Raw genomic sequence first — 57671 nt, 5'->3', positions numbered from 1 at the left:
CAACGCCGCCAACTGCATTCACTGCAAGACCTGCGACATCAAGGATCCCAGCCAGAACATCGTCTGGAACCCGCCCCAGGGCGGCTCGGGCCCCAACTACCCCAATATGTAAAAGCACTGGGCCGGCCTGAGGCAGCAGGGGGTCGGCCCTGTCAAGCATGCGCAGCCCCGGAACATCGTCTGGACCCCACCCCAGGGAGGCTCCGGCCCCAACTACCCCAATATGTAATGGTACGAATGCGGGCACGGAGACGTGCCCACCATATCGAGGAGGCATGGCACCGGGCTGGCGCCCGGCTCCGTCGCAGGGTTGGGACCCAACCACGCCGCAGGCTGATGGTGGCGGCCAGGGAAGTGGAGAAAAGCGAGGGAAAGATCCGCGCTTTCGGGGCCGGATCCGCTGCTCCGACCTCGCCGTTTTTTTGAGCAAACAGGCTGAACCCCCGATGAATAGGCCCTGACAAGCGAGGCCCGCCCCTGTATAGTTCGCCGCATTCAGGTTGTCCATCGGCCTCGTTATGCTATTTCATGGGATCGCTTTCCGTGCGATCTAAGGCCGCATGAACCTGTGCAACCATCCCTGATTACCCATGACTTCTTAAGGGGGGACAGATGATCACCGCCTACATTCTCAACAACAAGGTGCTGGACATAGTCACGCTCGGGCCGGACGACATCGTCCCCGACAACACCGTCTGGCTGGACGCCTACAAGCCGGATACAGCGGAGCGAGAATGGTTGACGGGCCTGTTCCTGGAAGAGGTCCCCGACAAGGAAGAGCTGGATGACATCGAGGCGTCCGCCCGTTTCTACTGGGACACCGACGGTCTGCACATTCACTCCCTGTTCCCCCAGCGCATCGGCCGCGACACCAAGGGTGTCCACGTCTCCTTTACCCTGCGCAACAACCTGCTGATCAGCATCCGCGAGGATGACATCGGTCTGGTGCGCCTGCTGCGCCACTACATGCGCCAGGACAGGCTGGAAGTCGAAGATGCCCTGGACATCCTGCTGGAGGTGCAGAATCTCAAGGTCGAATACCTCTCCGACCTTATCGAGGATGGGTACAAGACGCTGGAAAACACCGCCGATCAGATCTTCGAGCCGGACCAGATCAACCCCATGCTCAAGGAGTTGATGGCCCAGGAAGAGGCCAACGGCCAGATCCGCCTCTCCCTGCACGATACCCGCCGCGCCCTGCGTTTCCTCAAACGCAGCCTGCGCCAGCGCATGACGAGCGAGCAGAACAAGTGGATCGACGAGATGCTGCACGACGTGGAGTCCCTGCTGCCCCACACCCAGTTCCTGTTCGACAAGATCAACTTCCAGCTGGAGGCCTCCATGGGGGTAACCAACCTGGAGCAGAACAAGGTGATCAAGATCTTCTCGGTAGCCGCCGTCATCTTCCTGCCGCCGACCCTTATCGCCAGCATCTACGGCATGAACTTCGGCCGCATGCCGGAGCTCGCCTGGGAGTACGGCTACCCTCTCTCCCTGGTGCTGATGGTGATGTCCTCCCTCGGTACCGGCCTCTTCTTCAAGCGCAGGGGCTGGCTGTAACGACCGCAACAGATATCCGGATTGGGGGGCTAGGCCCCCCGATTAATTCCCCTCTCTCCCCACGCCTTGCAAAGGGCCCGCTCCCGCCCCATATCCTTCCCAACACTTGCACCACCCAGGCGAAGACCGGGCAATCATGACCCTCTATCCCGAACACCGCTACGACGATCACGGCCAGCTGCGCCCGCCGATCTGGTTCTGGCCCATCGCCCTGCTGCTGACCCGCTCGGTCTGGCTCTTCCTGATGGCCGGTGTCACTCGCGAGAGCGGCAGCGCCATCCTGACCCTCTTCTACCCGGACAGGATCACCCTCTACCTCAGCCTGCTGACCGACGTGCCCGCCATGCTGGCCCTGCTCGCCTGCGGTGGCACCTATCGCCAGACCCGAAGCCCGCGCGCCTGGCTCAGACGCCACAGCCGCGCCCTGCTGCTCTGCTCCACCGCGAGCGGCCTGGTGATGCAGCTGCACAGCCTCAACGTGCAGCAGTGGTCATTCAGCTGGCCCACCGCCCTGGTGCTCATCGCCAGCCTCTGGGCACTCTGGTACCTGCTAAGAAGCCGCCAGCTGCGTGACTACGCCGTGGACCAACCCCATTGAGGTTTACTGGCGCGTGACCCGGATCTGCAGGGTCTGGCGCTCGCTGTCACGGCTCACCCCGATGCCTGATGGATTGGAGAGCCCAGCTTCCTGACTTCCTCCGGTGGTGGAAAGCTCCCCCACCGTCAACCACTGGCCCGGCGCCCCGCTCACCTCGGTGGCGCTCTGGCCGGTGCGTATGTTGCCCCGCTCCAGCCTCGCCTGCTCGCTGCTGAGCGCCACCTGCACCCTGTCTCCTATCAGGGTGGCGGTGGCGTAGAGACCGCTCACCAGCGGCATCATGCCTACCACCCGCCCCCCCTGCCACTGGTAGAAGGTGACCGGCCGATAAGAGCCCATCTGCAACAGCACGGGCCGCCCCGAGAGACCGCGCACCCGCCAGTTGTCCTGCTGGGTGCGCTGGTAATCCCGGGCCCCTCCCTCTATCAGCCACTGACGTTTGCGATTGTCGTTGCCAATGCCTATCCCCGCCTGCCCGCTGCTGGAGGCACCGTCAACCCGCCATTCGATCAGCAGGCTCTGGGGGGGCTGGTTGAGCTGGTTCAGGATCGCTTCCGCCTCCTGCAACTGGGCCGCGCTGCCGCTCAGCACCAGCTGGTTGCCCATGGCGCTCACCCCCAGATCCGGATACAGCTCCTTCAGGGTCTGCACCATGGCCTCGGCCTCGAAGACAGGCACCACCTTCACCTCGGCCCGCAGGGGCAGTGCCCAGAGCCCGCAGCAGCACAGCACCCAGCACCCTCGCCAGACTCTCATCATCACCTCTCCCTCTTCGTCGTGATCGTTGCACCTTGCCATCATGGGCCATGACACCGCGAATGCAATGAGCGGTTCGAGTGCCCCCTTCTTTGGGCCCTGAAGCAGCCCCGTGCGAAAGACTCATTGAGGAACCACTCAATACAAATAAAAATGGTTATCATTTGTTGTCACATCAAAAACCCTCGGATACAATTCGGACTCATTTTTTCGAGTCAGCCTCTGATGAAGCCAGAATCCGTCGTCTCCACCCCTGCAGCCATCCATCTGGCGCTGCTGATCAACATGCTCTCCATGGGCAGCATGATGATGGTGATGCCCCTTGGGCCGGATCTGGTGACGAGCCTGGGGATGCTGCCGGAGCAGACCGGAGACTTCAGCGGCGGCGCCACCCTGGCCGCCGCCCTGATGGGGCTCATCGCCGCCCCCTGGCTCGATCGCGTCAATCGCAAACCCGCCCTGCTGGCGCTGCTCACCCTGCGCTTCGTGCTCTTGATGGCCTGCGCCTGGGCAGAGGAGAGCCAGACCCTGCTGGTGCTCTTCATCCTGTCAGGCTGCGTGGCCGGGCCGCTCTCCGCCATCCTGATGGCGGCGGTGCTGGATCTGGTGCCCCCAAGCGAGCGCGGACGCCGCCTCGCCTACGTGGGCATGGCGTTCTCCCTGGCCGCCATCCTGGTGGTGCCCGTCGCCCTGACCCTGGCCCAGTGGCTCGGCTGGCAGAGCCCCTTCCTGCTATTCGGTGCCTGCGGCCTGCTGCTGGCCCTGCTCTGCGCCATCTGGCTGCCGTCCCTGCCGGTCAACCGCGCCCCCCATGGCCAGGGGCTGCGCCAGCTGCTGGGTTCACCGCTCTGCCAGGGCGCCCTCGCAATCCTCTGCTTGCAGATGTTCGGCCACTTCCTGCTGATCCCGCATTTTGCGAACTATTTCCAGTTCAACCTCGCCTTCCCCCGCGAGCAGATCGCAGCCCTCTATCTGTGCGGCGGCCTCGCCAGCATGGGGACCATGCGCCTGTGCGGCGGCTGGATTGATAGCGGCCGGGCCCAGGGGGCCATCCTGATCACCAGCCTGCTGCTGGCCCTGGTCACCCTGCTTGGCTTCGCCCTGCCGGCGGGCCTGCCCGTCTACCTGCTGTTCACCCTTTTCATGGCGCTGAGCTCGGCCCGCGCCAGCACCACCCTCGCGATCACGGCGGCCATTCCGGCCCCCCACCAGCGCGCCGCCTTCATGTCCTTCCAGGGCACGGTCACCAATGTGGCTGCCGGGGTTGGCAGCCTGCTCTCCGCCCGATACCTGGTGTCGGACGAGCGCGGCGCCCTCCACGGCTTCGCCACCCTGGCCTGGATCAACATCGCCTGCGGCCTGCTGGCCTGCGCCGGTGTCTGGCTCCTCATCCGCGGCCTGAAGAGCACAAGAGATAACAACAATCCTGCCTCTGGCACTGCCAGACAAGGAAGTCAGTGAGCACCCGGGCCCACCTTGCCCAACCCCGTAACCTCGGTTTTATTCATGGAGTTTTGACAATGCAGTTGCAGCATGGCGTATTTCGCTTGAACCCGATCCTGCTCTCCCTCGGCCTGCTGGCCGTCCCGGGCCTGGCCCAGGCAGAATCGGTCAAGGCCAACGAGACCATGGTGGTCACCGCCACCCAGACCAAGCACACCGAGTTCTCCGCCCCGGCCAGCGTCTCCGTGGTGACCCGCGCCGATCTGGACAAGATGAACGTCAACAACATCGGCGATGCCCTCAAGCACGTGCCGGGCGTCAACATCATTGCCACCAACCCCACGGGTCGCAACGAGATCAAGATCCGTGGCATGGGGGGCGACTACACCCTGCTGCTGGTCAACGGCAAGCGGGTCAACGCCCGCGAGACCCTGGGCAGCTCCTTTGGCAACGACTTCGATCTCAGCTCCATCCCCATGGCTGCCATCGAGCGCATCGAGGTGATCCGCGGTCCCGTCTCCTCCCTGTACGGGGCCGATGCCCTGGGTGGCGTGGTCAACGTGATCCTGCGCCAGGCCAGGGAGAAGACCGAGGCGGCCGTCGGCTACACCCACACCATGCCCACCAAGGGGGATGGCGGTAACGCCAACCAGGGCAGCGCCTTCGTCTCCGGCGCCCTCATCGACAACAAGCTGCTGGGCAGCGTGGTGGTGGAAGGCTATCAACGCGACCGCTGGAAGAGCGAACAGTCCAACAACCCGGATGCCGACGCCCTGGAAAAACGGGAAGTGGTCAACGTGCTCTCCAGCCTGAAGTGGCTGGTGGCCGACAACCAGGACATCGATTTCGATCTGGGTTACAACCAGAACGACATGGACAGCTACTTCAACAACGTGCCCCGCGCCGCGACCGCACCGGCCACTCCCCACAACGTGCAGAAGCTGGATCGCCTGAGCCTGGGGGTCACCCACAACGGCCGCTGGGAGCACTTCGACAGCCGGGCCCGCTACTACTTCGAGCAGACCGACCTGATGGACGACTCCCAGCTCAACGGTGGCGCCGCCGACATCACCCAGACCAACCACACCGTGGATGGCCAGGTCAGCGGCTACCTCGGGGATCACCTGCTCACCTCAGGCGCAGAGCTGCGCAAGACCGAGCTGGAGCACAGCCGCAACATCACGAGCGGCAGCGTGGATGCGAGCCAGAGTGCCCTCTACCTGCAGGACGAGTTCGGCTTCGGCGATCTGGCCCTGACCCTCTCCGGTCGCCTCGACCACCACGAGACCTACGGCAACGAGTTCAGCCCGCGCGCCTATGCCCTCTACACCCTGACCGACGAGTGGGTGCTCAAGGGTGGCGTCGGCAAGGCGTTCAAGGCGCCGACCCTGGCCCAGTCCAGCGAAGGTTTCGCCACCACCGCCTGCCGCGGCGCCTGCAAGGTGATCGGCAACCCGGAGCTGAAGCCGGAAACCGCCGTCAGCTACGAGCTCGGCACCGCCTACGAGGCCGATCGCTTCGGGGCCGGGGTGACCGGCTTCCACAACGACATCGAGGATCTGATCCAGAGCGATCAGTGGGGCCCGGGCTACCGTCCGAGCGTGATGACCTACCTCAACGTCAAGAAGGCCCGTATCAAGGGGCTGGAGCTGACCGGCTGGGTCGACGTGCTGGACAACGTGCAGCTGACCGGCAACCTGACCCTGCTGGACTCCGAGGACAAGAGCACAGGCGACGATCTGGCCAAGACCCCGGATCACACCGGCAACATCGGCCTGGACTGGCAGGCGAGCGACCTGGTCAGCGCCAACCTGGCCTGGCAGTACGTGGGCAGCCAGGTGATCAAGGTGCCGGCCCGCAACGCCCAGGCGTTCACCTCCAAGCACTACCAGACCCTGGACGTGAACACCAAGTGGACCGTCACCCCGGCCCTGGACTTCAAGCTCGGCATCACCAACCTCACCAATACCCAGCGTGACGAGGTGGCCACCGACGCCGACTTCATCCTGGAAGGTCGTACCGTCTACGCCGGGGTCGATTACAAGCTGTAATCCCCCCGCTGCGGGAGCTCCGGCAACGGGGCTCCCTTTTTGCGTTTCTGCTTCCCCGAATTCAAGGAGTCATTGAGTGCTCGGATACCAAGCTCGGCTGTTCTGGCTCGGCATGCTGCTTCTCCTCCTGCTGATTTGTCTGTCACTGGCCACCGGGGCCGGTGTCTATGGTGGCCGCGAGGTCGCCGGTTTCCTGCTGGGCGACCCCGCCTTCGTGGCCGACGAGAAACTCGCCATGATAGTGCATACCCTGCGACTGCCGCGTACCCTGGCAGCCCTGGTGGTGGGGGTCTGCCTCGCGCTCGCCGCCTCCATGCTGCAGAGCGCCACCCGCAACCCCCTGGCCGAGCCCGGCCTGCTCGGGGTCAACGCCGGCGCCGTCTTCGCCCTGGTCATCGGCCTCACCTGGTTCGGGGTCGAGTCCGCCTATGGCTACCTGCTCTGGTCCGGCATGGGGGCCCTGCTCGGCAACCTCATCGTGCTCGGCCTCGGCCTCATGGTGGGGCGCTCCAACCCCCTCAAGCTCATCCTGGTGGGGGTCGCCCTCTCCGCCACCTTCGGCGGCCTCTCCAACTTCCTGCTGCTCTCGAACCGGGTGGTGCTGGAGCAGTTCCGCTTCTGGAACCTGGGGTCGCTGGCTGCCTCTAGCCTGGATTCGGTGCTGACCGTGGTGCCCTTCGCGCTGGCCGCCCTGCTGCTGACCCTGGCGCTGTGCCGTCAGCTCACCCTGATGCAAATGGGGGACAACCAGGCCCAGGCGCTCGGCATCCGGCCGACCCGGGTGCGCATCGGCGTGCTGCTGGCCGCCACCCTGTTCACCGCCTGCGCCATCGCCATCGCCGGCCCCATCGGCTTCGTCGGCTTCCTCGCCGCCTACTGCGCCCGCCTGGTGGAGCCGGTGCGCCTCGCCATCCAGGTGCGCTTCTCCGCCCTGTTCGGGGTGCTCTTCCTGCTCGGTGCCGACATCCTGGCCCGCTGGCTGATCCAGCCGTTCGAGCTGCCCAACGGCGTCATTCTGGCGCTCATCGGCGCCCCCGTGCTCATCCTGGTGGTGCGCAGCGGCGGCTTCCGCTCCCTGCTGGCCGTCAAATAAGGTGATCTCCCATGCATGACTCCCAGATCCGTGCCCCCCATCATGACGCCTCCCCCAGCGGCACCCTCTGCCTGCGCCTCGGTCGCCACAGCCTGCTGCTGGAGCGCCGCGCCTGGTGGCTCACACTCGGGCTCATGGTCGCCCTCACCCTGCTCTCCCTGCTGGCCCTCACCCTGGGCTCGGGCAAGCTCACCATGGCCGGGGTGATCCAGACCCTGCTCGGGGAGGGGAGCCGCCTCGACCAGGTGACCGTGTTCAAGATCCGCTTGCCGCGCATCGTCGCCGTGCTGGTGGCGGGGGCCGCCATGGGCCTCTCCGGCTGCCTGGTGCAGACCCTGGTGCGAAACCGCCTCGCCACCCCGGACATGATCGGGGTCAACGAGGGGGCATCCCTTGCCATCATCGTCTTCTCCCTCTACTTGACTCTGGGCACCTGGCCCTGGTGGGCCGCCCCCTTCGGCGCCCTGTTTGCCGCCGTCGTGCTCTACGCCCTGTGCAACAAGCCGGGGGAGCAGGGCTACCTGTTCGTGGTGATCGGCATCGGCGTCTCGGAGCTGATGAACGCCGTCGGCCAGTTCGTCATGTCCACCCAGTCCCTGGTGCACCTCACCAGCCTCTACCTGTGGAACATGGGCAACTTCGTCGGCCAGGGCTACAACACTGTGCTGCCGGTGGGGATCCTGATCCTGCTGGTCTGCCCCTGGATCCTCTCTCTCTCCCGCGCCCTCGGGGTGCTGCGCCTCGGCCCCGTCACCGCCAGGACCCTCGGGGTCAATGTGAACCGGGTACAGCTCGGGGTGCTGGCCCAGGCCATCGTCGTGGCGGCCCTCGGCACCGCCATCGGCGGCCCCGTGGTCTTCATCGCCATGGCCGCCCCCATCCTCGCCTCCTGGCTCAGCCGGGATCGCATCGTGCCGCTCTGGATTGCGGCCCTGTGCGGCGCCCTGATGCTGCTCGCCAGCGACACCCTGGTGCGGGTGCTGGCCAGCCCCCACGAGGTGGCCACCGGCATCATGACCCGCATTCTCGGTGGCCTGCTGCTGCTCTTCATCCTGGTCAAAGACCGCCAGAAGGCCGACTGACCATGCCATTTTTCCTTTTTCATCACAGACCGAGGGCCGCCTGATGACGCTCACCGTGAATCGCCTCCATTTCGGCTACCAGCACAAGACCATCTTCGAGGAGATCTCCTTCTCCCTCCCCCGGGGCAAGCTGGTGGGGATCGTCGGTCCCAACGGGGGCGGCAAGTCCACCCTGCTCAAACTGCTGGCGGGCCAGGAGCAGCCCCAGTCCGGGGAGATCCTGCTCAAGGGCAAGCCCCTGTCGAGCTACGGCATGAAGGCCCTGGCCCGGGAGCTCGCCTACCTGCCCCAGCGCCCCCTGGTCCCCCCCGGCATCCGGGTCGAGCAGCTGGTGCAGTACGGTCGCCACCCCCACCAGGGCTGGTTCAATCAGTGGAGCGACGAGGATGCCCACATGGTGCGCTGGGCCCGGGAGCGGATGCAGCTCGATGCCATCTGGCACCAGAGCGCCAGTTCGCTGTCCGGCGGCCAGGCCCAGCGGGTCTGGCTCGCCATGGTGCTGGCCCAGGACGCGGACATCATCTTGCTGGATGAACCCACCAGCGCGCTCGACATAGGCCACCAGACCGAGGTGATGGAGGCCATCCACCGGGTCGCCGCCGAAGGCAAGACGGTGCTCATCGTCATCCACGATCTCGCCACCGCCGCCCGCTACTGCGACGAGCTGATCGCGCTGGGAGATGGCGGCATCCAGGCCATGGGCCCGGCCCGGGAGGTGGTGACCAAGCCGTTGATTGATCGCCTCTACCAGACCGACGTGGACATACTGCACGCCCCCGGCGACGGGGCCCCGGTCATCGTGCCCCGCCGGCGCCATGGCCAAGAGGTGCACCTGGCGCACACCGGGGCGGACAGGCAACGGGCCTGAGACAGACAGTAAAAAACCGCCATCACGGCGGTTTTTTTTTGATGGCTCAAAGCGCCAGCAGACTGATCACGCCCCCCGGCAGGGCTTGCCAGTGCAGGGTGGCGCACCAACGGGCGGGCAGGGCCGGCGTCAGCGGGGTTTTTAGTTCCAGGGCGAGGGTCTGGGACGTCATGGCGAGCCAGCGGGCGTCGAGAAAGTCGAAGTAACGCCCCACCCTGGGATACAGCGCCTTGAAGAGGCTCTCCTTGGCGGAGAACACCAGGGTCAGCCCCTCTACCAGGGTCAGCCCGGCGGTAGCGGCCCCCGCGGCCAGCCGTCCCCACTCTTCCTCATCGACGATACCGGGCCAGAGCGTGCATGCCTGCGCATCCTCGAGCCAGGCTTCCAGATCCAGGCCCAGCCCGCCCTTGCCCGGGCGCACCGCACACAGGGCCACCCCCTCCCCCGAAAGCACGCTGTGGCTGATGCTGCCCTCCAGCCCCGCAGGCCAGAGTGACTCGCGGGCAGCCCCGATAGCCACAGGATGCTCCGCCAGATCAAAGGGGCGCAAGGCCTCCCGGGCCGCGAGGCGCCCCGCCAGAAACTCCCCGAGGCGCTTGGGGGCGGCGCCCTGCAATGACGGCGGTAGGGTGATGCCCTGTTCCCCAAAGCCGTCCGGCGAGAAGGCGGCGGGATCGAAGCAGATCCGGTAGAGGGGGATGTCAGCCCGTCCCGGCATGAAAAAGGCATCGGATTGACGGACAAAGGGCCCGTCGAGAGAGGGGGGAAGAGGCAACATCAAAGGCTCCTGGCATGGGCCTGCGATAGTACCAAAGCAAGCCGATGCCACGCCATAAATACAAATGACAACGTTTCTCACTTGCTTTGTGGTAGCATGTGCCAGCTCATTTGGAGCTTGGTCTGGCGGCCCCGGGCATTACCCACAAGCCCCCTGCGCCACCGATTTCACCCATAAGGATGTCACCATGAAGATCTTCTCCCCCCTGGCCGCCGCGCTCATGCTGACGAGCCTGATCGGCTTTGAGGCCCAGGCCGGCACTCGCCAGGTGCTCGATGCCAACGGCCAGTCCCAGACCGTCCCCGATGACCCCCAGCACGTCGTGGTGTTGAGCGAGCTCGATCTCGACAGCGCCCTGACCCTGGGGGTGCAACCGGTCGGCACCGTCAATGGTCGCGGCCAGTCCACCCTGCCCCGCTATCTGCTGGACATGGCGGGCAAGGAGATCGCCGTGGTCGGGGATCTGGACAACCCCAACCTGGAGAAACTCATCGATCTCGCGCCCGACCTCATCCTCACCGGCCAGACCAAGCCCGAGCTCCTGGCCCTGCTTCAGGAGATAGCCCCCACCGTCGTCACCGGCAACTGGGGCGAGCCCTGGAAAACCGTGTTTGGCCGCAGCGCCGACGCGATGAACCGCAGCGCCGAGGCCAAGGCCTTCCTCACCCGGTATGAGGCCCGCCTGGCGGAGGCCCGCAGCAAGCTCGCCCAGCATCAGGGGGAGCAGATGAGCATAGTGCGCTGGAACCCCAAGGGGCCGAGCTACATGCACGGCGGCACCTTCGCCAGCAGCGTGGTCACCGAGATGGGGCTCACCCGCCCTGCCCACCAGATAGGTGACAAGAGTCCCCACTCCCCGGCCCTCAGTCTCGAGTCCCTCAACCTGCTGGATGGCGACTGGCTCGTGATCGGCACCCTCAGCACCAGCGGCGATGCGGTGGATGCCATGACGCAGGCCGAGCAGACCCCGGCCTTCCAGCAGCTCGGCGCCATCAAGCACAAGCGCTTCGGCGCCGTGGACGGGTCCCTCTGGACCTCCACCGGCGGCCCCCAGGCGGCCCTCAAGGTGATCGACGACGTCGAACAGCTGCTGACCAAACCGGATGCGGCCCCCATCGCTCACTAAGCCCCCCGGTTGACGGCCAACAAGAAGCCCGCATTATGCGGGCTTCTTTTTTATCCATGGCTTTCAACGTCCACTCAGACAGCCATTTATTCCGGCAAGGGCAGCGCCTTTCTGTCCAGCTTGCCGCTGCCGGTCTTGGGCAGGGCATCCAGCAGAATGAGCCGCGCCGGCACCATGTAGTGCGGCAGCGTCGCCTGCAGCCCCTTGCGCAGGGCGAGGCGATTAAGGGTCACCCCGCTTTTCGCCTCCACATAGCCCACCAGCATGGCCTCGTCCCCCTCGCCCACCAGACGCACCGCGGCCTCCTGCACCCCGGCCTGGCGGCGCAGCCCCGCCTCCACCTCGCCGAGCTCGATGCGAAAGCCCCGCAGCTTGACCTGATCGTCGCGCCGTCCCAGATAGAGGAAGCGATCCGCCCCCAGCCGCCGCACCCGATCGCCGGTGCGATAGAGGCGATGGACATCGACCAGCAGGAAGGCCGCCGCCGTCAAGGCCGGCTTGCGCCAGTACCCCTCGCACAGGGCCGGGCTCTCGATACAGAGCTCGCCGCACTCCCCTTCTGCCACTGGCTGCCCCGCCTCGTCCAGCACCCAGTGCCGATAGCCGGGCAGGCTGTGACCTATGGTGATCTGGCCATCAGTCGGTGGCCAGCGCACCTCGCTCACCAGGGACCAGACGGTGGCCTCGGTCGGCCCATAGCAGTTCCACAGCCGCCGGGTGCGGGCACAGAGCTGCTCGGCCAGACCTGCGTCCAGCGCCTCGCCGCCGCACAGGGCGGTGAGGGTATCGCGCCCCTGCCAGCCCGCCTTGAGCAGCATGCGCCAGCAGGCCGGGGTGGCCTGCAGCCAGTTGATGGAGGGGTCGGCCTCGAGCAAGGCCTGCATCCCCAGCGGATCCTTGTTGTGCTGATTGCCTGCCACCGTCAACCGGCCACCCCCCCAGAGCGGCCCCAGCATCTCCAGCAGGGAGATGTCGAAGGCCGGGGTGGTGATAAAGAGCCAGTGGCAGCTCGGTGAGAGTCCGAGCCGCTCGCGGATCCCGTCGAGGAAGCAGAGCAGGGCCCGCCGGCTGATGACCACCCCCTTGGGCTCGCCGGTGGAGCCCGAGGTGAACATCATGTAGGCGGCCAGGGCGTCATCCACCTGGGGCCAGGAAACGGCCCCTGCCGCTGCCGGCCCATCGAGGGTGCGCAGCGGACAACCGAAGGCGGGAGCCGGCCTGTCGCCGTCGCAGATCACCGCCGACAGGCGCGCCTGGCGGGCGATCCCCTGCAGCCGCTCCACCGGAAAGTCCGGCTCAAGGGGCACGAAGGTGAGGCCGAGGCGCAGGCAGGCCAGCAGGCTGGCCACCAGATCGGGGCTGCGGGAGAGATAGAGGCCGACCCGCTCCCCCACCGCCAGCCCCTGCAGGCGAGCGGCAATCCGGGCCACCCGATCATTGAGCGCGCCGTAGCTGAGCCACTGCTCATCTGATCCGCCCTCACTGATGCCCTCCCCACCCATACGGATGGCGGGGGCCAGCGGGCTGGCGGCCAGACATGCCGCAAACCGCGCGCCCAGCTTGGCCGCCCCCTTGGGAGCGACTCTCAGGGGTGACACGGCCGGAGCCTTATGCTTGATGGTCACCGTCATAGCGCGGCCTCCGTTTGGCGCACCAGCCAGTGCAGATAGAGTCGGCTGGGGGATGGATGGGCCTTGAGGGTCTGCAGGGTGAGCGGCGCCCGCTCCTGGCCAAACGCCTCGTTGAGGGCCGCCAGCAGGGCGAGCTGCTGCACCGAATCTATCCCGAGCTCACACAAGGTCTGCTGCCAGATGCCGAGCACGCCGCACTGGCGCTCCCACAGGGCCACCAGCGCGCGGGCCTCGGTCGGCGGCTGAGCCAGGCCGGGGGCAGCCACTTGTGTGACAGTCGATGGTGTGGCGGCCACTTGCGCCCTCCCTGAGAACGGCGCGGCCGCCGCCACGCTGGCTGGCTGGCCCAGATCCGCCTGCGCCAGCCAGCCAAGCTCGGCCAGCCAGTCAGCCAGCACAGCCTCGGCCCGGGCCTCGGGGATCTGCTCGCCGTCGAATTCGAGGCGCAGCTGGAGCGTCTCACCCCGGCTGCTGACCACCAAGGAGAGCGGCAGCTCCACCTTCTCCACCACGGTGCCAAAGCGCGGCACCAGCTGGTGAGGTTCGGGGGCGACAGGGGCCGCCGGCATGGGGTAGTTCTCGAACACGAACAGGCTCTGGAACAGACGCGCCCGGCCTTTGGTCAGCGCCGCCAGCGACTGGGTGCCGTGCTCGTTGAGCGCCATCAGATCGGTCTGCAACCGGGCGATATGCTCGGCCAGGGTCAGCTCGGTGCGCCACGCCAGCGCCAGTGGCAGGCTGTTGATGTAGAGCCCGACGCTCGCGGTGATCCCATCGATGGGATAATCCCGCCCTGGGGTCACGTTGCCCACCAGGGTGACGGCATCGCCAGAGCGGCGTGCCAGCAGACGGTGCCAGGCATATTGGGCCAGCAGGCCAGCGGTCACCCCAAGGTCGCGGGCACGGCGTGCGAGCAGGGTCGCCACCTCGGCCGGCAGCACCGTGGCGCACACCGCCGGTCGCTGCTGGGTATGGCGCCCGCTTGAGCCTGCGTCCAGCGTCACCCCGAACAGGCAGGCGAGATCGTTGGGTTTGGCCAAGAACTCGCCCCGCCCCTGCCAGTAGGCGTCGGCGCTGCGGGCTTGGCTGGCGATATGGCGGCCAAATTCGAGCCAGGCGGTATCCGGCTCGCGCTGGGGCAGCAAACCGTTCATGAGAGACTGATAGTCGCGATGCAGGGAGCCCAGCAACACGGGGCCGCTCCAGCCATCCAGCACGCAGTGATGGGCGCTGAAGATCACCTTGTGGTGATCGGGGGCCAATTTGAAGCAGGCAAGGCGCAGCAGGGGCGCCTGCTCCAGCGGGATCGGGCGGGCCAAATCCTGCTGGCGGTAGGCCTGGACCCGGGCCTCTGCATTTTCCACTTCAGACAAGTCCTCATAGTGGAATGGCAGCTCGGCGCGTTTCATGATGCGCTGCAGCGCCACCCCGTCCGCCAGCACCAGTTCGCTGCGAAGGGCCGACCAGCGGGCGATCTGTCCCTGCCAGGCCTGACGGTAGATTGCCACGTCCAGCGGCTGGTGATAGTCAATCTCGGTCTGCAGGTGATAGGCGTGATCCCGGGGCAGCAGCGCCCTGTGATGGAACATGCTCTGCTGAAGCGAGGTCATGGGCAGCAATGTCTCCACCTCGCGCCCGCTCAGCACCCGATCGAGCGCAGCTTGCGAGAGAGCTATCCCCGGGAAGTCGCTCGGGGTGTGGCGTGGAGCCTTCAGGTTGCAGCAGTGCTCCACCAGCGCCGTCAGGTTGTCCGCCAGCCGCGCCATCAGGGCGTCGCTCGCCTGCTGGTTGAGGGCGCCGACCTGGCGCAGGGTGAGGCGGCCATCAAACACGCCCCCATGCAGACTGACCAGCTCCCGCGGCAGGTTGTCAGGGGAACTGGGTGCCCCCGGCGCCATCGGCAGGGGTTGCCAGGGCTGAACAGCATCGCCCTGATGGCTGACCCCCAGGTAGTTGAAGACCACCAGGGCTTCGGGCAGTGCCCAGCCACGGGGGTGGTGCAGCCGCAGGGCGTTGAAGCCCACCCCCTTGTCCGGTACGGCACGCAGCTGCTCCTTGGTGGCGCAGATCAGCGCATCCCACTCCTTGGCATCCGCCAGCGCCAGCGGATAGGTGCTGGTAAACCAGCCGAGGGTACGGCTCACGTCCAGTTCAGCATCGATGGCTTCACGGCCGTGCCCTTCCAGCATCACGCAGTGACGGCTGCCGTAGCCGAGCTCGCTCAGGGTACGGGTCAGCGCCGCCAGCAGCAGGTCGGGCACCCGGGTGAAGTAGGCCTGGTTGGCGGTGTCGATGAGACGAGCCGTGGTCTCCTGACTCAGTTGCAGCAGGCTGGCGGCGGCGCGGCCATCGGTGGCACGCGCCGCTTCCAGCAGGTGACCCTGGCTGCCTTCCCCCTGAGCCAGCCAGAAGCCAAGCTGATCCTCTTCCCGTTTGGCGTAGGCCGCGAGCCCCTCACCCCACTGGCGATAGCTGCTGCCCTTGGCGGGCAGCGGCTCGCCCCTGCTCACCCGGGCCAGATCCTCGGCCAGAATGCGCCAGGAGACCGCATCGATGACCAGGTGATGGAAGGCAAGGAAGAGTCCCTCCACCGTCTCGCACTCACCCTCCTGCTCGCCCTCCAGGGATAGATTGCGCAGGCGGGCCCAGGCCAGGGTGTGGCCGCTGGCAGGGTCGAGCTCTCCCTGCAGCTCGGTCAGGCGGGCCTGCAGTTCGGGCTCGTCGAGATTGGCGGCATCCAGGGTCGGCAGCGGCGGCAATAGCAGTTCGGCCAGGTAGCGCTGACCGGCCGGGGTCACCGCCAGGCGCAGGGCATCGTGGTGCTGGCGCAGGGCATTCAGCCAGCCGCGCAGGGCCTCATCGTCCACCCCGGCCGGCAGGCGCAGGATCCCCCCCTGGTTCCAGTGACCGGACTTGGCAAAGCCCTGCTCGAAGAACCAGTGCTGAATGGGGTGGAGCGGAAACTCGCCGGTCAGGCTGCCCTGCTCGCTCCTGTGGCTGACGGCTTGCTGCTGGCCGAGCTGGCGGCAGAGGCGGCGCACCGTCTTGGCTTCGAACACGTCCTTCACGCTGCAGTGCAGCCCCGCATCCCGCAACCGGGTGGTGAGCTGGATGCTGAGGATGGAGTCACCGCCCAAGCGGAAGAAGTCATCCTCCACCCCGAGCGGTTGCTTGAGCACCCCTTGCCAGATGGCAAGCACTGTCTGCTCCAGTTCGTTTTGCGGCTCGCCCTTGCTCTGCTGCCAGACGATGGCGGGCAAGCGGCGCAAGTCCAGCTTGCCGTTGGGGGTGAGCGGCATCTCGGGCAGCCAGCAGAGGCGTGCCGGCACCATGTATTCAGGCAGACACTCGCCGGCCCGCTGCAGCAGGGCATCGCCGTCGGGCTCCCTTGCCCCGGCCTGCAAACAGGCATACGCCAGCAGGCGCCCCTCCTGCACCACCACCTTGATCTGGCGCATCGCCGGGCACAATTCGGCAAGCCGGGTCTCTATCTCCCCCGGCTCGATACGATAGCCGCGCAGCTTGATCTGCTCGTCTATCCGGCCCAGATACTGGATGTTGCCATCGCGGCGCAGCAGGGCCCGATCGCCGGTGCGATAGAGGCGATGGGTACGATCCTCATTCGTTGCATCAAAGGCCAGCTCGATAAAGGCCTCCTGGGTGCGCTGTGGCAGATTGAGGTAGCCACGAGCCAGCCCCAGCCCCGCCAGGCAGAGCTCACCGGGGACCCCCACTGGGCAGAGGTTGCCCGCCTCGTCCAGGATCAGCGCCTTCAGGTTGTTGACCGGTCGACCAATGGTGATGGGCGCCCCCGGGGTGAGCCGCGCGCAGAGCGCGGTGACGGTGCATTCGGTCGGGCCGTACATGTTGAACAGCGCCACCCGCTCCCCCCAACGCTCCACCAGGCTGCTCGGGCACGCCTCGCCGCCAAAGCCGATGGCCTTTAGGGAACCGAGATCCGCCACTGGCAGCAGGTTCGCCAGCAAGGCGGTCGGCAAAATCATATGGCTGGCACCCCGAGCGATCGCGGCACTGATCACCCCCTCGCCCGGCTCGCCGAAGTGCAGGGCCGCGCCGCAGTAGAGCGGCAGCAAGCTGGTCATGTTACCGGCATCAAACGAGAGGGACATGCAGTTGAACATGACACCACCCTTCCCAAGGGCGATGCGCTCGCCGTGATCCGCCATCAGGTTGACCAGGCTGCCCTGCTCCACCATGACCCCCTTGGGCAGGCCGGTGCTGCCAGAGGTGTAGATGATCTGGGCCAGCATGGCAGCGTCCCGAGGCAGTGCGGGCGTGCTGGTTGGCATCTTGTCCAGCGTAAGCTGGTACAGATCGTGATATTCGGCAGTCGTGCCCTTGATAGCCTCGCCAAGCCGCGGGTCCGGCACGCCCCCCAACACCAGGCTGATGGAGGCATCGCCCAGGATATGGGCCAGCCGCTCGGCGGGATAGGCAGGATCCAGCGGCACATAGGCCGCCCCCGCCTTCCAGCAGGCGAGCAGGGCGATGACGAAGGCGACATCACGCCTGGCCTGGATGCCGATGGCGGCGCCCGGGGTAACGCCGCAGGATTGCAGCCAGTGGGCCAGCCGGTTGGCACGCACCTCCAGCTCGCCATAGGTCAACGATTGCGCACCGTCGCTGACCGCCAGCGCGTCCGGCAACTGCATGGCCCGCCGCTCGATATGACAGAGCAGGGTATCGCGGCTCGGGTAATCCCGCGGCAGGTCGGCAAGCTGTGCGGCCATCGCGGCCTGGTCGGTGCCCGCCTCCAGCGGCAGTTGCCAGATGTCGGTCTCGGGAGCCGCCACCACGACGCGCATCAGGTGCAGCAGGCGATCGGCAAGAGCCTGGATGGTCTCTCGCTCGAACAGGGCGGTGGCAAACAGCCAGTCCACCCTGACGGAGTCCATCAGCTCGGTCACCTTGACCGAGATGTCGGTCTTGGCCGGCAGCACAGGCGAAGTCTCCTCCACCAGCTGGCAACCGGGGATAAGATCGTTGAAGTCCACCTTGGCCTGATAGACCAGCATGATCTGGAAGATGGGGTTGATGGCAGTAGTGCGATCGGCGCCGATGGCCTCGGCCAGCGCCTCGAAACGGTAGAGCTGGTGATCGAAGGCCGCCAGATCCTCCTCCCGGCACTGCTGCAGATAATCGACAAAGCTGGGCTTGCCGCTGAGTTGAGTGCGCAGCACGAGCGTATTGACGAAAAAGCCCACCAGCGACTCGATCTCGTGGCGCTCGCGATAGGCGAGCGGGGTGCCGATCACCACCTCCTTCTCGCCGCTCTGGCGCACCATCAGCAGGGCAAACAGGGCGTGCAGACCGATGAAGTTGGAGGTGCTGTGGCGCTGACAGAGGCGCTTGAAGCTCTCCCACAGATCGTTGTCGATGGTGGAGAAGACCAGCTCGCCGCCGCTGTCCTGATGGGCCGGGCGCGGCTTGTCGAGCGGCAGGCCGTGCACCTCGGGGCTGCCGCCGAGCCGGTCGACCCAGAACGGCTTGAACTCGGCGTGATAATCGAGAAAACGCGGCGAGTTGAACCAGCGGGCATAGTCGATGTAGGTGAGCGGCAGCTCGCTCACCTGCAGGGGCTCGCGGTTCTGATGGGCAAGAAAGGCTCGCTTGAGGTCCGCGAACATGTTCTTGACCGACCAGCCGTCGGAGATGATGTGGTGCTGAGTGATCAGCAGCACGTGCTCGCGGCTGCCGAGCCGAATAAGGTGCACCCGGCTGAGATCCCCCCGGGTCAGGGAGAAGGGGCGCCCAATCTCCTCGCGCACCCGCCTGGCCACATAGGCCTCGCGCTCGGCTGCGGGCTCTGCGCTCACGTCCTCAATCTGCAGCGTGAAGGGCACGTGGGGCAGGATCTCCTGCGCCCCCCTGCCCGCCTCGTCCTTGATGAAGCGGATGCGCATGCTGGGGTGGCGGGCAAACAGGTGGTCGAAGGCAAACTCCAGCGCCGCGGTGTCCAGCTCGCCGCTCACTCTGAAGTAGACCGGCATATTGTAGAGGTGGGAGGCCTCCTCGTACTGCTCGATAAACCAGAGCCCGCTCTGGGACGACGAGAGCGGCCCCTGCAAGGCCCCCTCGGCGACGATAGGTTCTTCGAAGGCGGCACGGGCCGCCAGGCAGCGCACCAGCTCATCCTTGTGGGCCTTGATGGTGGCGCCGATGGCCGGCGTCACCGCCTCCTTGCTCGACTGGGAGATAAGCTGGCCCTTGTCGTTCAGCGCCAGCTTGACCCCCTGCCGTTCCAGCTGTTTCAACAGCAAAATCATATTGTTCATCTGTACCTCAGACAGCCGGCGTGGCTCGATGGGAAGAAAAACCGTCCTGCCCCTTCTCATTCAGGGCGAGCTTCACGCTCTGACCGTCCAGCCGTTTCAACAGCAAAATCATATTGTTCATCTGTTTCTCAAGCCTCAGGCACTCAGGGTGGCGCCGCCGTCGACGACCAGATCCTGCAGCGTGATGTGGCTGGCCAGATCCGAGGCCAGGAAGAGGACGGTATGGGCGATCTCCGCCGGGGTGGCTACCTTGCGCAGGGGGATACCGAGCTTGAACTGCTCCGGCAACCCGGCAATGGTGCGGGCCATGGCCTCCTCGCTTGGCAGCATGCCGCGCAGCATGGGGGTATCCGTCGAGCCCGGCGACACCAGGTTGGCGCGCACGCCGAAGGGGGCCAGCTCCAGCCCCACCGTCTGGGTCAGGCTGGTGACCGCCGCCTTGGAGGCGCAATAGGCCGCCATCTGCATGCGCGGCACATGGGCGGCGTTGGAGCCGATGGTGACGATGGCGCCGCGCCGCTGCTCCTTGAAGTGGGGCACCAGGGCCCGCAGCAGATAGAAGACGCCGCTGGCGTTGACCGTCATGCAGTCGTGCCAGTCATCATCGCTTAAGGTTTCGGTGGGGCCGAGGCGCAAGACCCCGGCCCCGTTCACCAGCACATCCAGCCCACCGTCCGCCAGCAGCGCTGCGCAGCAGGCGTTGACCGCCTTCGAGTCGCCAATATCGAGCAGCCGGGTGGCATAGGGGTAATCGGCTTCGGGAAACGCCAGATCCAGCCCCACCACGATTGCGCCGGCCGCCGCGAACTGCGTTGCCACCTCGCGGCCGATGCCGCGCCCGGCCCCGGTCACCCAGACCCGCTTGCCAGTGAAATCAAAGGCCATTGCTTGTTGCTCCTTATCCATCACCACACCATCTCCACGCTCTCTTCGTCCTCGGCAAGCAGGCCGTCGAGGAAACGGCAGAAATCGTCGAGGCGCGGGTGATCGAACACGTCGGAGACCTTGACCTGCACCCCGAACTCGGCGCCGAGCCGGTTGACGATCTGGATGGTCTGCAGGGACTGGCCCCCCAGTTCGAAGAAGTTGTCAGCGGGCGCCATGGTGGCCAGCCCCAGGATCTGCTGCCAGATGGCGCCGACCCGGTTCTCGGTCTCGCTGCCGAGGGTCAGGGCTTCGCCGCCCGCCTGGTAGGCGGCCAGCAGGGCCTTGCGATCCAGCTTGTTGGAGCCGGTGCGGGGCAGCTGATCATAGTGGCGATAGTCGGTGGGGATCATGGCGGCAGGCAGCACCCTGGCCAGCTGCGCCTTGATGACCCGGCTGTCGCGCTCCGGCCCCGCCACGAAGGCCACCAGCCGGCGCACGCTGCCGATGCTCACCCCCTGCACGCAGGCCTCGTCCACCCCCGGCAGGGCCAGCAGCTGGGCCTCCACCTCGCCGGGCTGGATGCGATAGCCGCTTATCTTGAATTCGTTGTCGCGCCGGCCGAGGTAGACCAACCGGCCGGCCACCAGGCGTACCCGATCGCCGGTGCGATAGACGGGCATCTGCTCCGCGCCAACCCGCAAGGTATCGAAGCTGCCTTGCACGCCCCCCACATAGCCGTTGGCCAGCTGCGGGCCGAGCAGCACCAGCTCGCCTTCCTCGGCAGGTTGCTCCCCCGCCCCCAGAATGAGCGCCTGCATGCCGGGCAGCGGCAGGCCGATGGGCAACTGGGCCTGGTTTGGGTATTCCTGCTGCAGCTCCTGGGTGGTCACCACCACGGTCGTTTCGGTGGGACCGTAGGTGTTGAAGAGGCGCACATCGGATCGGCCCTGACGCTGCCACTGGGCCAGCTGCTCGGGGTAGACCGCCTCGCCGCCGATGATGACGGTGGTAAGCCCGGCAGGAATGTGGGCCTGACCCGCCGTCAGTGCCACCACCCACTCGTTCCAGAACGCGGTGGGCAGGTCGAGGTGGGTGATCCCCATCTGCTCCACCCCGGCCGCAAAGGCGGGCATGGATTCCAGCAGGGCGTCGGTGCGCAGCACCAGGGTGGCGCCGGCGCTCAGGGTGGCGAACACCTCCTCGATGCTGGCGTCGAAGTTGAAGGGGGCGAATTGCAGCATCCGCGCCTCTTCATCCAGGTGGTAGCGGCAGCGGGCCGCGGCGGCGAAATGATCCAGCGCGCCGTGGCTCACCGCCACCCCTTTGGGCAGGCCGGTCGAGCCCGAGGTGAACATCAGGTAGGCGACGGCGCGACCGGCGGCCGGCTGGTTGAGCCGATCGCCGCTTACCAGATCCCCCGCCAGCAGCGTGCGTCCCTCTAACAGGCTGGCCAGCTTGTGGCGGTACTCGGCCTGGGTGATCAGGGTCTTGACCTCCCCCAGCCGCAGAATATGGCCCTGGCGCTCCAGCGGCTGCTCGGGGTCGAGCGGCACGTAGACGGCGCCGGCCAGCAGCACCGCCAGCTGGGCGAAGATGGCCTGGGGGGTGCGGGCCAGCATGACCCCCACCTTGTCGCCGGGGGCAACGCCTTCGGCCTGCAGGGCGGCCGCCATCTGTTCGGCTCTGGCCAGCAGCGCCTCGTAGCTGAAGCGGGTCTCTCCCTGCTCCGTGCTCTGAATCAAGGCAATCTTGTCCGGGGTCCGGGCGGCGAAGTGGCAGAGTGCCTCCAGCACCGGTCGTGCCTTGATCACTTCATGGGCTGGGCCGGCGATCAGGGCGCTGGCGCGCTGCTCGGCCAGCCAGTCGGCCTTGAGCGCCCCCAAAGTCTGGGCGGGCTCGGCCAGCCAGCGCCCCAGCAGGGCAAACAGGGTATCGGCGATGGCAGCCAGATCCGCCTGACAGTAGCAGCCGGGGTTGGCGTCCAGATCCAGTCTGGGCTGGCCATCGACGCCGACCTGCACCTCGATGGTGAGATCCTCCACCGGGCCGGCGCTGATGTTGAGAATATGGGCAGATAGCGGCCCGAAGCGGCGAGCGTGATCGAACGGCATGATGTTGACCAGCGGGCCGAACAGGCGCTTGTCGCCCCCCACCAGACCAAGGTCGCGGCGCAGCAGCTCGTAGCGGTAGTGCTGGTGTTTGCGCACCCCGCGCTTGGCCTTGGCCACGGCGCCGGCGGCTCCCGCCAGATCCAGTTCTTCACCCAGTGTCAGCGCCAGGGGGGTGATATTCATCTGCATGCAGGGCACGGTCAGCGACGCCGAGCCGATGCGGTTCATCATCATCAGGCCGAGCAGGGTCTGGCCCTGGCCGCTCGACAGCGACAGCTGGGCAGAGAGGCCGGCCAGCAGCAGATCGGGCCAGCCCAGCTTGTGCTCGTCGGCAAAGCCGGTCAGAGATTGCCAGAGCGCCGCCGGCAGCGGACGCCTCTCGCGGATAAATTCGGCCGCGATCGGCGCGCGGGTCTCGCCAAAGGATTTTACCTCGGGCCAGCCTTGCAGCTGCTCCTGCCAGAAGGCGCGGGCGGCGGCGCTCTTGCCGCTTAGCTCGCGGCTCGCCTCTTCCGCCAGCACCTCAGCCAACGAGCCGAAGGGGGATGGGGAGTTCATCTCACCGGCCAGCCCCTCTGCATACAGCTCGGCGATGCGCTGGAACAGCAAGGTGGTGCCAAAGCCATCGAGGGCAATGTGGTGCACGCAGCTGTAGAGATAATCGCGGCCGGGGCCGCGCAGCAGGGCGAAGCGGCAGGGCGCTTCTTGGGTCAGCTCGAACGGGCGGCGCAAATCGGCCCAGGCCCAGGCGCGGGCCAGCGTCTCGTCATCGCGCTCGAGGGAGACCTCTTCATAGGCCATGGGCAGCTCGGCCGGGACGAAGCAGACCGCCTCACCGTCCTGCTCGAAATGGCCCTTGAGCGCCTCGCACTCCCCCACCGCCTTGGCAAGGGCCGCGGCCAGCACGGCCGCCTCGACCTTGCCGTCGAAGGCGATGCACTCGGCGGTGTTGAACATCGCCTTGTCATCGTTGAGCAGATGTCCGGACCAGAGCCCCTGCTGGGGGATGGTCAAGGGGAAGCGGTTCATGGGGTCACCTCCAGCGCCTGGGCTGCCAGCCTGGCCTCGATGAGGCGCCACCAGCCGTTGAGGGTCGGCAGCTTGGCAAGATCCACGAAGCCGAGCTCCACCCCGGCGGCGCGCCACTCGGTGAGCAGGGCCATGATCCGCACCGAATCCAGACCGTAGTCGATGAGGTTCTCGTCGGGGTCAAACTCCCCTTCATCCTCGTCGATATGGCTCAGCAGCCGTGCCTTGAGCCCCTCATACGTCAGCAAGGGATTGGTGGGCTGGGCAGCAGAAGCGGAAGCCGGGGCAAGGGCCAGCACCTCCTCGCAGCGGATCACCTTGCCGCAGCGGGTCGCCACATAGTCGAGCGCCATCTGGTGATCGGCCAGGGAGAAGTCCGCCACCCCGTCCGCCAGGAAGAAGGGCTGGATGTCGCGCATGAAGGCGTCGCAGGCGGTCATCATGCAGCCGATATGGCCGTAGATGCCGCCGATGATCAGCTGATCCCGTCCCAACTCTTTGAGCATCTGCTCCAGCTCGGAACGCTGGAAGGCGCTGTAGCGCCACTTGACCAGCACGGTGTCGTCACGCTCCGGGCGCAGCGCTGCGACTACCTGCTGCTGCTCGGGCCGTTTGTTGAGACCCGGGCCCCACATGTCATTGAGCAGGGCGCGATCTTCAGGGGATTGATCCTTGGGCTGGGCGGTGTAGAAGACCGGAATGCCGAGGGCCTTGCACTGCTTGCGCACGGCGGCCAGGCGCTCGGTGAGCGCCGCAATCAGCGGGCTGTTTTCGCCATAGAAGGCGGTGAAGTACTCCTGCATGTCGTGGATCAGCAGGGCGGCGCGTTTGGGTTCCAGGGTCCAGTCGACCTTGTTGGCCTTCCACTGGCTGGGCATGGCGTAATTGTTCAGGGTTGGGATAGCCATAACGTCATGATTCCTTTTTAGTTTTATGCGGTTGTCAGGGGCTGGTTGGCGGCGATGGCGTGCGCAATGCGCGCCCGCAGCCCCTGCTTGTCAATCTTGCCCACCGCCGTCATGGGCAGGGCATCCAGGGTTTCGAAACGGTCGGGCAGCTTGAAGTCCGCCACCCCGCGCTCGCGCAGAAACTTGCGCAAGGTCAGCGGCTTGAGCCCCGGCTCGGTGGTGACGATAAAGGCGCAGCTCTTCTCCCCCATGGCGCTGTCGGGCATGGAGACCAGGGCCGCATGGGTGATGGCCGGGTGGTGCAGCAGCTGGTTTTCCACCTCTTCCGCCGCGATCTTCTCGCCGCCCCGGTTGATCTGATCCTTCTGCCGCCCCACTACTGTGAGGTAACCATCGGCATCCTGTACCACCAGATCGCCGGAGCAGTAGAAACCCTCGCTATCGAACACCCGGGCGTTGTGGGCCGGGCTCTGGTAGTAACCGCGGAAGGTGTAGGGACCGCGGGTGTGCAGGGCGCCAGGCTCGCCGGGAGCGACCGGGTTGCCCGCCTCATCGAGGATGCGCACCTCGTCGTCCGGGCTCATGGGGCGGCCCTGGGTGTGAATGACCTTCTCGTCGGGGTCGTCCAGCCGGGTGTAGTTGACCAGCCCCTCCGCCATGCCGAACACCTGCTGCAGCCGGCAGCCGAGCAGCGGCCCTATCTTGCTGGCGACCGCCTCCCCCAGCTTGGCGCCGCCCACTTGCAGCAAGTCGAGGCTCTCAAGCTGGGTGCGCGCAGCGGGGTCCGCTTCCGCGGCCTGCAGCCAGAGGGAGACCGCCGGCGGCACCAGCGAGGTGAGATTGACCCGGTGGCGGGCGATCAGCGGGAAACAGCTGATGGGGCTGGGATCGGGTGCGAGCACCACGGTGCCGCCCGCTTCGAACACCCCCAGGGCGCCCGGGGAGCTCAGGGGGAAGTTGTGAGGCGCCGGCAGGGCGCACAGATAGCGGGTGTGGGGGCCAAGGCCACAGATTTCATTGCTGCGGCGCACGCTGTACAGGTAGTCATCGTGGGTGCGGGGGATGAGCTTGGGGGTGCCGGTGCTGCCACCGGAGAGCTGGAAGAAGGCCACCTCGTCTGCCGGAGTCGGGGCAAAGGAGACGGATGGGGTGCCCCCTTCATCCCCCTCTCCGAACCAGCGGGTCAGCCCCAGCTCCCCCCCGTCGCCATCCAGCAGCACCAGTTTGGCGCCGATGGTTGTCAGCAGCTCGCTCTCGCGCCCCTTGGTCGCAAACAGCGGATGGGCCAGCGAGCCGACAAAGAGGCGCGGTGTGATCTGCTCGGCATAAGAGAGGAGCTCCAGCCGGTTGTGGCTAAAGAGCGCATTGACCGGCGCGATGCCGGCCTTGAGCAGGGCAAAGAACACCAGATAGAACTCGGCCACATTGGGGAGCTGCACCAGAGCTGTGTCCCCAACCCCCAGGCCGTGGCGGGCCAGATTCGCGGCCAGCCGGCTTGAGGCGGCGTCCAGCTCGCCATAGCTGAAGCGGCGCTCACCGCAGAGGATGGCCTCGGCGTCGGGGGCCAGCTCGCACTGGCGCGCCAGCATGGCGGTCAACGGCTCGCCGCGCCAATAGCCCTTGGCGCGGTAGTGCTGGGCCAGCTCCTCGGGCCAGCGGGTATAGGGCAGGAAACGGTTGGTATCGCTCATTGCGCGACCTCCAAATCCAGACCCAGGGCCTTGAGCATGGTCCCCAGCTTGGTGCCGGTCTCGGCCCACTCCATGGCGGGATCCGAGCCCGCGACGATGCCGGCGCCGGCAAACAACTCCACCTGATGGCCATCGAGCACGCCGCAGCGGATCACCACGGCCCACTCGCCGTTGCCCTGGCTGTCGCACCAGCCGACGATGCCGCTGAACAGGGCGCGCCGGAAGGGCTCCTGCTCGCGGATAAACTGGCGGGCGAGTTCGGTGGGATAACCGCACAGGGCCGGGGTGGGATGGAGCTGGCAGGCAAGTGACAGCACCGATGCCTCGCCGCCGTGCAGCCGGCCGGCGATGGGGGTGCCCAGATGCCAGAGGGTATCCGTGCTCATCAGGGAGGGGTGAGCGGGGATCGCCAGCTCGCGGCAGTGAGGGGTCAGCACCCGGCGGATCTCGTCGATCACCAACTTGTGTTCATGCTGATCCTTGCGAGAGGCCAGCAGATCCCGGGCCACCATCTCGTCTTGCGCCGGCTCGCTCGCCCGTCTGGCGGATCCCGCCAACGGGTGGGTGAACACCTCTCCCCCGCTGACCCGCAGCAGCAGCTCCGGGCTGGCACCGAGCAGGCGGCGGCCCTGGCCAAGCGGCAGGGAGAAGTGGAAGGCGTAGGGATTCTGGGCCATCAGACGGGTCATCACCCGCTTAGGGTCGGCGGGCTGATGCAGGGTGAGTGTCAGCTTGCGCGACAGCACCACCTTGGACAGCCGACCTTGTGCAAACGCATCCAGCGCCGCGCTGACCGAGGCCTGAAATTCGCTGGCCGGCGGGGTGCTCTGCACCGAAATGACCCGGTTGGCCTCGACGGTCTGCTCCACTTCTGTCGCCGGTGTCGGCTCTGTCGGAGCCAGTTTCTCGCCCCGCTTATAGCGGCCGGGCACATAGAGGCAGGAGGCCTCTGCCGGGTCGAAGGCGAAGGCACCGATCAGAAGGGGGTTGGTCTGGCCGGCAGCCTTGGCGGCATCGAGGGCCAGGGTTATCTGCTGGGCCAGCAGGGGCCACTCGCAGGCGGGGGTGGTGATGGGTTGCCCCAGGTCAGTGGCACTGATCGTGCCCTGACCCGAGGTAAACAAGAAATCAGGCGACATCTTCGCCTCGGCAGGTGCGCCATTGTCCATTACTCGAGTATTCACGTTACACCCTCAAAGAAGATTCAAAATGATAATGATTATCAATTTGTCTTTGTGCGGCGGTAAAATACTCGCTTTGAAATCACGGGGTCAATGGGATTTTACATCGATAAAACAGGATCTTGTCTGTGGATATACCCTTGAGGGCGCCAACGCTGGCTTGCTGGCGGTGGGCAGCAAAACCTACTCGAATGAAAACACATGTCCATCCCCATACGGGGATGCGACAGAAACGGGAGAAAAGCACTCCACTGGCGGCCAACCCGCTTTGCCTCTAAGATGGCGCCATCTCTTGTGACAGCCCCGATAACGGAACCCTCCCATGTTGAAACACCTGCTTCTGCTCCCCTTCGCCCTGCTGCTGGCGGCCTGCTCGCTCACCCAGTACAACGTCAGCGAGAGGGAGATCAACCAGTACCTCCAAGAGAGGGTCGCCTTCGAGAAACAGCTGGGGATCCCCGGCATCATGTCGAGCAAGATCCGCCTCGATGACATGGTGAGCCGCATCGGCCGCACCCAGGCCGACAAGGTCGAGCTGGATGCCGCCGGCGATCTGCAGGTGGCGAGCCCCCTTGGCAGCCAGCAGATGAAGATCCGCCTCTCCCTGCGCGCCCGCCCGGACTACGTGGCCGAGCAGGGGGCCATCTACCTGCGCGATCTGGAACTGCTCTCCGTCAAGACAGAGCCGGCCGACGTGGGCGCCGCCCTCACCCCGCTGCTGCCCACCTTCAACCAGTCCCTCTCCCTCTTCCTCTCCCAGACCCCCGTCTATCGTCTGGATGGCGCCCGCCAGAACGAGGCGCGGATCAAGGAGAAGGTCGAGGCCCTCAAGGTGGAGCCGGGTCGTCTGGTGATCCCCTTCAAACTGATGTGATACCTGCCGCCGCGTCCCCCTCTCCCCCAACTCCCCGGGGCGCGGTTTTTTCTTCTCAAGCTTCCCCCTTTGCCCCATAATGCACACCATTCTCATTTAGATTCATGAGAAGCGTCATAATAAAATCAGATATATGGGTGAAAAGGACATGAGAAAAACCGTTCTGGTGCAGGCGATCGCCTGTGCGTTGCTTGGCAGTGCCGCGCACGCTGCCGTCAAAGTGGAAGACAAGACCTTCAACACCGCCGCCAACATGCTGGCCTACACCGAATTCGAGCTCTCCGGCGAGCCCCTGGCCGAGACCCTCGGTCTGGATCTGGACGTGCTGGATGCCAACCGTGCCGACGAGCCGACCCCGTTCGACTTCGCCGCCGGCATCGAATCCTACGAATACTCCGAAGAGGCGATGTACGCCCTCAACTACCAGTCCGGCATGGGTCCGCACCTGGTGAACGGGCCGCAAAACCTGGCTCGTGGCGGCACCCTGGCCGACCTGGGCAAGCGGGTGCTGGCCATGGCCGAGGCCGTCGGCTTCCCGGCCGATGAAGTGCCCCAGGGCATGTATCCCCTCTCCCTGCCCTACGCCTCCGCCAACCCGGAGTTCGCCCAGGCCGTGAACGCAGCCCCGGTCAATGGCGACCAGATCACCATCAAGACCGCCAAGGGCAACGAGAAGAGCGTCAAGACCCAGGTCCCTGCCTACTTCCGCGACTACGCCACACTGCGCTGGAGCGGCAGTGACAACCTGCTGGTCCCTGCGGCCGTGGGCGGCATCCTGCTCAAGGAAGTGATGTGGTCCCAGGACTTCCTCGGCGGCATGCACGTGGCCGAGACAGATGAAGAGGTAGAGGCCGCATCCGCCACCATGGATCAGGACGGCAAGCACAAGCTCGGCGTCTCCGCCGCCGACGGCTTCAACGGCATGATGCTGACCGAGCAGTCCATCGACAAGCTGGCCATCCTGCAGGGCCAGCTCGGCTTCGACGGCAAGACCCTGGGTGCCAGGATCACCCCGCAGTACGATCCGGCCAAGGGCGTGGTCTACTTCCCCCATCAGGTGAAAGTGACCGAGACTGCCAAGAACGAGGTCGGCGCCATCGGCAAGCTGGACGTGGTGGACGGCTCCGCCCAGCTGCGCGACGCCTGGATGCTGCTGTGGCCGCTCTCCGAGTTCTACGCCTTCAGCGATCAGCGCAGCGCCAACACCAACCAGAACCCGGCCTTCCACGCCGTGTTTGACGGTGCCCCCTTCGCAGCAGCACCGGCCGCCAACAAGGGCAACGATCTGGGCAAGGCGGTGGCGGGCAGCGATGCCTTCTCCCTGGCCCTGAACCTCTCCAACCTGACCTTCAAGAACCTGCAGGCCCTGCACTTCGAGCCCAAGGCCGGCACCCTGGTGGACAGCTGGCAGGATGGCAAACAGGCCAAGCACGTCACCGCCTTCGACGCCGCCTACGCCCTGGTCGCCCTGCAGATCTTCCAGCGCGCCCAGGACGCCCTGCCGGTGGGCTACGCCGCCGGTGACAACGGCGAGCTGAACCTCAAGACCAGGCAGGGACAGGAGGCGCTGGCGCTTATCGCCAAGCAGGCCGACTTCATCCTGAGTCAGCTCAAGGGCAGCAACGGCCTCATCCATGACGGCATCACCCTGGGCGGCAAACCCGATGCCGGCCAGTCGGTCGAGACCCAGTTCGCCGCCATCCGCGGCCTGACCGCCGCCTTCCTGGCCACCTCGGATGCCAAGTACCGCACCGCGGCGCGCGAGCTGTTCATCGCCACCGACAAGGCCTACTTCAACCAGAAGGCCGGTACCTGGCTGGCGGGCAAGCAGGGTGAATACACTCCCTGGACCCAGGCCGCCATCTCCGGCGCCCTGCGCTCTGCCATGCTGAACCTGCGCAACGAAGGGGCCGAGAAGGCTCCAGAGCTGGAACTCGCCACCCTGACCAAGCAGTACGTGAGCTGGTTCCGCGGCACCGTGAACGGCGGCATGCAGATGGCCGAATGGGTGGGCGACTCCGGCGAGAATCTGGTGGAAGGCGCGGGCCATGACACCGACGAAGACGGCGTGCCCCAGGTGACCGCCGCCGGTGGCAAGCACGGCACCGCCATGGTGATGGCTGGCAAGGCCGTGATCGGCGAGTGAACCCTGTAATACCCCATGAAAAAGGGAGCCTTTGGCTCCCTTTTTTTATCCTGCCGTCAAGCTCACACCAGCTTGGCCAGCATCGGCTTGGTCACCAGCACTATGCCCTGCTCGGAGCGGTAGAAGCGGCGTGCATCTTCGTCCGCATTCTCCCCCACCACCAGGCCATCCGGCAGCTTGCAGCCCTTGTCCACCACCACCCTGCGCAAGCGGCAACCGGCCCCAATCTCGACCCCGGGGAAGATCACCGCCTGATCCAGGGTGCAGAAGGAGTGCACCCGCACATTGGTGAACAACACCGAGTTGAGCACGAAGGAGCCGCTGACGATGGAGCCCCCCGCGAACATGGAGTTGATGGTCATGCCGTGCTGACCGTTTCTGTCCTGCACGAACTTGGCGGGCGGCGACATGTTCTGGCTGGTCCAGATGGGCCAGCTCTCATCGTAGATGTCGAGCTCGGGCACCACGGACGCGAGATCCATGTTCGCCTCCCAGAACGAGTCCAGGGTACCCACATCGCGCCAGTAGGGTTTCTGCCCCTCCTTGGCACCGACACAGGACATGTTGAACGGGTGGGCGAATGCCTTGCCCTCCCCCACGATGCGCGGGATCACGTCCATGCCGAAGTCATGCTTGGACTCCTGGTTGTGGATGTCCTCCTCCAGCAGCTGGTAGAGGTAATCCGCCTCGAAGATATAGATACCCATGGAGGCCAGGGAAACGTTCTCGTTACCCGGCATGGCGGGGGGGTTGGCCGGTTTCTCCACGAAGGCGCGGATCTTGCGCTGATCGTCGATGTCCATCACACCGAAGGCGGAGGCCTCACAGCGCGGCACCTCGATGCAGGCCACCGTCACCTTGGCGCCGAGGCGCACGTGATCGAGCAGCATGGCGGCGTAGTCCATCTTGTAGATGTGGTCACCCGCCAGCACCACTATGTATTTGGGGCCGTAGTCGCGAATGATGTCCACGTTCTGATAGATGGCGTCTGCTGTCCCGCGATACCAGTGCACTTCGTCCACCCGCTGCTGGGCGGGCAGCAAGTCGATGAACTCGTTCATCTGGTAGCGCAGGAAGGACCACCCGGACTGCAGGTGGCGCAACAGACTGTGAGACTTGTACTGGGTCACCACACCCACCCGGCGGATGCCGGAGTTGATGCAGTTTGAGAGCACGAAGTCGATGATGCGGAATTTACCGCCAAAATGGACGGCGGGTTTGGCACGGTTGTCGGTCAGTTGCTTCAGGCGACTGCCTCGTCCCCCTGCGAGCACCAAGGCCATACTCTGATTCAATAGCTGCCGCGCTTTGGCTGTGTTTACGGGTTCTAGCGACATATCTACCTCTGCTCTGTTGGGGCTGTTTTCAACCCATCTTCGCCTTTTTTTTTTGCTGTGAAAGTGGTTTCACTCACATTTAGTCGCATTCCTCCCCCCCTTTTCAAGGAGTTGCGTGAGCACAGATGTCATACGACAGCGAGTTGGTTAGAATTTCTACATCACGAACATCATCAAGGATGAAACGATGTTGAATAAACATGAGGGGAACCTGCTGCTGGTCAGCGCTCTGGTCTGCATCCCCATGCTGTTGCTGCAGGGGATATTGCTCGCGCCCCCCGTCTCGCCGCTCACCCTGCTGCTGGTCATGCTCACCACGATAACGGGGTTTGCCCTGCTGCTTTTTCTCTCACGCAGCCTGCACCGGGGCGAACGAGAGAGACAGGAGCAGCGCTGGCTGCAAGCATTGCAGCAGCGGGATCCCGCCATGCTGGACAGCCTACAGGCACAAACGACTCTGCGCCAGCTGCTCGCCTCCTTCAATGAGGCCGAGCTCGATGCCCACCGCCAGATCACCGAGCTACACAACCAGGCTACCCGTGACGAGATGACGGGGCTGTGCAATCGCCACGCCTTCCGGCGCGATCTGACCGAGCTGTTGCAGCAGGAGAACACTCAGACCGCCATCCTGGTGCTGATCCGCGCCACCGAGCTCGGCAAGCTCAATGCACAGCGCGGCTTCCAGTCCGGTGACGCCTATATCCGGGACATCGCCGCCCTCATCACCCAGACGGTGGGCCGCTTCCCCGGTCATCAGGTCTATCGCATCTCGGGGGCCGACTTCGCCGTCCTGATGCCGCCCCTGGCCCAGCTCCCCCCCCATCTGCTGGGGCGTGACCTGAAACTCGCCTTCGACAACTATCAGCACAACAACGGGCTGGAGAGTGCCGCCTACTCGGGCATGACCCGGCTCAGCAGCGAACAGAAGATAGAGGCCATTCTGGCCCGGGCGGACATGGCGCTGGCGCGCGCCCAGACGGAAGCGGTCAACGGCTGGGCCATCCAGCAGAATGACGAGGTGGTCGAGGTGCAGGGCCAGCGTCACTGGACCCAGGTGCTGACCGAGCTGCTGGAGCAGGAGAACATCAGCTTCACCTGCCAGTCCATCCAGTCACTGCATCGCGGCATGATCACTTATCACGAAATCTACCCCCGCTTTCACAGCGCCGACGGCACCGTGCTGCCGAGCGATACCCTGCTCGCCATGGCGCAGCGTCTGGACATGGTGCTGCGCCTGGCGCAGATGGTGGTTCGCCACGCCATTCGCCAGTACCGGGCCTTCGGCGGCCAGAGCAGCCGCTGGGGCCTCAACCTCCCGGGTACCTTGCTGCAGAGCAGCGCCTTCCTGATCTGGCTCGACCATCAGTTGCAAAAGGATCCCGACATCAGCGCCAACCTGGTGTTCGAGATGGATGAAGATCATCTGGAGCGCAACCTGACGGGGGCCAAACGGCTGTTCGAGCTGCTCAGACGCCACGGCAGCCGCTCGGCCATCTGCAACTTCGGCAAGGGAATCGGCTCCTTCAGCCTGTTTCGCGATCTCAAGCCTGACTACATCAAGCTGGATCCCGGCCTCATCACCGAGCTGGAGCAGGATCTCACCAATCAGCAGTTCGTGCGGATGATCGTCGACGTGTCACACCGCATGGGCTGCCTGGTGATCGCGGAAGGGGTGGAGCAGGTCGGGCAGAAGCAGATGCTACAGAGCATGTATGTGGATGGCTTGCAGGGGTATCTGATCGCCCAGCCCCAGGAGATGGGGCCGGAAATGGTTCAGCAGACGCTCCTCACGGAGCACGCTTCAGCTTCAGCAGGGTCAGAATGATGTCGTTGAGCTGGCGATAGCGCTCCAGCTCCTTCTGGTCGTAGCGGGTCGCCAGCATGGTCGGGTTGTGGCGATGCTTGAGGTAACGGTTGATCTGCAGGCGGTTGAAGCCGGCCACCTTGTAGACCAGGCCCAGCAGGGCGTTGAGCTCCTCGTCGTCCAACCCGGCCTTGGCCAGGTAATCGGCCTGGGAGGGGCTCTCCAGCCGGCAGCTCTGCTTGTCGAGGTGACCGCACTCCTGCAGGTAGGCGAGCCACTGCTCCACATAAAGCGGCTTGCAGCCGGCCAGCAGGTTGAAATACCCCACCGCATCGCAGCGACATCCCGACAGCAGCACCAGAGCCAGCTCGTCGCTGTCGCACTGGAAGCTCACCGGGCCGCTCTGGCCCCAGTCCAGCGCCTGCACCCGGATCTGGGCCCGTGCCCCCGCTCGTGTGGTCACGTCAAAGACAAACATGTCACCTCCCGATCGGCAAAGGGATCATGATGGCCCATCCCAGTCACGGGTGCAAAGCCAAATCACCCTTTCATACAGCGGCCGGCAAGCCCCATAAAAAAACCGACGGCCTTGCGGCAGTCGGTTTGAGGGGTGCTCGGGCCGACAGGCCCTCGCGACGAGAGGATCAGGCGTCCAGCTCCACCAGCGCCTTGGCCAGCTCGATGGGTTCGAGCTCCTGACCTTCCAGATCGGCGTTCCAGTTCGGGCCGACCAGCACGTCGTCCTCGTCCAGATCGTTGATCCAGATGTCGAGGAACTCTTCCAGCTCGATCACTTCCGGCTCGTAGTCCGCCCACTCGTCCACGCAGTGCAGACGGGCATCCCCCTCGGCAGACCAGAGCGGCATCACGTCGGCGTCTTCGAACTCGGCGGAACGGCACACCACCCAGTCTTCACCGTAGCGCAGACCCCACACCTGACCCGACTCGCGGACTTCTTCGATAAACAGCTGGAAATTGGCGTCAAGATTGTCAGTTAGTTTGCTCATGGGGTCTCTCTCTTGCAAAGCAATGGCAGGCAGTCGGCCAAGTCTGGCCGAGAATGGGGCAGATGGTGTCCCAAAAGCCCCCCAGACTCAAGCCTTATCCCCAAAAAGCCGGGGATAAAGGCCGTCAGATGCGATATTGCGCCACCAGGGCGCTCAATTCGTCGCAGGCGAGCGCCAGTTGCCCGGACGCCTGCTCGGTGAGCCGGTTCTGGGCCAGGGCATCCGCCGCCAGCTGGGTAATGGCCACCAGCCTCAGGTTGATCTCCTCCGCCGCCCGGCTCTGCTCCGCCGCCGCCGTGGCGATCTGGCCGTTCATGGCGGTGATGGTGTGCACCGAACCATCGATGGCATGGATGGCTGCGTCCGCATCACCGGCCTTGTCCGCCGTCGAGCGGGAGAGCTGCTGCAACTGGGTGATCCCGCTCACTACCTTGCCCGCCCCCTCCTGCAGCCGCTGGATCATCTGCCGGATCTCGTCGGTGGAGCTGTGGGTGCGGGTGGCCAGGGTGCGCACCTCGTCGGCCACCACGGCAAAGCCGCGGCCCTGCTCGCCAGCCCGGGCGGCCTCGATGGCAGCGTTGAGGGCCAGCAGGTTGGTCTGCTCCGCGACCCCGCGAATGACGTCGAGCACGGAGCCTATCTGCTGGGTCTCCTCTTCGAGACGGCTCACCGCCTGCACCGTCTCCACCATCTCGTCCGCCAGCTGACCTATGGTCTCCCGGGTCCGGGCCACCACCTCGCGGCCATGCTGGGCGAGATGGAGCGCCGAGTCCGCCGCCTCCGCGGCCTGGGCCGCGTGCTGACCCACTTCGCGGCTGCTCACCGTCATCTGCTCCATGGCGCTGGCCACCCGCAGGGTATCCTGCTCCTGGCCGGTGACGATGGCGCCGGTACGCTCCACCACCTCGGCCAGTTGATGGGCGTGCGCCCGGTTCTGCTCCGCAATCTGCTGGCTGCGCGCCACCAGCTGCGCCATCTGGCCGGCAAAGAGGTTGAAGTTGACGCTGAGCTGGCTCAGCTCGTCACGCCCCGATTCGGGCAGGCGAACACGCAGATCCCCCTCCCCCCTGGCGATGTTGCCAAGGGCCGACACCGACCGGGAGAGCGGCACGACTATGCTGCGCACGATGAGACCGACCACCGCAAACAGCAGCAACGCCAGCACCAGTCCGATCCCGAGCAGGGTGTGCAACACCTCCCGGTACTGGGCCTCCACGTCGTCCACATAGACACCGGTGCCGATGATCCAGTCCCAGGGGGCGAAACGCTTGACGTAGGAAATCTTGCGCACCGGCTCGTCCACCCCCGGCTTGGGCCAGTAGTAGGCGACCTCCCCCGCCCCCTGCGCCCGCGCCAGATCGGCGAAGGCGACAAACAGCTTGAGCCCCTGCTTGTCCTCCACCCCGGAGAGATCCTTGCCATCCAGCTCGGGTTTCATGGGGTGCATCACCATGGTGGGGTGGCTGTCGTTGATCCAGAAGTAGTCGTCATTGCCATAGCGCAGCCCCTTGAGCAGGGCCAGCGCCTCGGCCTTGGCGCGCGCCTCGTCGAGCTCCCCCTTGCGCACCCTGGCCTCCAGCCCCGCCACCAGGCTGTAGGCGGTCTCGACCTGGGCCCGGGTCTGGCGGCTCTTCTCCCCCATCAGCCCCTGCTGGTAGATCTGCAGGCTGAAGAACAGCAACAGCCCCAGAAGGACCAGCACCATCAGGGTCACCAGCGACAGGCGCCGGCCGATACTCCATTGTCTCAACATACCCTCATCCCGCAGCGGCTACATATCCTTAACACTATGTTGTTGCGGCGCGGGCTGTCCACGATGTCAGCAAAAGGGATGCCAAAAACATGATCCAGCCCCAAAAACAAGAAAGGGTGCCCAGTGGCACCCTTTCTTGTTGTCGACCGGATGACGGCATCACCGCTCCCAGTACACCTCTTCCAGGCTGTCTTCCTTCTCCGGCAGACCGCGGGAGAGGCGCGGGCTGCTCTGGGCCAGCACCTCGTAGCTGACCCGGTTGGCGTATTTGCACACCTGAGCGAGGGAGGAGTAGGTCAGGAATTCGGAGAGGTGCTTGGCGGAGTTCGGCACGTTCATGCGGTGGTAGGCGTTGGCCACCATGTCGTGCAGCACGGCGGACAGCGCCCCGTCACCCGCGCCGTTGGTGTTCTTGATCTTCTCGGGCCCGCCCATGTAGGGGGAGATATGGGAGTAGATCCGCGCAGGCTTGCGGCACTTGTCCCGGGCCATGGGGCGGCTGAACTCGTACATGTTGAATTCGGGGATGACACCGGGCAGCAGGGTATGGGTGGTCTCGCGCTTGTAATCCTCGTCGGTGTAACTCGCCATGTAGAGGCCGATGGGGCCCGCGGTGCAGAGCACCATGTCGGCCCAGTCCAGCGCCTTGTCGGCAGCACCCAGCGGATCCTTGATCCCGGTCAGGGCCTCCGCCTCGTCCTCGTTCATGGCGAGCACGGTCACGTTCTCGCTGATGAAGTCGCGCCACCACTGGGGGTTCTCGTCGATGACGAAACGGGTGCCCAGGGTCAGCACCACGGGCACGCCGGCCTCGCGGGCATAGCGCACGGCGGCCATGGCCGCCTCCTTCATGGGGGTGCCGTCGGCACCGCGCACCAGGTAGGCGGTGATGACCAGGGCCGAGGCCTCCTTGATGATGGACTCGGGGATGTGATCCACGTCCAGGTGGTCCATCTTGCCGGCGTTGATGCCAAAGCTGCGCTCGCCCCCTTCGGTGATGAAGGTGAAGCAGCGACCCACGGGGCCATCCACCGGCTGCAGGTAGTCGAGGTTGACCCGGGAGGAGGTGTTGCACAGATAGCGGTAGGCGTAGCTGCCGATGCGGATGTCCTTGCTCATGACGCCGAGCAGGATGGAGTGGGAGTCCGCCAGCACGGAGTAGTTGTGCATGGTGTTGCCTATGGTGCCGCCGGCAAACTCGCTCACCACCATGTTGTTGCTCTTGAGCTCGTCGTAGACCAGCTCCGCCACCTCGTCGGAGATGAGCATGGAGTGGCCCTTGCTCAGGCCATACCGGTTCAGGAAGTCTTCGTCCACATGGGCTTCGATGTCCACCAGGGTCTGATCGATACCCACCACATAGGCCTTGCCCAGTTCGGTGAGCTGGGAATTTTGCGGGATCAGGGGATCACGTCTGTCGACCGGGAAGTAGTGTTTGGACTTGCGCTGACCGGGAAATTTCATGGCAATCTTCTGTGCTCTGGGGAAAAGAGGGGCGGGATTTTAACACAATCCTCCACGCCGAAAAGTCGCATGATTAAAATATGGGGTCAGTATAGACAAGGGTTTGCGGGGCAAACGTTTGATTTTTGACCTTGAAAAAAACCACCCCGTCGCGGGGTGGTCGTGGGGTCCTGTGACGTCACTCTCACGCCAGCGAGAGACCCTGCACCAGCGCCAGCACCGAGAAAATCCCCAGCGACAGCCAGAAGAAGAGGGTACCAAAGAGGCGCGGCTTGTTCGGCGCCTTGGGGATCTGGATCCCGATGGCGTGCAGGATGCGCCCCACCAGCAGCAAGGTTCCGCCCAGGTGCAGCCAGAACGCGCCGACCCCGGCCAGCTCGCACAGGGCCATCAGCAACAGGGTGAGGGGCACGTACTCGGCGAAGTTGCCGTGGGCACGGATGGCGGCGAGCATCTCGGGCGCCTCCCCTTCCCCTATCATCACCCTGAACTGGGCGCGGCGCTTGACCACCCAGAACGAAAGCAGCAGGAACAGAAGACCCAAGAAACCTGCGTAGATCAGCGTGATCTGCATCATCAAGACACTCCTTTATCGTTGAAGCCGGGCATCCCCGCGCCCAGGCACGGACGGATGCACATGGCCATCATGCCAGCTCGCGGCAGATGAGGGACACCATCATGCGGATGTGGGCCTGATCGCTGTTGAGGGCGGGCACATAATGGAACGCCTCCCCACCCGCGGCCAGGAAGTGCTCGCGGTTCTCGACCTGGATCTCCTCCAGGGTCTCGAGGCAGTCTGCCGAGAAGGCCGGGCAGATGACGTCGAGCCGCTTGATCCCCTGCTCCGCCAGCGCGGTGATGGTGGCATCGGTATAGGGCTTGAGCCACTCCTGCTTGCCGAAGCGGGACTGGAAGCTGGCGCTCCACTGCTCGGGGGCAAGACCGAGGGCTTCGGCCAGCAGGGCCGCGGTGCGGCGACACTGGTGACCATAGGGATCCCCCTCGTCCTCGCTGCGCTGGGGAATGCCGTGGAACGACATCAACAGGTGCTCCCCCTGCCCCTGCTGCTCCCACTGGCGACGCACGCTCATGGCCAGCGCCTGGATGTACTCCGGGTGGGCATGGTAATCACGGATGAGGCGCATCACCGGCAGGTGACGCTCCTTCTTCATCGCCCTGGCCCAGCCATCGAACACGGCGGCCGTGGTGCTGGCGGCGTACTGGGGATAGAGGGGCAGCAGGATCACCCGGTTGACCCCCTGAGCCTTGAGGGCCTGCCAGCCCTCGGCCAGGGAGGGAGAGCCGTAGGTCATGGCCAGCTGCACCGGCACGTCCACCCCTTCCCGCTTGAGCTCCTGCTCAAGGGCCGCACGCTGGCGCCGGCTGATGGCCATCAGGGGCGAGCCCTCTTCGGTCCAGATCTGCTGGTAGAGCTTGGCGACCCTGGGGGCCCGCAGCGGCAGGATGACGAAGTTGAGCAGGGGTGACCAGAGCAGACGGGGGATCTCGACCACCCGCGGATCGCTGAGAAACTGGCCGAGGAAGGATCGGACGGCGGAGGCGGTCGGTGCGGCTGGGGTCCCCAGATTGACGAGCAAGATCCCGGTTTTCGTGGTCACGTTAGCGTCCTGTCGTTATGGTCGTGAAGCAAGAAAGGGCCCTGGATGGACCCTTTATCTCGAACTCGTTGTCGATCGCAGGCGGGATCAGCCCAAGATGGCAGCCAGCTGCTGGCTGACCAGATCCACCGGCTGGGTGCCGTCGATCTTGACGTAACGGGTGTTGCCCGCTTCCGCTTCCTTGCCGTAGAAGCCGATGAGCGGCGCGGTCTGCTGATGGTAGACATCCAGACGCTTGCGAACGGTGGTCTCTTCGTCGTCGGCACGGATCACCAGATCCTCGCCGGTCACGTCATCCTTGCCTTCCACCTTCGGCGGGTTGAACACCACGTGGTAGGTACGGCCGGAGCCGGAGTGCACGCGACGGCCGCTCATACGTTTGACGATCTCTTCGTCAGGCACGTCGAACTCCAGCACGAAGTCCACCGCCACGCCGGCATCCTTCATGGCTTGCGCCTGGGGAATGGTGCGGGGGAAGCCGTCCAGCAGGAAGCCGTTGGCGCAATCCGGTTGCGCAATGCGTTCTTTGACCAGGCCGATGATGATGTCGTCGGAGACGAGCTGACCTGCGTCCATCACGGCCTTGGCCTTGAGGCCCAGCTCGGTGCCCGCCTTGATCGCCGCACGCAGCATGTCGCCGGTGGAGATCTGCGGAATACCGTGTTTTTCCATGATGAACTGAGCCTGGGTACCCTTGCCGGCGCCCGGAGCTCCCAACAGAACAATGCGCATACACGCTCCTAGTTGATTGGTTATTCAATTCTTGAGAAGGCAAAAAACTACACGTTTTCGCCCGTATTAACAAGCTCACCCCGTGTGAGTGGCCAGATTATCACCACCATCCCGCCCCGTCTCTGCGACCAAAGACGCAGACGACGACCACGAAAAATGATTGAAAATGCAGCAACTCACCACGAGGGAGCGGCCAGAAAAAAGCCCACTGCATGCAGTGGGCCTTGGGTCAGGGGATCACGCCTGCAACAGCAGACGGTTGATGCGGGAGACAAAGCTCGCCGGGTCGTTCAGACCGCCCTGCTCCGCCAGCTGGGCCTGTTCGTGCAAGAGGGCCACCCACTCGCCAAACAGGCTGTCGTCTTCGATGGTACCGAGCTTCTTCACCAGGGCGTGGTCGGGGTTGAGCTCCAGGATGTACTTCTGCTCCGGCACCGGCTGACCGGCGGCGCGCATCAGCTTGATCATCTGGGTGCTCATGCCGTGGGCGTCGGTAACGATGCAGGACGGCGAGTCGGTCAGACGGTGGGTGACGCGCACCTCTTTCACCGCTTCGCCCAGGCTCTGCTTGACCCGCTCCACCAGACCGGCATTGGCCTTCTCGGCCTCTTCTTGCGCCTGCTTGGAGGCCTCGTCTTCCAGATCGCCGAGGTCCAGCTCGCCACGGGTGACGGAGACCAGCTGCTTGCCGTCGAACTCGGTGAGGTGGCTCATCAGCCACTCATCGACCCGCTCCCACATCAGCAGCACTTCGACGCCCTTCTTGCGGAAGATCTCGAGGTGCGGGCTGTTCTTGGCCGCGGCATAGGAGTCGGCGGTGATGTAGTAGATCTTCTGCTGGCCTTCCTTCATGCGGCCAACGTAATCCTCCAGCGACACGGTCTGGGCCTCGCCCTCGCCGGCAGTGCTGGCAAAGCGCAGCAGTTTGGCGATCTCCTCGCGGTTGGCGTAATCCTCGGCCGGGCCCTCTTTGAGCACATTGCCGAACTCGCTCCAGAACTTGGCGTACTTCTCGCCGTCATCCTTGGCCAGCTTGTTCAGCATGGTGAGCACGCGCTTGGAGCAGGCCTTGCGCAGGGAGGCGGTCACCTTGTTGTCTTGCAGAATTTCACGGCTGACGTTGAGCGGCAGATCGTTGGAGTCCAGCACCCCTTTCACGAAGCGCAGGTAGGTCGGCATAAACTGCTCGGCGTCGTCCATGATGAAGACGCGCTGCACGTAGAGTTTCAGGCCGTGCTTCTGCTCGCGGTTGTAGAGGTCAAACGGCGCGCGGGCCGGGATGTAGAGCAAGCTGGTGTACTCCTGGGCCCCTTCCACCCGGTTGTGACCCCAGAGGAGCGGATCCTCGAAGTCGTGGGCGACGTGCTTGTAGAACTCCTGATACTCCTCGTCCTTGATGTCTTTCGGGTTGCGGGTCCAGAGCGCGGTGGCGCGGTTGACCTGCTCCCACTCGCCCGGGGTGCCGACGATGGTTTCACCGTCCTCTTCCCGATCCGGGGTGCCCTCTTTATACATCTCCACCGGCACGCTGATATGGTCGGAATACTTGGCGACCACGGAGCGCAGGCGCCAGTCGTCCAGGAACTCCTCCTCATCGCTGCGCAGGTGCAGGATGACGTCGGTGCCGCGGCCCTCTTTGGTCACGTCGGCCACGGTGAAGGAGCCTTCACCCTCGGATTCCCACTGCACGCCCTGACCCGGCTCGGTGCCGGCGGCGCGGGAGATGACAGTCACCTTGTCGGCGACGATGAAGGCGGAGTAGAAGCCCACCCCGAACTGGCCGATCAGCTGGGAATCCTTGCCCTGATCGCCGGAGAGGTGCTTGAAGAATTCGGCGGTGCCGGATTTCGCGATGGTGCCCAGGTGCTCGATTACCTGGTCACGGGTCATGCCGATGCCGTTGTCCGAAATGGTCAACGTCTTGTTCTCTTTGTCCACCACCAGGCGCACGCGCAGCTGGCCGTCGTTTTCGAACAAAGAGGCATCGGAAAGCGCCTTGAAGCGCAGCTTGTCCGCCGCATCGGAGGCGTTGGAAATCAGCTCGCGCAGGAATACTTCTTTGTTGGAGTAGAGGCTGTGAGCCATCAGGCTCAGCAATTGTTTGACTTCAGTCTGAAAGCCGTGGGTTTCGGCGTGAACACTTTGGGTCATCGACCAATCCTCAAAACGTCGGGTTGAACAGATTCCCAAGCAAGATGGGGTTGGCCTTTCAAATATCAAGGGGCCAGTGTGCAAACTTGCACACTGGCCCCTTGTTGCGGGCTCGGATGGCCATTTCTTGTACCATCCAGCCAAACCTGTTTATGAGCCGTCGCGAGAAGCCGTCAGCAAGGTGAAGAGCAGCGCAGGAACCGGACTTTATAGGCTTAAATGAGGATTCCGAGCAGCACATGAGCCTTATTCACGGTTTCGCAGCAGGCTCATAAGCAGGTTTAGATGCGCTGGCGCCCCATCAGGGAGTGCGACAGCGTAGTGCCATCCACCAGCTCCAGCTCCCCGCCCACCGGCACCCCGTGGGCGATGCGGCTCACGGCCACCCCGGCGGCACGGGCCATGTCGGCGATGTACCAGGCGGTGGCATCCCCCTCTATGGTGGGGTTGGTGGCGAGGATCAGCTCCTTGATGTGTTCATCCTTGAGGCGCCGCTCCAGGATCTCCAGACCCAGCTCCTCCGGGCCTATGCCGTCGAGCGGCGACAGGTGCCCCATCAGCACGAAGTAGCGGCCGGAGAACTGGCCGGTCTGCTCGATGGCGGCCACGTCCGCCGGGCTCTCCACCACGCAGAGCAGGCCGTTCTCCTCGCGCTTGGGATTGGCGCAGATCTCGCAGCGATCGTTCTCGGTAAAGGTGCGGCAATGGCTGCAGTGACCGATCTCGGTCAGCGCCCGACTGAGCAGAGAGGCGAGGCGCAGGCCGCCGCTGCGCTCGCGCTCCAGCAGGGTGAATGCCATGCGCTGGGCAGATTTCGGGCCCACGCCCGGCAAGACCTGCAGCGCCTTCATCATCTCATCGAGCAGGGGACTGAATTTCATGGGGATATCCTTTAAAGCCGCGCCGAAGGAGTGATTCGGCCCGCATGCCTGACGCGGCGCCGTCCCCTCCATCCGAACCTATCTTGTTGGCGCAGGACTATACCCGAGCCCGCCCCAAGCGCCAATGACTCAGGCGCCTGACGGGTAGAGGAAGAGGCTTCTCTGGTGCAGCCTGTTGGGACTCATGGCAGGGGGATACAAATCAAACAGATCGGTGGCTCTATTCGGTCGATTATTTGCGCTAGAGCTGACGTTTAATACTGCACGTGGTGAAAAAATTCGTCTGCTGCTGGCCATTGGGGTGTGAGCCCGCCACTCTACAATTAATTACTACCCTGTTGTGCACCCTTACTCTTGTTAATTACTGATGCAATTTACCTCGTCAATTGAACCCTGAATTTATATACCACTCTTATTATTCCGGCATATTTATAGAAACCACCCTTACCGCCCTGCCACCTCCTGAGCAGCCACCAAAAACAGGACACTATCGCCACCCAACCCCTTCCACGCCCAGCGAGTTCCTGCGATTTATTGGTCAGCATTTTATCATTTATTTTATGAGCAGATTAACAGGAAACACCGGGTAAAATAGAGCCATAGCTAAAATAACCGATTACCTGTTGTTAGCTGAGTCACGTCAATCGACGAGTAATTAATAAACCCATCCGATATCCCTTTCTGATTATTTATACCTGAGTATAAACCCGCTCACTCTGTGTCATTATTCACCGAATGGCAGATAAACAGACTGTGTTCCATGATTAGCCCCCTATTTATATCCAGTTGACCCCCAACCCCACCACTACCCCGGAATTCCCCTGAACGGAGCGCCGAGACCCTCGCGTGTTCGGGCCCAGTGGTGACAGCCTTGTCACCCTCACACTGACAGATAACGTTATGAACTGTACTAACAAACCCGCCCTGTCCGGCGTCATGCTGGCGGCGATCGGCGTGGTCTATGGCGACATCGGTACCAGCCCGCTCTATACCCTGCGCGAGTGCCTCTCCGGCCAGTTCGGTTTCGGGGTGGAGCCCGCCTCCATCCTGGGCTTTCTTTCACTGATCTTCTGGCTGCTGATCCTGGTGGTCTCGGTCAAGTACCTCTCCTTCGTGATGCGGGCGGACAACGCCGGCGAAGGGGGCATCCTCACCCTGATGTCGCTGGCCACCCGCAACACCCCGCAGAGGTGGACGCCGGTGCTGATCATCCTGGGGCTGATTGGCGGCAGCTTCTTCTATGGCGAGGTGGTGATCACCCCGGCCATGTCGGTGATGTCGGCCATCGAGGGCTTGAAGATAGCGGCCCCCTCCCTGGACCCGTATATAGTGCCGCTCTCGGTGCTGGTGCTGACCCTGCTGTTCGCTATCCAGAAACACGGCACCGCCACCGTGGGCAAGCTGTTCGCCCCCATCATGCTGATCTGGTTCCTGACCCTGGCGGTGCTGGGCCTGAACAGCATCTTCCAGCACCCCGAGGTGCTGGGGGCGCTCAACCCGGCCTGGGCGCTGCGCTTCTTTGTGACCTACCAGAGCGCCTCCTTCTTTGCCCTGGGCGCCGTGGTGCTGGCCATCACGGGGGTGGAGGCGCTCTATGCGGACATGGGGCATTTTGGCAAGAGCCCTATTCGCCGCGCCTGGTTCATGGTGGTGCTGCCGTCCCTGGTACTCAACTACTTCGGCCAGGGGGCCCTGCTGCTCGGCAATCCCGAAGCCATCGCCAACCCCTTCTTCCTGCTCGCACCGAAATGGGCGCTGCTGCCGCTGCTGCTCTTGGCGACCCTGGCCACGGTGATCGCCTCGCAGGCGGTGATCTCCGGGGTCTTCTCGCTGACCCGGCAGGCGGTGCGGCTCGGCTATCTCTCCCCCATCCGCATCGTGCACACCTCGGAGCAGGAGTCCGGCCAGATCTATATTCCGGTCATCAACTGGCTGCTCTATCTCTCTGTGGTGATCGTCATCATGAGCTTCGAGCACTCCAGCAACCTGGCGGCGGCCTACGGCATCGCCGTCACCGGCACCATGGTGCTCACCTCCATCCTCTCCTGCTCGGTGGCCCGCAACAGCTGGCACTGGCGCAAGCCGCTGGTAGTCACCCTCTTCGCCCTGCTGCTCGCCATCGACGTGCCGCTCTTTGCCGCCAACCTCGCCAAGGTCTTCTCCGGCGGCTGGCTGCCGCTCACCCTGGGGGCCGTCATGTTCACCCTGATGACCAGCTGGAAGAGCGAGCGCTGCCAGCTTATCCGCCGCCTGAACGAGCACGGCAACTCGCTGGAGCCGATGATAGCGTCGCTCGAAAAATCCCCGCCGACCCGGGTGGCGGGCACCGCCGTCTATCTGTCGCGGGTAGTCAACGTCATCCCCCATGCGCTCCTGCACAACCTCAAGCACAACAAGGTGCTGCACGAGCGCGTCATCCTGCTCACCCTGAAGGTGGAGGATGTGCCCTACGTCCACAACGTGCGCCGGGTCTGCATCGAACAGCTCTCCCCCACCTTCTGGCGGGTGGTGGCGAGCTATGGCTGGCGCGAGACCCCCAACGTGGAGGAGATCTTCCACCGCTGCAACCTGGAGGGCTTAAGCTGCCGGATGATGGAGACCTCCTTCTTCATGGCTCACGAGTCGCTCATCATGAAGGAGCGCCCCTGGTACCTCTATCTGCGGGGCAAGCTCTTCATGCTGCTGCAACGCAACGCCCTGCGCGCGCCAGATCAGTTCGAGATCCCGCCCAACCGGGTCGTCGAGCTCGGCTCCCAGGTGGATATCTGACCGGGGCCGATACCCGAGCCCCGGGGAGACAGACTTGCCCTCGCGGTGGCCAGGCCCCCATGCCCTGTTGCATAGGGCGCCCTGGCGCCTCATGCAAGCACATCTTGTGTGTTTACCCCCCTTCCATGACGCTGCGCCCCTCACCCCTATCCGGGTGATGCTTCAGGCAGGACGCCGCGACACCGAAACATTGCGCCATCCATTCCTTTAGCCTGCGGTGATACCCGTTCACATGTTGAATGTGGCAGGCACCGGTTATCACCCGCTGTCCCGATCGTTATGCAGCATCTGATGACCCAATACCGGGTTGCGATCCACGCTCGCATACCCACTTGCACCACCATCACCAAAAAGTTATCCCGTTTCATTCCGCAGGCACCCCGCCATGGTGCGCAGGAGCGATGGCGTCACATCCTGCAGACCCCATGGCGTAGGGCGGATCTGTCCGTGCATGACAATGGGGCAGGCAGGGCAATCTGTTTACAGAGGGCATTCATGGGAGGGGGAATGGCTAAGGAGATGAGAAAAGGCTCGGCTATCCATGAGGGAAGCCCTCAGGGTGAGTTCCGGCTCCACGATAAGCCTTCCAACGCGTAAGGGGAACGATGCCAAAAAACCGGCCAGATATGGCTAAAAAGGGCCTAATTCCCCTTCAGTCTGGAGGGAGAAAAGCAGTGATAAATATTGCCCCTATAGGGAGCCAGAGAAAGCGTCGGCAGGTGAATTTATACAGAGGAATATCCCGTATTTTGCCCATTTAAACATTCTCATTCGCCACATAATTTACCACCAACAAAACAACTGATAACATCTTTTTACAATTCAAAGCACATAAAACAACATGGTTCGGTCACCCCCTGCACGCTCGCCGTGGCAGCCAGGATCACCGGATCAGGATTGAGACCAGCAGCCAACTTCTCATCGAGCAGACACCCGACACCATGATGAACACAGTTACGGCCAGCATCGATCTCGATGCACTCCAGCACAATTTCGCCGTGGTGCGCCGCCACGCCCCCCACAGCAAGATCATCGCGGTGCTCAAGGCCAATGCCTATGGCCACGGGCTGCTGCCGGTCGCCCACGCCCTCGCCCAGGCCGATGCCTATGCCGTGGCCAGGGTCGAGGAGGCGCTGGTGCTGCGCGCCAACGCCATCACCAAGCCCATTCTGGTGCTGGGGGGCTTCTTCAGTGCCGAGGCGCTGCCGCTGCTGGCCAAACACGATCTGCAGACCACCCTGCATACCTGGGAGCAGTTGGCGCTGCTCGAGCAGGCCAACCTGCCCGCCCCCATCAAGGTGTGGCTCAAGCTCGATACCGGGATGAACCGGCTCGGGCTGCGCGCCCGGGAGATCCCCGCCTTTATCGAGCGGTTGAGTCATTGCCGCAACGTGGTGCAGCCCTTCCACCTGATGACGCACTTCAGCCAGTCCGATGAGCAGGATACCCAGGCCACCCTGTTGCAGATCGAAGAGTTCAACCGCCTCAGTGCCCATCTGCCGGGCGAGCGGGCCATGGCCAACTCCGCCGGCATCCTCGCCTGGCCGGCCTCGCGCAGCGACTGGATCCGGCCCGGCCTCATGCTCTACGGCGCCTCCCCCTTTACCGGCCAGCTCGCCGCCGACCATGATCTACGTCCGGTCATGACCCTCAAGAGCCAGCTCATCGCCACCCGCGCCTGCCAGCAGGGCGAGGCGGTCGGCTATGGCGGTCACTGGGTGGCGAGTCGGGACACCACCCTCGGGGTCGTGGCAGCGGGTTACGGGGATGGCTACCCGCGCATGGCGCCTGAAGGAACCCCCATGCTCATCAATGGCCGCCGGGTGCCCATCGTGGGCCGGGTCTCCATGGACATGATCACCGTCGATCTGGGCCCGGCGGCCAGCGACAAGGTGGGGGATGCGGTCACCCTGTGGGGAGAAGGGCTGCCGGTGGAGCAGGTGGCCGAGAAGATAGGTACCATCCCCTACGAGCTGCTCACCCGTCTGACCAGCCGGGTTCATCTCGCGCACTGCGACAGCCGCGAACAGATGCCGATGTTGAAGCTGGCCTGAGCAATCGGGCTAAAGCCGGCTGCATCGAGGTGGCAACCGGCCCCTTACAAACAAAAGGCCCCGTCTTGCGACGGGGCCTTTGCCAAGGGGTTAAGAGCACGAATGTTGCCGCGCGCCCAAAGCAAAAAACCGGCCCTGAGGTCGGTTTTTATGATTTGACGATGAGTCTGGATTGACTCGCGCCGTCCCTGGCGCTCGCCCTGCGGGCGGCCTCTGGCCGTCCAGGCGGGCTATCCTGCCCGCCTGTCGAACCAGGGCCCGAACCGGGCCGCCCATCATCGGATAAAGCAAAAGGCCCCGTCGCAAGACGGGGCCTTTTGCTTTATTTGGCGGTGAGGGAGGGATTCGAACCCTCGATACGTTGCCGTATACACACTTTCCAGGCGTGCTCCTTCAGCCACTCGGACACCTCACCAAATTTTTACTTCTTGAAGTGGCTTTCGGAGCACGCTGCGCGTGCATCTTGCCGACTTCGTCGGTGGGCAGCCTCTCGGTCACCTCACCAAATTTTGGTCTGTGGTTTAACGTGTTCAGCCAACACGAGCTCGTTGCGCCATTGCGCTGGAACGGGGCGTAATGTAAGGGATAGGAGCGGGCCGGTCAATCCTATTTTTTATCTTTTGCCACTGATTGCTCAATTAGCGAACCAAGTGACTAAAAAGGTTCCATTTCCTATCCCTTTCCATCAATTTTCAACCGCTTCGTGCAAATGTTCCCCTCGCATGGCCTCTTCCAGCGAACCGTAGAACTCCAATTCTCCCGCGACCGGGCGCACCTTGGCCCGAGCCAGGGTCTTGAGGGGCTGGAACTGCAGCTCGGCCACCTTGAGCCGGACCCCTGCTTTGGCCATCCGTCTGGCAAACTGCTGGAAGGCAGAGAGCCCCCCCGCATCCAGGATGGAGACCGCCTCCATCTGCAGGATCAACTCGTCGTGATCCCGCACCTGGGCCAGCAGCTCGTCGAAGACCCGCTCGGCGGCGGCAAAGAACAGCGGACCGTTGATCTTGTAGATCAGGGTCCCCGCCTGAACCTCACCGGCGTAACGCTTGTGATCCGCCAGATTGTGCAGCCGGGTCATCTTGGCGATCTCCCGCATGAACAGCAGGGAGGCCAGGATCACCCCGAAGGTAATGGCGATGACCATATCGAAGATGACGGTGAGTGACAGGCAGACCAGCAGCACCAGTACGTCCGATTTGGGGGCGCGGCGCACCAGATCCACCACCTTGTGCGCCTCGCTCATGTTCCAGGCCACCAGCAGCAGCAGGGCTGCCATGGCGGAGAGCGGCAGCCAGGAGAGCCAGGGCGCCAGCACCAGGATGGCGGCCAGCACCACCAGCGCATGGACGATGCCTGAGATGGGAGAGGTGGCCCCGGCCCGCACGTTGGCGGCGGAGCGGGCGATGGCGGCCGTCGCCGTGATGCCGCCGAAGAAGGGCGCCAGTATGTTACCGAGCCCCTGCCCCAGCAGCTCGCCGTTGGAGCTGTGCTTGCGACCCGTCATGCCGTCCAGCACCACGGCGCAGAGCAGGGATTCGATGGCCCCCAGCATGGCCATGGAGAAGGCGGCAGGCAGCAGTCTCTGGATGGCGGCCAGGTTCCACTCTACCGGCGCCCCGTCCGGCCCGGGCAGGGCCCAGGGCATCACCAGGGTCGGAGCGATGGGGGGGATCCCCATGCCCCGGGTACCGTCGGCCAGGGTATAGCTGAACTTGCTGCCGATGGTGGCCACGTCCACCCCGAACTGGTGCAGGCCAAAGCCCAGGCCCACCCCCACCAGCACGGCGGGCAGGTGGCCGGGGACCGGCAGACGCAGCCTCGGCCAGAGCAGCAGCACCGCCAGGGTCGCCACCCCCACCAGGGTGTCTCCCCATTGCCAGCTGGGCAGGGCATGAGCCAGCGCCTGCACCTTGCCGAGGTAGGTCTCCGGCATCTCGGGCACCTGCAGGCCGAAGAAGTCCTTGATCTGCAGGGTGGCGATCACGATGGCGATACCGCCGGTAAAGCCCAGGGTCACCGAGGGCGGAATGTATTCGATGAGGCGGCCGAGGCGCGCCATCCCCATGGCCACCAGGAAGCAGCCCGAGATCAGGGTGGCCATCAAGAGCCCCCCCACCCCGAACTGCTGGGCCACCGGGTAGAGGATCACCACGAAAGCAGCGGTGGGCCCCGAGATGGAGAAGCGGGAGCCGCCGGTCACGGCGATCACGATACCGGCGATGATGGCGGTGTAGAGGCCGTGCTGGGGTGGCACGCCGCTGGCGATGGCCAGCGCCATGGCCAGCGGGATGGCGATGATGCCGACCGTGATGCCGGCGATGAGGTCTCGCCCGAAGCGGGCAGCACTGTAGGGTTCGTCTATGCAGGATTGGCGCAATGCGATAGCCAGCTTCACGCCTTGTAAGGAAGCTTGATTGTGCATGTCTAGGGTAATACCAGAAGAAGGAGACAAAGGCCGGGGTGAACCGGCACCCGATCATCATCAAGGGCCGGCAGAGCTGTCGACGCGGCGATGGTATCCTGAGCAACCATACCCGAGCCGGCCCGATAATTCGATGGGCGGGATCAAGAAATGGCCATGAACCCGCGATAATGTCCCCTATCCCCCGCATTTGCGCGCCATTTCCTGCACATTCCGCTCCAGGGCTGCCATGCCCTTCATCTCCCGGTGAGAGAGCAAGACAATGGCAGGCCAAGTGGCCCCGTGCCCCCTCCCCGCCCAAATGCCGCAAGAAGAGAGCTGCAAGAGAGGTCTGGCAGAGCGACGTCGTATTCCTGTCAGAAGGGGCATGCCAAGCCGCTGATTGTGCTGAAAATAGTCCGCAGAGACCAAGTTTTGGGCAAACAGTCCGAAAAGTCATTTATTACCCAGGCCATCGGGTTGACACCCGTCTGCGAGGCCATTAATATCCGCCCCGTCTCGACGAGACAGGCAATTCCTCCTTAGTTCAGTCGGTAGAACGGCGGACTGTTAATCCGTATGTCACTGGTTCAAGTCCAGTAGGAGGAGCCAATTCCCTCGTAGTTCAGTCGGTAGAACGGCGGACTGTTAATCCGTATGTCACAGGTTCAAGTCCTGTCGAGGGAGCCATATTCCATGCTTCAAAGGCCCGATCGCAAGATCGGGCCTTTTTGTTTTGCCTGTCTCTGGCGCCGGATGCCACCACATTGGCGCCTTTTGCATGTCAATGCGCTCGCCCTGCCCCCTATACTGACCCTCATTCCGATCGCACTGACTTCACCTCGTACGGCAAAGGCGCACGCATGGCACACAAATCTCACTTTTCCCTGGACGTCGGATGGCAACTGCTGCTCAAAGACCTTGGCCTGCAATCCAGGCATGTCTTGCGCAGGGCCCTGCTGCCGGAAGACACGCTGTCGCGCGAAAATCACGGGTTGACCACGGATGAGTACTTCCGTTTCTGGCGGGCGCTGGAGCAGGAAGCCAATGACGTCCTGTTTCCCTTGCGACTCATCGAGACGGTTTCAAGCGAAGTCTTCAGCCCCCCCTTGTTTGCCGCCCTGTGCAGCCCGGATCTGATGCGGGCGGTTCAGCGGCTGGCCAAGTACAAGGCGCTCATCGCCCCCATGAGCCTCGAGATCACGGTGGGCTCCGGGGGGGAGATGACGCTCTCCCCCCGCTGGCAAGGAGGGCACACCGAGGTGCCGTTCTCCCTGCAGGTGGTGGAACTTGCCTTCTTTGTCCGGCTGGCCCAGATCGCCACACGTGAAGCGATCCATGCCGTGCGAGTGACACTGCCTGAACTCCCTGGCGAAAAGTCACTGCAGCGCTACGAGCGCTTTTTCGGCACCGCCATCACGCCAGGAGCCCCTGCCAGCATTACGTTTTCTGCCGTGGACGTGCTGCGCCCCTTTCTCACGAGCAACGAAGGAATGTGGCGAGCCTTCGAGCCCGAGCTGCGTCGTCAGCTGTGCGAGATGGACCCTGCCGCCACCACGGCGGAGCGGGTGCATGCCGTCCTGCTCGAACTCTTGCCAAGCAACTCGGCCACCATTGAGGTGGCAGCAAGCCGCCTGGGCATGAGCAAGAGAACCCTGCAACGCCGGCTGGAAGAGGAAGGGGAAAACTTTCGAGCCCTGGTCAGCGAGACGCGAAGAAGGCTCGCCTGCCACTACCTTGAGCACACCACGCTGTCTGGAGGGGAGATAGCCTTTCTGCTGGGTTTCGAAGATCCCAACTCCTTCTACCGCGCATTCCAAGATTGGACCGGGCGGACGCTGGAAAGCACTCGCCAGTCATATCGATTCAACTGAGGTCAACCCCATGTCCACCCATCCCAATCCCCGTCGTGTGCTGCTCGCCGGGGCCACAGGGCTCGTCGGAGGCGAACTGCTTGACGCCCTGCTGCGTGACGAGACCGTCTGCGAGGTGCATGCCTTGAGTCGACGCGCCTTGGCTGTCACCCACCCCAAACTCCAGACCCATCTCGTGGAGATGGACAACCTGCCCGATCTGCCCCGGATAGATGAAGCCTATCTGGCACTGGGGACCACCATCGCCGTCGCTGGCAGCCGGGAGGCATTTCGCGCCGTCGACTTCACGGCCAATCTGGCCGTCGCCAGGGCCGCGGTCAAGGCCGGTGCTCGCCGCATTGGGCTGGTCAGTGCCGCCGCCGCAGACCCGGGCTCTCGCCTCTTCTATCAGCGCGTGAAGGGGGAGCTCGAGGACGCCCTCAAGGCGCTGGATCTGACCACACTGGTCATCGCCCGCCCCTCCTTGCTGCTGGATAAACGCACGCACCTGATGCAACCGTTCCGGCTGGGAGAGTGGATGGCCATTCCCCTTGCCAGGTTGCTGGCACCCATACTGCCGGACACCTATCAACCCGTCTTCGCCCGGCAAGTCGCCCTTGCGCTGCTACGCAAGGTACCAACCGCGCAGGGCGTGGTGTCCCTGCCCTCCCACCTCATCGCCACGTTGACACCTTGAGGATGCAAGCCCTGTTGTTGGCCATGAAAGGCATGCTGCTGTGGGCAGGCCTGCTGTCTGGCGTCACGTTGTCAGCCGCCTGCGTGCAGATACCCGAGCGCCCCCGGACCTTCACTGGCACCTGGCTGGTCGATGGCTCCCTGGGGAAGGCGCCGGCCACGTCCAGTCACCTCACCGCTCAGCCACCCCGCGTGGCTGTGGTGCTGGGTGGCGGAGGCCTGCGTGGCTATGCCCACATAGGTGTGCTGCAAGCCCTTGATGATGCAGGTATTCACCCTGACCTGGTCGTGGGAACCTCCGTCGGCGCCATCATCGGGGCCGCGTACGCCTCTGGTTCGTCAGCAGACCGGCTTTGGGAGCAGGCCAGTGATTTTGCCGTCTTCTCCCTGGCCGATCCGACGCTGGACGGCCCCGGATTCATCGAGGGGAAGGCTCTCTCGGACTGGGTCAATACCCTGGTGAGACAGTTGCCGATCGAAGACTTCCCTGTGCCATTTGCCGCGGTGGCAACGGATATCAACCTCGCCCTGCCCTATGTCATCACGGGCGGCAACACGGGAGAAGCCGTACGCGCCTCTGCGGCCATCCCCGGCATCTTTCTTCCGGTGAGCGCTGCGGGGCAGCCGCTCATCGACGGGGGCGTCACCTCCCTGGTTCCGGTGTTCGCCGCTCGCGCCCTGGGAGCCGACGTCGTCATCGCCGTGGATGTCTATTGCCATGGGCCGCGAGCTTTTCCCCGCACCGCCACGGCCATGTGGCTCAACGTCGCCCGGTTGCAGAGTTGCCTGCTCGCCGCCCCGGAAACCGCCTCCGCCGACGTGCTGATTGCCCCCGCAGTAACCCCCGCCGGCATGAACAGTCGCCAGGACAGGGAGACCCTCAGACGCCTGGGGTATGACGCCGCCATCGCACTCCTGCCGTCAATGCGAGACAGGCTGGCGCAAAAGCAGTCAGCCTCGCTCAATGGCACGCCCCCTGGCCGCACTGACGCCGCCACGCGCCTCACCGCAGCAGCCATGGGCCCCTCACCGCCGTGAGCGCCCGCCCCACAGACTGACGCGAATCAGAAGGGATGGCGCAGTTCGATGGCGTCATGGCGCCGTTTGCCAGAACCATGGCATCACGAGTCGGATAAGGTATCAACACCGCAGGCAAGCCGCTTCTGGACACGCATGCGATTCATTTTGCTCGAGGATCTTCCATATGAACTCAAACGTTGTGCTCGTCACCGGCGCCTCCTCCGGTATCGGAGCGGCCACCGCCATGAAACTGAAGGCACTCGGGTTCACCGTGTATGCCGCGGCGCGGCGCATCGAACGCATGCAATCCCTGACCGACGCAGGGATCCGCGTCATCGCCATGGATGTGACCCAGGATGCGTCCATGCAGGCAGGAGTGGAGAGGATCATCGCCGAAGCCGGCCAGATCGACGTACTGGTCAACAATGCCGGGTATGGCTCCTACGGCTCGGTTGAAGACGTCTCCCTCGAGGAGGGCCGTGCCCAGTTCGACGTCAATGTGTTTGGCGCCGTCCGCCTCATCCAGCTGGTGCTGCCCCACATGCGTGCCCGGCAGACTGGCACCATAGTCAACATCACCTCCATGGGCGGCAAGATCCATACTCCGCTGGGCGCCTGGTACCACGGAACCAAGTTCGCGCTGGAGGCCATCAGCGATTGCCTTCGCATGGAAGTGGAACCCTTCGGCATCAAGGTGGTGGTGGTAGAGCCGGGTGGCATCAAGACCGAGTGGGCCGACATTGCCGCGCAGAAACTGCGCGAGGTCTCCGGCGACGGGCCATATGGCCACCAGGCCCTCCCCATGGCGGAGTCCATGATCGGACGCGCCAGCCGCGAGCGCCAGTCCCCGCCGGAACTCATCGCGGATACCATCGCCAAGGCGGTTCAGGCCCGCCGCCCCAAGACCCGCTATGCCGTTGGTTTTGGGGCCAGACCGATGATCTTCCTGCGCCGTTTGTTGCCGGATCGCGCATTCGATCGCTTCATGCGCCTTGCCACAGGGATCCCGCACCAGCGCGGCTGACACCTGTCGACCACACATCCGCCCCCATGCCTGACGGTTGCACGGGCGAGAGATGGGCAACAAAAGGCCCGGCCGTCAGGCCGGGCCTTTTCCTCCCCTTGCCCCCTGATGGGGCAAGGGAGGCCCCTCTGCCAGCGCGCCCTTCCCCTGAGCCCCCGGGTCCGTTGCCACAAAATGGCGCAGCGCTGCCCGCCACGGGGTACCAGTCTGGTGCAAGGTGCCAACGCCCCTGATGACAGATATGTCATCCATATGATTTTCCTGCAAAAAATTACTGACACCCTCCTCGATAGCGACTCATTTGACTGGCACATCCCTTGCAAATCCAGATCCCAGGGACGTCACAAGGAGAGGTGCCTATGCTACCCATCAAGCCACCCGGACCCGGTTGCTACGACGAGATGCTGCTCGCCGACAGCCAGTTTCGCGATCACTACCACGCCTACCTGTCGTGGCTGCACCAGACCGACGAGAAGAGCATAGAACGCAAGCGCGAGGAGGCCGACCTGCTGTTTCGCCGGGTCGGCATCACCTTCAACGTCTACGGGGATGGGGACGGCGCCGAGCGCCTCATCCCGTTTGACAGCATTCCCCGCATCATTCCCGCCCGGGAGTGGCAACACCTGGATCTGGGGATCCGCCAGCGGGTCACCGCCCTCAACGCCTTCCTGCGCGACATCTATCACGATCAGCGCATCCTGAAGGCGGGGGTGATCCCGGCCGCCCAGATCCTCGCCAACGCCCAGTACCAGCCCTGCATGCAGGGGGTCGACCTGCACCGGGATACCTATGTCCACATCACGGGGGTCGACATCATCCGCAACCACGACGGGGAGTACTATGTGCTGGAGGACAACCTGCGCACCCCCTCCGGGGTCTCCTACATGCTGGAGAACCGCAAGATGATGATGCGCCTCTTCCCGGAGCTGTTTCACAACCAGCCCATCGCCCCGGTGGAGCGCTACCCGGCCCTGTTGCTGCAGACCCTGCGCGAGAGCAGCCCGGTGGACAACCCCTGCGTGGTGGTGATGACCCCGGGCCGCTTCAACAGCGCCTACTTCGAGCACAGCTTCCTCGCCCAGCAGATGGGGGTGGAGCTGGTTGAGAGCGCGGATCTCGTGGTCAAGGATGGCCAGGTGCTGATGCGCACCACCACGGGGCTGAAAAGGGTGGATGTCATCTATCGCCGCATCGACGACGACTTCCTCGATCCCCTCGCCTTCAACCCGGACTCCCTCATCGGCGTGCCCGGGCTGCTCTCGGTCTACCGCGCCGGAGGCGTGGTGCTGGCCAACGCCATCGGCACCGGGGTGGCGGACGACAAGTCCATCTACCCCTATGTGCCGGAGATGATCCGCTTCTATCTGGGGGAGGAGCCCATCCTCAACAACGTGCCCACCTGGCAGTGCCGCGAGCCGGCGGCCCTCTCCCACGTGCTGGCCAATCTGGAGGAGCTGGTGGTCAAGGAGGTACACGGCGCCGGCGGCTACGGCATGCTCATCGGCCCCTGTGCCAGCCGCGAGGAGCTGGCCCGTTTTCGCGAACTGCTCAAGGCGCGCCCGGACAACTACATCGCCCAGCCGACCCTCTCACTCTCCACCTGCCCGACCTTCGTCGACGCGGGCATCGCCCCCCGCCACATCGATCTGCGCCCCTTCGTCCTCACCGGGCAGGAGCTGCGTCTGGTGCCGGGCGGCCTGACCCGGGTCGCCCTGACCGAAGGCTCCCTGGTGGTCAACTCCTCCCAGGGCGGCGGCACCAAGGACACCTGGGTCATGGAGGGCAACCCATGCTGAGTCGCACCGCGAGTGAACTTTACTGGATGTCCCGCCACCTGGAGCGGGCGGAGAACACGGCGCGCATGCTGGACGTCACCCAGACCATGTCGCTCATGCCCTCCATCGACGCCGATCACAGCGAGCTGGTGGCCCCCCTCACCATCAGCGGCACCCACGAACCCTTCCTGGCCCGCTACGGCCAGGTGAACATGGAGAACCTGCTGCAGTTTTTCTGTTTCGACGAGGAGAACCCGGTCAGCATCTTCAGCTGCCTGCGCATGGCCAGGGACAACGCCCACGCAGTGCGGGGCAAGATCCCGGGGGAAGTGTGGGAGAGCATCAACGCCGCCTGGCTGGAGATCCGCCGGCGCCGCCAGGCGGGCCTCACCAGCGGCCAGGCCCAGGAGTTCTTCGACTGGATCAAGGAGCGCTCACACCAGTTCCGCGGCGCCACCTACGGCACCATGATGCGCGGTGACGTGCTCTGGTTCCTGCGCCTTGGCACCTTTATCGAGCGGGCCGACAACACGGCGCGCATCCTCACCGTCAAGTACCAGGTGATCCGGGAGGACGAGGACAGCGTGCGCGAGTTCTACCGCTGGAACGCCCTGCTGCGTTCGGTCGGCGCCTACGAGGCGCACCAGACCCTCTACAAGACCCTCTCCCACGCCTCCATCGCCGAGCTGCTGATCCTGCGCAACGAGGTGCCCCGTTCCCTGCGCGCCTGCCTCGACGAGATGGAGCTCATCCTGGCCCAGATTGAGGGCAACGCCGGCCAGACGCCGCGCCGCCTCACCACCATACTCAACGCCCAGCTGACCTATGGCGCCATCGACGATGTCTTTGCCCGCGGCATGCAGGCCTATCTGAGGGATTTTCTCAGCGACATCGGCGCCATCGGCCAGAGCATTCACGCCGCCTACCTGGAGGTATTATGAGACTCATCATCGATCACCAGACCCGCTACCACTATGCCGACGTGGTACGCCACAGCACCCAGTATCTGCGCCTGACCCCCCACAGCTCCCCCCGCCAGCAGATCCTCTCCTGGCAACTGGAGCTGCCGGGGGAGGCGACCTGCACCACGGACGGCTACGGCAACATACTGCACGTGCTGAGCCTGGAGTCCCCTCACGAGGGGATCCTGATCCGCGCCCGGGGCGAGGTGGAGATCCGTGACGACGCCCCGGAGGGGGAAGAGCACTCCCTCATCTCCCCTCTGAGCTACCTGAGGCCCAC

Annotated in this window: 42 protein-coding genes and 3 tRNA genes (1 of these 45 running past the window's edge); 23 read left to right on the top strand and 22 right to left on the bottom strand. The window is 64.4% G+C overall.

The features are described from left to right. The 3 genes from BN1136_RS09460 to BN1136_RS09450 all read left to right on the top strand — a co-directional run. Positions 1–112, top strand: partial view of an electron transfer flavoprotein-ubiquinone oxidoreductase gene (locus tag BN1136_RS09460; RefSeq protein ID WP_043761187.1) — the final stretch only. The gene continues 1532 nt to the left of window position 1, outside the view; the window shows 112 of its 1644 coding nt (coding positions 1533–1644); the start codon falls outside the window, past its left edge; it ends in the stop codon at positions 110–112. A gap of 500 nt (positions 113–612) precedes the next feature. After that, complete coding sequence (gene corA, locus BN1136_RS09455; RefSeq protein WP_043761189.1) at positions 613–1560, top strand: magnesium/cobalt transporter CorA; 948 nt, start codon at positions 613–615, stop codon at positions 1558–1560. Positions 1561–1696: 136 nt separating this feature from the next. Beyond that, positions 1697–2158, top strand: a complete 462-nt coding sequence (locus tag BN1136_RS09450; RefSeq protein ID WP_043761192.1) for a DUF2919 domain-containing protein — start codon at positions 1697–1699, stop codon at positions 2156–2158. A 3-nt stretch (positions 2159–2161) separates the two neighbouring features. Here BN1136_RS09450 and BN1136_RS09445 read toward each other — a convergent pair whose 3' ends face one another. Further along, entirely contained in the window at positions 2162–2914 is a 753-nt protein-coding gene (locus tag BN1136_RS09445) for a hypothetical protein (protein ID WP_043761424.1), read from the bottom strand. A 225-nt stretch (positions 2915–3139) separates the two neighbouring features. On the opposite strand from BN1136_RS09445, the gene BN1136_RS09440 reads away from it, so the two are divergent. The 5 genes from BN1136_RS09440 to BN1136_RS09420 all read left to right on the top strand — a co-directional run bounded on the left by BN1136_RS09440 (position 3140) and on the right by BN1136_RS09420 (position 9451). Then, entirely contained in the window at positions 3140–4375 is a 1236-nt protein-coding gene (locus BN1136_RS09440) for an MFS transporter (RefSeq protein WP_043808419.1), read from the top strand. Positions 4376–4434: 59 nt separating this feature from the next. Next, a complete protein-coding gene (locus tag BN1136_RS09435) occupies positions 4435–6408 on the top strand; it encodes a siderophore amonabactin TonB-dependent receptor (RefSeq protein WP_043761195.1) in 1974 nt (657 codons plus the stop codon). Positions 6409–6520: 112 nt separating this feature from the next. Beyond that, positions 6521–7501 (top strand): amonabactin ABC transporter permease subunit 2, encoded by a 981-nt coding sequence (locus tag BN1136_RS09430; protein WP_081843770.1) that lies wholly within the window; start codon positions 6521–6523, stop codon positions 7499–7501. A gap of 11 nt (positions 7502–7512) precedes the next feature. Beyond that, the gene (locus tag BN1136_RS09425; RefSeq protein WP_043761197.1) at positions 7513–8583 is read left to right on the top strand and encodes an amonabactin ABC transporter permease subunit 1; all 1071 of its coding nucleotides are present in this window, start codon (positions 7513–7515) and stop codon (positions 8581–8583) included. Between the two features lie 43 nt (positions 8584–8626). Next, positions 8627–9451: an amonabactin ABC transporter ATP-binding protein gene (locus BN1136_RS09420; RefSeq protein ID WP_043761201.1), complete on the top strand. Its 825-nt coding sequence runs from the start codon at positions 8627–8629 to the stop codon at positions 9449–9451. Between the two features lie 46 nt (positions 9452–9497). Here the strand turns inward: BN1136_RS09420 and BN1136_RS09415 are convergent, their stop codons facing one another. Then, positions 9498–10229, bottom strand: coding sequence for a 4'-phosphopantetheinyl transferase family protein (locus BN1136_RS09415; RefSeq protein WP_043761203.1), 732 nt, complete (start codon positions 10227–10229; stop codon positions 9498–9500). Positions 10230–10416: 187 nt separating this feature from the next. Here BN1136_RS09415 and BN1136_RS09410 point away from each other — a divergent pair, with 187 nt between their 5' ends. Then, positions 10417–11355, top strand: coding sequence for an ABC transporter substrate-binding protein (locus BN1136_RS09410; RefSeq protein ID WP_043761205.1), 939 nt, complete (start codon positions 10417–10419; stop codon positions 11353–11355). A gap of 86 nt (positions 11356–11441) precedes the next feature. Here the strand turns inward: BN1136_RS09410 and amoH are convergent, their stop codons facing one another. The 7 genes from amoH to BN1136_RS09375 form a co-directional block, all read right to left on the bottom strand. Beyond that, positions 11442–12986, bottom strand: a complete 1545-nt coding sequence (gene amoH / locus BN1136_RS09405; protein ID WP_043761208.1) for an amonabactin biosynthesis glycine adenylation protein AmoH — start codon at positions 12984–12986, stop codon at positions 11442–11444. Then, entirely contained in the window at positions 12983–19282 is a 6300-nt protein-coding gene (gene amoG / locus BN1136_RS09400; protein ID WP_043761210.1) for an amonabactin biosynthesis non-ribosomal peptide synthetase AmoG, read from the bottom strand. Before amoG ends, amoH begins: the two co-directional genes overlap by 4 nt. 135 nt (positions 19283–19417) lie before the next feature. Next, positions 19418–20167: an amonabactin biosynthesis protein AmoA gene (gene amoA / locus BN1136_RS09395; protein WP_043761212.1), complete on the bottom strand. Its 750-nt coding sequence runs from the start codon at positions 20165–20167 to the stop codon at positions 19418–19420. A 20-nt stretch (positions 20168–20187) separates the two neighbouring features. Further along, positions 20188–23289, bottom strand: coding sequence for an amonabactin biosynthesis non-ribosomal peptide synthetase AmoF (gene amoF, locus BN1136_RS09390; protein WP_043761215.1), 3102 nt, complete (start codon positions 23287–23289; stop codon positions 20188–20190). Next, the gene (gene amoB, locus BN1136_RS09385; RefSeq protein WP_043761217.1) at positions 23286–24197 is read right to left on the bottom strand and encodes an amonabactin biosynthesis bifunctional protein AmoB; all 912 of its coding nucleotides are present in this window, start codon (positions 24195–24197) and stop codon (positions 23286–23288) included. Before amoB ends, amoF begins: the two co-directional genes overlap by 4 nt. 23 nt (positions 24198–24220) lie before the next feature. Then, positions 24221–25888: a (2,3-dihydroxybenzoyl)adenylate synthase gene (locus BN1136_RS09380; protein ID WP_043761219.1), complete on the bottom strand. Its 1668-nt coding sequence runs from the start codon at positions 25886–25888 to the stop codon at positions 24221–24223. Beyond that, complete coding sequence (locus tag BN1136_RS09375) at positions 25885–27072, bottom strand: isochorismate synthase (RefSeq protein ID WP_043761221.1); 1188 nt, start codon at positions 27070–27072, stop codon at positions 25885–25887. Before BN1136_RS09375 ends, BN1136_RS09380 begins: the two co-directional genes overlap by 4 nt. A 319-nt stretch (positions 27073–27391) precedes the next feature. Here BN1136_RS09375 and BN1136_RS09370 point away from each other — a divergent pair, with 319 nt between their 5' ends. Together BN1136_RS09370 and BN1136_RS09365 are read left to right on the top strand one after the other, a co-directional pair. After that, a complete protein-coding gene (locus BN1136_RS09370) occupies positions 27392–27943 on the top strand; it encodes a lipoprotein (protein ID WP_043761223.1) in 552 nt (183 codons plus the stop codon). Positions 27944–28091: 148 nt separating this feature from the next. Next, on the top strand, positions 28092–30089 hold the full coding sequence (locus BN1136_RS09365) for a hypothetical protein (RefSeq protein ID WP_043761426.1): 1998 nt from the start codon (positions 28092–28094) through the stop codon (positions 30087–30089). 62 nt (positions 30090–30151) lie between these two features. On the opposite strand, the gene glgC is transcribed toward BN1136_RS09365, so the two are convergent. After that, entirely contained in the window at positions 30152–31426 is a 1275-nt protein-coding gene (gene glgC, locus BN1136_RS09360) for a glucose-1-phosphate adenylyltransferase (RefSeq protein ID WP_043761225.1), read from the bottom strand. 187 nt (positions 31427–31613) lie between these two features. Between glgC and BN1136_RS09355 the strand changes: the two genes are divergently transcribed. Then, positions 31614–33251 (top strand): EAL domain-containing protein, encoded by a 1638-nt coding sequence (locus tag BN1136_RS09355; RefSeq protein WP_043761227.1) that lies wholly within the window; start codon positions 31614–31616, stop codon positions 33249–33251. Here the strand turns inward: BN1136_RS09355 and BN1136_RS09350 are convergent. From BN1136_RS09350 to recR, 9 genes are all read right to left on the bottom strand, one after another. Further along, positions 33214–33708: a hypothetical protein gene (locus BN1136_RS09350; RefSeq protein WP_043761230.1), complete on the bottom strand. Its 495-nt coding sequence runs from the start codon at positions 33706–33708 to the stop codon at positions 33214–33216. The two genes, BN1136_RS09355 and BN1136_RS09350, sit on opposite strands and share 38 nt — an antisense overlap. A gap of 166 nt (positions 33709–33874) precedes the next feature. Beyond that, a complete protein-coding gene (locus tag BN1136_RS09345; RefSeq protein ID WP_010674427.1) occupies positions 33875–34237 on the bottom strand; it encodes a DUF2750 domain-containing protein in 363 nt (120 codons plus the stop codon). A 124-nt stretch (positions 34238–34361) separates the two neighbouring features. Then, a complete protein-coding gene (locus BN1136_RS09340; RefSeq protein WP_043761232.1) occupies positions 34362–35990 on the bottom strand; it encodes a methyl-accepting chemotaxis protein in 1629 nt (542 codons plus the stop codon). 159 nt (positions 35991–36149) lie between these two features. Beyond that, entirely contained in the window at positions 36150–37454 is a 1305-nt protein-coding gene (locus BN1136_RS09335) for an inosine/guanosine kinase (RefSeq protein WP_043761234.1), read from the bottom strand. A 184-nt stretch (positions 37455–37638) separates the two neighbouring features. Next, the gene (locus BN1136_RS09330; protein WP_043761236.1) at positions 37639–38031 is read right to left on the bottom strand and encodes an MAPEG family protein; all 393 of its coding nucleotides are present in this window, start codon (positions 38029–38031) and stop codon (positions 37639–37641) included. 67 nt (positions 38032–38098) lie between these two features. Then, the gene (hemH, locus tag BN1136_RS09325; protein WP_043761238.1) at positions 38099–39073 is read right to left on the bottom strand and encodes a ferrochelatase; all 975 of its coding nucleotides are present in this window, start codon (positions 39071–39073) and stop codon (positions 38099–38101) included. Positions 39074–39160: 87 nt separating this feature from the next. After that, positions 39161–39805 carry an adenylate kinase gene (gene adk, locus BN1136_RS09320; protein ID WP_043761240.1) on the bottom strand — a complete coding sequence of 215 codons (645 nt, stop codon included), beginning with the start codon at positions 39803–39805 and terminating at the stop codon, positions 39161–39163. Positions 39806–40042: 237 nt separating this feature from the next. Beyond that, positions 40043–41956, bottom strand: a complete 1914-nt coding sequence (gene htpG, locus BN1136_RS09315) for a molecular chaperone HtpG (protein WP_043761242.1) — start codon at positions 41954–41956, stop codon at positions 40043–40045. Between the two features lie 281 nt (positions 41957–42237). Then, entirely contained in the window at positions 42238–42837 is a 600-nt protein-coding gene (gene recR / locus BN1136_RS09310) for a recombination mediator RecR (RefSeq protein WP_043761244.1), read from the bottom strand. Positions 42838–43737: 900 nt separating this feature from the next. On the opposite strand from recR, the gene kup reads away from it, so the two are divergent. Beyond that, a complete protein-coding gene (gene kup / locus BN1136_RS09305) occupies positions 43738–45606 on the top strand; it encodes a low affinity potassium transporter Kup (protein WP_043761246.1) in 1869 nt (622 codons plus the stop codon). Between the two features lie 941 nt (positions 45607–46547). Continuing rightward, a complete protein-coding gene (alr, locus tag BN1136_RS09295; protein WP_197068434.1) occupies positions 46548–47660 on the top strand; it encodes an alanine racemase in 1113 nt (370 codons plus the stop codon). Positions 47661–47987: 327 nt separating this feature from the next. Here the strand turns inward: alr and BN1136_RS09290 are convergent. Both BN1136_RS09290 and dauA read right to left on the bottom strand, forming a co-directional pair. Then, positions 47988–48075, bottom strand: a tRNA-Ser gene (locus tag BN1136_RS09290). A gap of 270 nt (positions 48076–48345) precedes the next feature. Next, a complete protein-coding gene (gene dauA / locus BN1136_RS09285; protein WP_043761250.1) occupies positions 48346–50082 on the bottom strand; it encodes a C4-dicarboxylic acid transporter DauA in 1737 nt (578 codons plus the stop codon). A gap of 515 nt (positions 50083–50597) precedes the next feature. Between dauA and BN1136_RS09280 the strand changes: the two genes are divergently transcribed. From BN1136_RS09280 to BN1136_RS09265, 4 genes are all read left to right on the top strand, one after another. Further along, positions 50598–50673 (top strand) — tRNA-Asn (locus BN1136_RS09280). Between the two features lie 2 nt (positions 50674–50675). Continuing rightward, positions 50676–50751 (top strand) — tRNA-Asn (locus BN1136_RS09275). Between the two features lie 173 nt (positions 50752–50924). Further along, a complete protein-coding gene (locus BN1136_RS09270; RefSeq protein WP_043761252.1) occupies positions 50925–51935 on the top strand; it encodes an AraC family transcriptional regulator in 1011 nt (336 codons plus the stop codon). A gap of 10 nt (positions 51936–51945) precedes the next feature. Beyond that, positions 51946–52611, top strand: coding sequence for an NAD(P)H-binding protein (locus BN1136_RS09265; protein WP_043761254.1), 666 nt, complete (start codon positions 51946–51948; stop codon positions 52609–52611). 71 nt (positions 52612–52682) lie between these two features. Here BN1136_RS09265 and BN1136_RS20520 read toward each other — a convergent pair whose 3' ends face one another. Beyond that, a complete protein-coding gene (locus BN1136_RS20520; RefSeq protein WP_231557862.1) occupies positions 52683–52886 on the bottom strand; it encodes a hypothetical protein in 204 nt (67 codons plus the stop codon). On the opposite strand from BN1136_RS20520, the gene BN1136_RS09260 reads away from it, so the two are divergent. The 5 genes from BN1136_RS09260 to BN1136_RS09240 all read left to right on the top strand — a co-directional run. After that, on the top strand, positions 52803–53648 hold the full coding sequence (locus BN1136_RS09260; protein ID WP_231557859.1) for a patatin-like phospholipase family protein: 846 nt from the start codon (positions 52803–52805) through the stop codon (positions 53646–53648). The two genes, BN1136_RS20520 and BN1136_RS09260, sit on opposite strands and share 84 nt — an antisense overlap. A gap of 166 nt (positions 53649–53814) precedes the next feature. Beyond that, on the top strand, positions 53815–54654 hold the full coding sequence (locus tag BN1136_RS09255; protein WP_043761256.1) for an oxidoreductase: 840 nt from the start codon (positions 53815–53817) through the stop codon (positions 54652–54654). A gap of 359 nt (positions 54655–55013) precedes the next feature. Continuing rightward, on the top strand, positions 55014–56450 hold the full coding sequence (locus tag BN1136_RS09250; RefSeq protein WP_043761258.1) for a circularly permuted type 2 ATP-grasp protein: 1437 nt from the start codon (positions 55014–55016) through the stop codon (positions 56448–56450). Continuing rightward, the gene (locus BN1136_RS09245) at positions 56444–57370 is read left to right on the top strand and encodes an alpha-E domain-containing protein (RefSeq protein WP_043761259.1); all 927 of its coding nucleotides are present in this window, start codon (positions 56444–56446) and stop codon (positions 57368–57370) included. The genes BN1136_RS09250 and BN1136_RS09245 overlap by 7 nt, the downstream gene beginning before the upstream one ends. After that, on the top strand, positions 57367–57671 hold a 305-nt coding region (locus BN1136_RS09240; RefSeq protein WP_043808417.1), incomplete at its 3' end, for a transglutaminase N-terminal domain-containing protein. The genes BN1136_RS09245 and BN1136_RS09240, both read left to right, overlap by 4 nt.

Origin of the sequence: Aeromonas taiwanensis (assembly GCF_000820165.1) — a bacterium.
GTDB lineage: Bacteria > Pseudomonadota > Gammaproteobacteria > Enterobacterales > Aeromonadaceae > Aeromonas > Aeromonas taiwanensis.
Note: the sequence above shows the minus strand (reverse complement) of the source record. Positions and strands in the feature narration are given on the sequence as shown.

Excerpts from the sequence above, each read along its gene's own strand:
- BN1136_RS09340 (WP_043761232.1), bottom strand. The coding sequence starts at position 35,990 with ATGTTGAGACAATGGAGTATCGGCCGGCGCCTGTCGCTGGTGACCCTG.
- BN1136_RS09440 (WP_043808419.1), top strand. The coding sequence starts at position 3,140 with ATGAAGCCAGAATCCGTCGTCTCCACCCCTGCAGCCATCCATCTGGCG.
- BN1136_RS09380 (WP_043761219.1), bottom strand. The coding sequence starts at position 25,888 with ATGAGCGATACCAACCGTTTCCTGCCCTATACCCGCTGGCCCGAGGAG.
- BN1136_RS09420 (WP_043761201.1), top strand. The coding sequence starts at position 8,627 with ATGACGCTCACCGTGAATCGCCTCCATTTCGGCTACCAGCACAAGACC.
- BN1136_RS09370 (WP_043761223.1), top strand. The coding sequence starts at position 27,392 with ATGTTGAAACACCTGCTTCTGCTCCCCTTCGCCCTGCTGCTGGCGGCC.
- htpG (WP_043761242.1), bottom strand. The coding sequence starts at position 41,956 with ATGACCCAAAGTGTTCACGCCGAAACCCACGGCTTTCAGACTGAAGTC.
- BN1136_RS09415 (WP_043761203.1), bottom strand. The coding sequence starts at position 10,229 with ATGTTGCCTCTTCCCCCCTCTCTCGACGGGCCCTTTGTCCGTCAATCC.
- BN1136_RS09350 (WP_043761230.1), bottom strand. The coding sequence starts at position 33,708 with ATGTTTGTCTTTGACGTGACCACACGAGCGGGGGCACGGGCCCAGATC.
- recR (WP_043761244.1), bottom strand. The coding sequence starts at position 42,837 with ATGAAATTCAGTCCCCTGCTCGATGAGATGATGAAGGCGCTGCAGGTC.
- kup (WP_043761246.1), top strand. The coding sequence starts at position 43,738 with ATGAACTGTACTAACAAACCCGCCCTGTCCGGCGTCATGCTGGCGGCG.
- amoF (WP_043761215.1), bottom strand. The coding sequence starts at position 23,289 with ATGAACCGCTTCCCCTTGACCATCCCCCAGCAGGGGCTCTGGTCCGGA.
- BN1136_RS09450 (WP_043761192.1), top strand. The coding sequence starts at position 1,697 with ATGACCCTCTATCCCGAACACCGCTACGACGATCACGGCCAGCTGCGC.
- glgC (WP_043761225.1), bottom strand. The coding sequence starts at position 31,426 with ATGTCGCTAGAACCCGTAAACACAGCCAAAGCGCGGCAGCTATTGAAT.
- BN1136_RS09345 (WP_010674427.1), bottom strand. The coding sequence starts at position 34,237 with ATGAGCAAACTAACTGACAATCTTGACGCCAATTTCCAGCTGTTTATC.
- amoH (WP_043761208.1), bottom strand. The coding sequence starts at position 12,986 with ATGACGGTGACCATCAAGCATAAGGCTCCGGCCGTGTCACCCCTGAGA.
- BN1136_RS09365 (WP_043761426.1), top strand. The coding sequence starts at position 28,092 with ATGAGAAAAACCGTTCTGGTGCAGGCGATCGCCTGTGCGTTGCTTGGC.
- BN1136_RS09425 (WP_043761197.1), top strand. The coding sequence starts at position 7,513 with ATGCATGACTCCCAGATCCGTGCCCCCCATCATGACGCCTCCCCCAGC.
- BN1136_RS09355 (WP_043761227.1), top strand. The coding sequence starts at position 31,614 with ATGTTGAATAAACATGAGGGGAACCTGCTGCTGGTCAGCGCTCTGGTC.
- BN1136_RS09245 (WP_043761259.1), top strand. The coding sequence starts at position 56,444 with ATGCTGAGTCGCACCGCGAGTGAACTTTACTGGATGTCCCGCCACCTG.
- corA (WP_043761189.1), top strand. The coding sequence starts at position 613 with ATGATCACCGCCTACATTCTCAACAACAAGGTGCTGGACATAGTCACG.
- BN1136_RS09265 (WP_043761254.1), top strand. The coding sequence starts at position 51,946 with ATGTCCACCCATCCCAATCCCCGTCGTGTGCTGCTCGCCGGGGCCACA.
- adk (WP_043761240.1), bottom strand. The coding sequence starts at position 39,805 with ATGCGCATTGTTCTGTTGGGAGCTCCGGGCGCCGGCAAGGGTACCCAG.
- BN1136_RS09255 (WP_043761256.1), top strand. The coding sequence starts at position 53,815 with ATGAACTCAAACGTTGTGCTCGTCACCGGCGCCTCCTCCGGTATCGGA.
- dauA (WP_043761250.1), bottom strand. The coding sequence starts at position 50,082 with ATGCACAATCAAGCTTCCTTACAAGGCGTGAAGCTGGCTATCGCATTG.
- BN1136_RS09410 (WP_043761205.1), top strand. The coding sequence starts at position 10,417 with ATGAAGATCTTCTCCCCCCTGGCCGCCGCGCTCATGCTGACGAGCCTG.
- BN1136_RS09435 (WP_043761195.1), top strand. The coding sequence starts at position 4,435 with ATGCAGTTGCAGCATGGCGTATTTCGCTTGAACCCGATCCTGCTCTCC.
- BN1136_RS09250 (WP_043761258.1), top strand. The coding sequence starts at position 55,014 with ATGCTACCCATCAAGCCACCCGGACCCGGTTGCTACGACGAGATGCTG.
- BN1136_RS09330 (WP_043761236.1), bottom strand. The coding sequence starts at position 38,031 with ATGATGCAGATCACGCTGATCTACGCAGGTTTCTTGGGTCTTCTGTTC.
- amoG (WP_043761210.1), bottom strand. The coding sequence starts at position 19,282 with ATGAACAATATGATTTTGCTGTTGAAACAGCTGGAACGGCAGGGGGTC.
- alr (WP_197068434.1), top strand. The coding sequence starts at position 46,548 with ATGATGAACACAGTTACGGCCAGCATCGATCTCGATGCACTCCAGCAC.
- amoB (WP_043761217.1), bottom strand. The coding sequence starts at position 24,197 with ATGGCTATCCCAACCCTGAACAATTACGCCATGCCCAGCCAGTGGAAG.
- BN1136_RS09335 (WP_043761234.1), bottom strand. The coding sequence starts at position 37,454 with ATGAAATTTCCCGGTCAGCGCAAGTCCAAACACTACTTCCCGGTCGAC.
- BN1136_RS09445 (WP_043761424.1), bottom strand. The coding sequence starts at position 2,914 with ATGAGAGTCTGGCGAGGGTGCTGGGTGCTGTGCTGCTGCGGGCTCTGG.
- BN1136_RS09270 (WP_043761252.1), top strand. The coding sequence starts at position 50,925 with ATGGCACACAAATCTCACTTTTCCCTGGACGTCGGATGGCAACTGCTG.
- amoA (WP_043761212.1), bottom strand. The coding sequence starts at position 20,167 with ATGGCCTTTGATTTCACTGGCAAGCGGGTCTGGGTGACCGGGGCCGGG.
- BN1136_RS09430 (WP_081843770.1), top strand. The coding sequence starts at position 6,521 with ATGCTGCTTCTCCTCCTGCTGATTTGTCTGTCACTGGCCACCGGGGCC.